Annotated in this window: 53 protein-coding genes and 1 tRNA gene (2 of these 54 cut by a window edge); 22 read left to right on the top strand and 32 right to left on the bottom strand. The window is 62.9% G+C overall.

The genetic code is table 11. From position 1 onward, the window contains the following. The 5 genes in view from SB749_RS13430 to SB749_RS13450 are tightly spaced (at most 47 nt apart) and all read left to right on the top strand, a layout consistent with a single transcriptional unit that may run on beyond the window. A protein-coding gene (locus SB749_RS13430) for a TRAP transporter small permease (RefSeq protein ID WP_410710736.1) crosses the window boundary here: on the top strand, positions 1-189 show its 3' end. Its footprint begins 279 nt before the window's first position; the window shows 189 of its 468 coding nt (coding positions 280-468); the start codon falls outside the window, past its left edge; it ends in the stop codon at positions 187-189. Continuing rightward, positions 189-1481 (top strand): TRAP transporter large permease, encoded by a 1293-nt coding sequence (locus SB749_RS13435; protein WP_410710737.1) that lies wholly within the window; start codon positions 189-191, stop codon positions 1479-1481. Before SB749_RS13430 ends, SB749_RS13435 begins: the two co-directional genes overlap by 1 nt. Then, entirely contained in the window at positions 1478-2665 is a 1188-nt protein-coding gene (locus SB749_RS13440) for a CaiB/BaiF CoA transferase family protein (RefSeq protein ID WP_410710738.1), read from the top strand. The genes SB749_RS13435 and SB749_RS13440 overlap by 4 nt, the downstream gene beginning before the upstream one ends. Further along, positions 2662-3036, top strand: coding sequence for a cupin domain-containing protein (locus SB749_RS13445; RefSeq protein WP_410710739.1), 375 nt, complete (start codon positions 2662-2664; stop codon positions 3034-3036). The genes SB749_RS13440 and SB749_RS13445 overlap by 4 nt, the downstream gene beginning before the upstream one ends. A gap of 47 nt (positions 3037-3083) precedes the next feature. Continuing rightward, positions 3084-3806, top strand: a complete 723-nt coding sequence (locus SB749_RS13450; RefSeq protein ID WP_139908212.1) for an IclR family transcriptional regulator — start codon at positions 3084-3086, stop codon at positions 3804-3806. Between the two features lie 150 nt (positions 3807-3956). Here the strand turns inward: SB749_RS13450 and SB749_RS13455 are convergent, their stop codons facing one another. The 4 genes from SB749_RS13455 to SB749_RS13470 all read right to left on the bottom strand — a co-directional run bounded on the left by SB749_RS13455 (position 3957) and on the right by SB749_RS13470 (position 9791). Beyond that, complete coding sequence (locus SB749_RS13455; RefSeq protein WP_410710740.1) at positions 3957-5600, bottom strand: N-acyl-D-amino-acid deacylase family protein; 1644 nt, start codon at positions 5598-5600, stop codon at positions 3957-3959. A gap of 3 nt (positions 5601-5603) precedes the next feature. Next, positions 5604-7049, bottom strand: a complete 1446-nt coding sequence (locus SB749_RS13460; protein ID WP_410710741.1) for a Na+/H+ antiporter NhaC family protein — start codon at positions 7047-7049, stop codon at positions 5604-5606. A gap of 45 nt (positions 7050-7094) precedes the next feature. Beyond that, complete coding sequence (locus SB749_RS13465; protein ID WP_410710742.1) at positions 7095-8462, bottom strand: diaminopimelate decarboxylase; 1368 nt, start codon at positions 8460-8462, stop codon at positions 7095-7097. Positions 8463-8795: 333 nt separating this feature from the next. Continuing rightward, positions 8796-9791 (bottom strand): LacI family DNA-binding transcriptional regulator, encoded by a 996-nt coding sequence (locus SB749_RS13470; protein WP_410710743.1) that lies wholly within the window; start codon positions 9789-9791, stop codon positions 8796-8798. A 170-nt stretch (positions 9792-9961) separates the two neighbouring features. Between SB749_RS13470 and SB749_RS13475 the strand changes: the two genes are divergently transcribed. Genes SB749_RS13475 through SB749_RS13485 form a run of 3 tightly spaced genes read left to right on the top strand, consistent with a single transcriptional unit; the run spans position 9962 to position 12794 of the window. After that, entirely contained in the window at positions 9962-10162 is a 201-nt protein-coding gene (locus SB749_RS13475; RefSeq protein ID WP_410710744.1) for a hypothetical protein, read from the top strand. A gap of 2 nt (positions 10163-10164) precedes the next feature. After that, positions 10165-11655 carry a sodium:solute symporter family protein gene (locus tag SB749_RS13480; RefSeq protein WP_410710745.1) on the top strand — a complete coding sequence of 497 codons (1491 nt, stop codon included), beginning with the start codon at positions 10165-10167 and terminating at the stop codon, positions 11653-11655. Continuing rightward, positions 11652-12794: a class II histone deacetylase gene (locus SB749_RS13485; protein WP_410710746.1), complete on the top strand. Its 1143-nt coding sequence runs from the start codon at positions 11652-11654 to the stop codon at positions 12792-12794. Before SB749_RS13480 ends, SB749_RS13485 begins: the two co-directional genes overlap by 4 nt. A gap of 85 nt (positions 12795-12879) precedes the next feature. Here SB749_RS13485 and SB749_RS13490 read toward each other — a convergent pair whose 3' ends face one another. Genes SB749_RS13490 through SB749_RS13500 form a run of 3 tightly spaced genes read right to left on the bottom strand, consistent with a single transcriptional unit; the run spans position 12880 to position 16120 of the window. Next, the gene (locus tag SB749_RS13490; RefSeq protein ID WP_410710747.1) at positions 12880-14007 is read right to left on the bottom strand and encodes an FAD-dependent oxidoreductase; all 1128 of its coding nucleotides are present in this window, start codon (positions 14005-14007) and stop codon (positions 12880-12882) included. Positions 14008-14034: 27 nt separating this feature from the next. Beyond that, positions 14035-15501 carry a peptide MFS transporter gene (locus SB749_RS13495; protein WP_410710748.1) on the bottom strand — a complete coding sequence of 489 codons (1467 nt, stop codon included), beginning with the start codon at positions 15499-15501 and terminating at the stop codon, positions 14035-14037. Positions 15502-15550: 49 nt separating this feature from the next. After that, positions 15551-16120: a cupin domain-containing protein gene (locus tag SB749_RS13500; RefSeq protein WP_410710749.1), complete on the bottom strand. Its 570-nt coding sequence runs from the start codon at positions 16118-16120 to the stop codon at positions 15551-15553. A gap of 259 nt (positions 16121-16379) precedes the next feature. Between SB749_RS13500 and SB749_RS13505 the strand changes: the two genes are divergently transcribed. From SB749_RS13505 to SB749_RS13520, 4 genes are read left to right on the top strand one after another with little or no spacing between them, the layout of a single operon-like run. Further along, on the top strand, positions 16380-17090 hold the full coding sequence (locus tag SB749_RS13505) for a GntR family transcriptional regulator (RefSeq protein ID WP_410710750.1): 711 nt from the start codon (positions 16380-16382) through the stop codon (positions 17088-17090). Beyond that, positions 17077-18228 carry an N-methyl-L-tryptophan oxidase gene (gene solA / locus SB749_RS13510; RefSeq protein WP_410710751.1) on the top strand — a complete coding sequence of 384 codons (1152 nt, stop codon included), beginning with the start codon at positions 17077-17079 and terminating at the stop codon, positions 18226-18228. Before SB749_RS13505 ends, solA begins: the two co-directional genes overlap by 14 nt. Then, a complete protein-coding gene (locus tag SB749_RS13515) occupies positions 18225-19661 on the top strand; it encodes a sodium:solute symporter family protein (protein WP_410710752.1) in 1437 nt (478 codons plus the stop codon). The genes solA and SB749_RS13515 overlap by 4 nt, the downstream gene beginning before the upstream one ends. Beyond that, positions 19658-20803: an NAD(P)/FAD-dependent oxidoreductase gene (locus SB749_RS13520; RefSeq protein WP_410710753.1), complete on the top strand. Its 1146-nt coding sequence runs from the start codon at positions 19658-19660 to the stop codon at positions 20801-20803. The genes SB749_RS13515 and SB749_RS13520 overlap by 4 nt, the downstream gene beginning before the upstream one ends. 131 nt (positions 20804-20934) lie before the next feature. Here SB749_RS13520 and SB749_RS13525 read toward each other — a convergent pair whose 3' ends face one another. The 3 genes from SB749_RS13525 to SB749_RS13535 form a co-directional block, all read right to left on the bottom strand. Next, complete coding sequence (locus SB749_RS13525) at positions 20935-21594, bottom strand: TIGR02391 family protein (RefSeq protein WP_410710754.1); 660 nt, start codon at positions 21592-21594, stop codon at positions 20935-20937. 55 nt (positions 21595-21649) lie between these two features. Beyond that, positions 21650-22003 (bottom strand): helix-turn-helix domain-containing protein, encoded by a 354-nt coding sequence (locus SB749_RS13530; RefSeq protein ID WP_410710755.1) that lies wholly within the window; start codon positions 22001-22003, stop codon positions 21650-21652. A gap of 542 nt (positions 22004-22545) precedes the next feature. Then, on the bottom strand, positions 22546-22935 hold the full coding sequence (locus SB749_RS13535) for a helix-turn-helix domain-containing protein (protein WP_410710756.1): 390 nt from the start codon (positions 22933-22935) through the stop codon (positions 22546-22548). Between the two features lie 198 nt (positions 22936-23133). Here SB749_RS13535 and SB749_RS13540 point away from each other — a divergent pair, with 198 nt between their 5' ends. Continuing rightward, positions 23134-23280, top strand: a complete 147-nt coding sequence (locus SB749_RS13540; protein ID WP_410710757.1) for a hypothetical protein — start codon at positions 23134-23136, stop codon at positions 23278-23280. Positions 23281-23494: 214 nt separating this feature from the next. On the opposite strand, the gene SB749_RS13545 is transcribed toward SB749_RS13540, so the two are convergent. Continuing rightward, positions 23495-23567, bottom strand: a tRNA-Thr gene (locus SB749_RS13545). Positions 23568-23775: 208 nt separating this feature from the next. Between SB749_RS13545 and SB749_RS13550 the strand changes: the two genes are divergently transcribed. Then, positions 23776-24894 (top strand): M20/M25/M40 family metallo-hydrolase, encoded by a 1119-nt coding sequence (locus tag SB749_RS13550; RefSeq protein WP_410710758.1) that lies wholly within the window; start codon positions 23776-23778, stop codon positions 24892-24894. A 55-nt stretch (positions 24895-24949) separates the two neighbouring features. On the opposite strand, the gene SB749_RS13555 is transcribed toward SB749_RS13550, so the two are convergent. Continuing rightward, positions 24950-26107 carry a DNA polymerase III subunit delta' gene (locus SB749_RS13555; RefSeq protein WP_062244797.1) on the bottom strand — a complete coding sequence of 386 codons (1158 nt, stop codon included), beginning with the start codon at positions 26105-26107 and terminating at the stop codon, positions 24950-24952. Between the two features lies 1 nt (position 26108). Next, positions 26109-29039: a dTMP kinase gene (gene tmk, locus SB749_RS13560; RefSeq protein WP_410710980.1), complete on the bottom strand. Its 2931-nt coding sequence runs from the start codon at positions 29037-29039 to the stop codon at positions 26109-26111. A gap of 109 nt (positions 29040-29148) precedes the next feature. On the opposite strand from tmk, the gene SB749_RS13565 reads away from it, so the two are divergent. After that, positions 29149-29904 (top strand): biotin/lipoate A/B protein ligase family protein, encoded by a 756-nt coding sequence (locus tag SB749_RS13565; RefSeq protein WP_410710759.1) that lies wholly within the window; start codon positions 29149-29151, stop codon positions 29902-29904. A gap of 93 nt (positions 29905-29997) precedes the next feature. Beyond that, positions 29998-30492 (top strand): GNAT family N-acetyltransferase, encoded by a 495-nt coding sequence (locus SB749_RS13570; RefSeq protein ID WP_410710760.1) that lies wholly within the window; start codon positions 29998-30000, stop codon positions 30490-30492. A 73-nt stretch (positions 30493-30565) separates the two neighbouring features. On the opposite strand, the gene topA is transcribed toward SB749_RS13570, so the two are convergent. Continuing rightward, the gene (gene topA / locus SB749_RS13575; RefSeq protein ID WP_410710761.1) at positions 30566-33304 is read right to left on the bottom strand and encodes a type I DNA topoisomerase; all 2739 of its coding nucleotides are present in this window, start codon (positions 33302-33304) and stop codon (positions 30566-30568) included. A gap of 168 nt (positions 33305-33472) precedes the next feature. Beyond that, entirely contained in the window at positions 33473-35131 is a 1659-nt protein-coding gene (locus tag SB749_RS13580) for a methyltransferase (RefSeq protein WP_410710762.1), read from the bottom strand. Positions 35132-35165: 34 nt separating this feature from the next. On the opposite strand from SB749_RS13580, the gene SB749_RS13585 reads away from it, so the two are divergent. After that, a complete protein-coding gene (locus SB749_RS13585) occupies positions 35166-37442 on the top strand; it encodes a DEAD/DEAH box helicase (protein WP_410710763.1) in 2277 nt (758 codons plus the stop codon). 9 nt (positions 37443-37451) lie between these two features. On the opposite strand, the gene SB749_RS13590 is transcribed toward SB749_RS13585, so the two are convergent. The 9 genes from SB749_RS13590 to SB749_RS13630 form a co-directional block, all read right to left on the bottom strand. Continuing rightward, positions 37452-37769, bottom strand: coding sequence for an Rv3654c family TadE-like protein (locus SB749_RS13590; protein WP_410710764.1), 318 nt, complete (start codon positions 37767-37769; stop codon positions 37452-37454). Continuing rightward, on the bottom strand, positions 37766-38152 hold the full coding sequence (locus tag SB749_RS13595) for a TadE family type IV pilus minor pilin (RefSeq protein WP_410710765.1): 387 nt from the start codon (positions 38150-38152) through the stop codon (positions 37766-37768). The genes SB749_RS13590 and SB749_RS13595 overlap by 4 nt, the downstream gene beginning before the upstream one ends. Before the next feature lie 6 nt (positions 38153-38158). Further along, a complete protein-coding gene (locus SB749_RS13600) occupies positions 38159-38404 on the bottom strand; it encodes a DUF4244 domain-containing protein (RefSeq protein ID WP_410710766.1) in 246 nt (81 codons plus the stop codon). A gap of 187 nt (positions 38405-38591) precedes the next feature. Beyond that, a complete protein-coding gene (locus SB749_RS13605) occupies positions 38592-39194 on the bottom strand; it encodes a GNAT family N-acetyltransferase (RefSeq protein ID WP_410710767.1) in 603 nt (200 codons plus the stop codon). Positions 39195-39236: 42 nt separating this feature from the next. Further along, positions 39237-39827, bottom strand: coding sequence for a type II secretion system F family protein (locus SB749_RS13610; RefSeq protein ID WP_410710981.1), 591 nt, complete (start codon positions 39825-39827; stop codon positions 39237-39239). A 2-nt stretch (positions 39828-39829) separates the two neighbouring features. Beyond that, entirely contained in the window at positions 39830-40525 is a 696-nt protein-coding gene (locus tag SB749_RS13615; protein WP_410710768.1) for a type II secretion system F family protein, read from the bottom strand. Beyond that, positions 40522-41694 carry a TadA family conjugal transfer-associated ATPase gene (locus SB749_RS13620; RefSeq protein ID WP_410710769.1) on the bottom strand — a complete coding sequence of 391 codons (1173 nt, stop codon included), beginning with the start codon at positions 41692-41694 and terminating at the stop codon, positions 40522-40524. The genes SB749_RS13615 and SB749_RS13620 overlap by 4 nt, the downstream gene beginning before the upstream one ends. Further along, a complete protein-coding gene (gene ssd / locus SB749_RS13625; protein WP_410710770.1) occupies positions 41691-42698 on the bottom strand; it encodes a septum site-determining protein Ssd in 1008 nt (335 codons plus the stop codon). The genes SB749_RS13620 and ssd overlap by 4 nt, the downstream gene beginning before the upstream one ends. A 243-nt stretch (positions 42699-42941) precedes the next feature. Beyond that, on the bottom strand, positions 42942-45533 hold the full coding sequence (locus SB749_RS13630) for a hypothetical protein (RefSeq protein WP_410710771.1): 2592 nt from the start codon (positions 45531-45533) through the stop codon (positions 42942-42944). Between the two features lie 337 nt (positions 45534-45870). Between SB749_RS13630 and acs the strand changes: the two genes are divergently transcribed. Both acs and SB749_RS13640 read left to right on the top strand, forming a co-directional pair. Then, on the top strand, positions 45871-47808 hold the full coding sequence (gene acs / locus SB749_RS13635) for an acetate--CoA ligase (protein ID WP_410710772.1): 1938 nt from the start codon (positions 45871-45873) through the stop codon (positions 47806-47808). A 179-nt stretch (positions 47809-47987) separates the two neighbouring features. After that, the gene (locus SB749_RS13640; RefSeq protein WP_025778074.1) at positions 47988-48395 is read left to right on the top strand and encodes a phage holin family protein; all 408 of its coding nucleotides are present in this window, start codon (positions 47988-47990) and stop codon (positions 48393-48395) included. 106 nt (positions 48396-48501) lie between these two features. Here the strand turns inward: SB749_RS13640 and SB749_RS13645 are convergent, their stop codons facing one another. Next, the gene (locus tag SB749_RS13645) at positions 48502-49503 is read right to left on the bottom strand and encodes a TetR/AcrR family transcriptional regulator (protein ID WP_410710773.1); all 1002 of its coding nucleotides are present in this window, start codon (positions 49501-49503) and stop codon (positions 48502-48504) included. 225 nt (positions 49504-49728) lie between these two features. Here SB749_RS13645 and SB749_RS13650 point away from each other — a divergent pair, with 225 nt between their 5' ends. Both SB749_RS13650 and SB749_RS13655 read left to right on the top strand, forming a co-directional pair. Continuing rightward, positions 49729-50574, top strand: a complete 846-nt coding sequence (locus tag SB749_RS13650; protein WP_410710774.1) for an ABC transporter ATP-binding protein — start codon at positions 49729-49731, stop codon at positions 50572-50574. Positions 50575-50632: 58 nt separating this feature from the next. After that, positions 50633-51478, top strand: a complete 846-nt coding sequence (locus SB749_RS13655) for an ABC transporter permease (RefSeq protein WP_410710775.1) — start codon at positions 50633-50635, stop codon at positions 51476-51478. A gap of 27 nt (positions 51479-51505) precedes the next feature. On the opposite strand, the gene SB749_RS13660 is transcribed toward SB749_RS13655, so the two are convergent. Next, positions 51506-52237 (bottom strand): NUDIX hydrolase, encoded by a 732-nt coding sequence (locus SB749_RS13660; protein ID WP_410710776.1) that lies wholly within the window; start codon positions 52235-52237, stop codon positions 51506-51508. After that, complete coding sequence (gene nth, locus SB749_RS13665) at positions 52234-53010, bottom strand: endonuclease III (protein ID WP_139468712.1); 777 nt, start codon at positions 53008-53010, stop codon at positions 52234-52236. Before nth ends, SB749_RS13660 begins: the two co-directional genes overlap by 4 nt. Before the next feature lie 243 nt (positions 53011-53253). Here nth and SB749_RS13670 point away from each other — a divergent pair, with 243 nt between their 5' ends. Then, a complete protein-coding gene (locus SB749_RS13670) occupies positions 53254-53931 on the top strand; it encodes a Crp/Fnr family transcriptional regulator (protein WP_101545702.1) in 678 nt (225 codons plus the stop codon). A 133-nt stretch (positions 53932-54064) separates the two neighbouring features. On the opposite strand, the gene SB749_RS13675 is transcribed toward SB749_RS13670, so the two are convergent. The 5 genes from SB749_RS13675 to SB749_RS13695 all read right to left on the bottom strand — a co-directional run. Further along, entirely contained in the window at positions 54065-54832 is a 768-nt protein-coding gene (locus tag SB749_RS13675; protein WP_410710777.1) for an MBL fold metallo-hydrolase, read from the bottom strand. After that, the gene (locus SB749_RS13680; protein WP_410710778.1) at positions 54829-55803 is read right to left on the bottom strand and encodes a hypothetical protein; all 975 of its coding nucleotides are present in this window, start codon (positions 55801-55803) and stop codon (positions 54829-54831) included. Before SB749_RS13680 ends, SB749_RS13675 begins: the two co-directional genes overlap by 4 nt. Beyond that, a complete protein-coding gene (locus SB749_RS13685) occupies positions 55793-56266 on the bottom strand; it encodes a RidA family protein (protein ID WP_062244853.1) in 474 nt (157 codons plus the stop codon). Before SB749_RS13685 ends, SB749_RS13680 begins: the two co-directional genes overlap by 11 nt. Positions 56267-56315: 49 nt before the next feature. Continuing rightward, entirely contained in the window at positions 56316-56471 is a 156-nt protein-coding gene (locus SB749_RS13690) for a hypothetical protein (protein WP_009883339.1), read from the bottom strand. Positions 56472-56750: 279 nt separating this feature from the next. Beyond that, positions 56751-57385 carry the final stretch of a transglycosylase domain-containing protein gene (locus SB749_RS13695; protein WP_410710779.1) on the bottom strand. The gene runs 1684 nt beyond the window's last position, so 635 of the gene's 2319 nt are visible here — the last part of the coding sequence; its start codon lies off the right edge, out of view; the stop codon is at positions 56751-56753.

The following is a 57385-nucleotide window of genomic DNA, read 5'->3' on the forward strand; positions in this document are numbered from 1 at the left end:
GCGTTGGCCATCGCTGGGACGATCACAATGCTCGAAGCCCTCAAACACGGTGACATCCCACCGCCACTGTCATCCCAGCTTCCGATCTATAGCTGGATCTGGCAGGCATTCCTCCCAATCGGGAGCCTGTTCACCGCTGTAGTCATTCTCCTGGAATCCAAGACCTTCATCAAAGGCGGTGCAGCCTGATGCTAGTACTCACCATCACGGCACTCTTGCTGGCCCTCATCCTGCTCCGCATACCAATCGCCTTTGCCATCCTGATCAGCGGCATCGTCGGCCTGTTGGCGCTCGGCGGCCCTGCCGATGTCATCGGTGTACTGATGACGATCCCGCAAAGCGCAGTCAGCAACAATTCACTGGCAGCTATCCCGCTCTTCATCCTCATGGCACAGTTCGTCCTCCACAGCGGCGCACTCTCTAGCCTGTTCGACTCAGCAAAGGTCCTCGTTGGCCGAATGCGCGGCGGAACAGCGCATGCGGCTGTAGGGGCCGGTGCCATCTTCGCTGCAGTCTCGGGATCATCCACCGCTGCGGCAGCGACACTCGCTCACACCTCAACCGGCGAACTCATCCGCCAGGGCTACGACAAACGCCTCAGCGCCGGAGTCGTGGCCGCAGCAGGAACACTGGCGGCCATGATCCCACCCAGCGTGCTCCTCATCTTCTACGCCATCACAGCCGAAGCAGGAGTCGGACCGACCCTCATCGCCGGAATCATCCCCGGCCTCCTCGTAGCTGTGGCACTCGCCATCACGATCACCATTCTGATCACGTTCAACTCGTCATCAGCACCACGAGGCGAAGCCAGCACCGGACGCGAGAAGTTCCGCAGTCTTGCCGGCCTCTTGCCGATCGCTGCACTCTTCATCATCGTCGTTGGCCTGGTCTTCCTCGGCGTCACGACCGCAACCGAAGCCGCCGCAGTCGGATGCCTCGGTGCACTAGGACTGATGCTCGGCAAAAAGAAGCTCAACTGGACGAACCTGACAAAATCGTTCGCTGAGGCACTGAGCTCATCGATCATGATCCTGACGATCATCATGGCCGCCCACGTCTTCGGCCACTTCATCACTGAATCGCAGGTGACACCTCATTTGGTCGATTCACTCTCGGCGCTGCCGATTGCTCCGATCGTCATCGTTGCGATCATCGCCTTTGGCTACCTCATTCTCGGCTTCTTCATGGACCAGATGGCGATCATCGCGCTGACCGTGCCGGTGACACTGCCCGTTGTGACGGAGCTCGGTTTCGATCCGATCTGGTTCGGAATCGTCGTCATTCTGCTGGCCGAAATCGGGCTGATCACTCCACCACTCGGCCTCAATGTCTTCGTCGTCGCTCAAGCAGCCAGAATGCCGGTTGAGGATGTCTTCCGCGGCAGCATTCCGTTCGTCTTTGCGATCTTGGCCGTCGGTGTCCTGCTCTTCGCCTTTCCGCAAATCGTCCTCATATTGCCAGAAATGATGGGAAGTCTATGACGCACACACAACCCGTGCAGAATACTCAGGTCAAAGGGCCGCTCGACGGACTGATAGTTGTCGAGATCGCCACGGTCATCATGGGCCCCCTGGCCGGAAGGCTCTACGCCAAACTCGGTGCAGAGGTCATCCACATCGAAGCTCCGAGCGGAGATGTCATCCGGCGGTCCGGCCAGTCCCGAAACCCCGGGATGTCTGCCGCCGCGCTCAGCCTCGGAGACGGGAAGAAGAACATCACGCTCGACTTCTCAGACGCCGACGACCAGCAGACGCTGAACGAGCTCATCGGAATCGCCGACCTCATCGTCACCAACTACCTTCCGCGACAACGTCAGAAATATGGGTTCGACTGGGATTCCGTTGCTGAGATCAATCCACAGTGTGTTCTCATTACGGCCCAAGGATTCTCTTCGATCAGCCCAGAACGTGACCGGCCCGCGTATGACGACATCATTCAAGCGGCCAGTGGTCTCAGCGATGTCTATCGGAAATCATTGGGCCGGCCTCAGTACGCTCCGTACGTCGTCGCCGACAAAGTCTGCGCCCTGTCGATGGTCTATTCCGGGCTCGCTGCGATCCACCGCCGCCATATCACCGGACTCGGGCAGTGGGTCGATGTCCCCATGTTCGATGTCATGTCCGACTTCAACATGGTCGAACAGCTCAATGACTACACGTTTGAGCCTCCTCTGGGAGACGCTGGTTGGCACCGAACAATCAATCCAGCTCGGCGGCCACACCGCACCACAGACGGATGGGTCTGCGTGCTGCCCTACAACGATCGACAATGGAGAGACTTCCTCGCCATTGATAATCCAACCGTCGCTGACGGAACTGTGCCTTATCCAACGAACCGCGACCGCAACGCCCATGTCGAAGAAACACAGACTCTCATTGCGGAATTCGCTGCTCACCGCTCGACAGGCGAAGTCATCAAGCTCTGCCATGACCACGACATCCCGGCCCAAGCAGTGAACAGGATCGAAGACCTCGTCGACGATGAATACCTCAGACGGCGCGGAACTGTGGAACGGGTTGATCACCCCACAGAAGGCAGCTATTGGCGAACCACACCGAACGTCGGCTATTCCGAGTCACCACTGCAGCCAGTCAATCTGGCGTCACCAGCCGACGGGGATCGCGAGGCCATCACAGCTCTCATCGAACAAAGGAGAAACAAATGACCAACGAATCGATCAAGCACTATGTCGGTGAGGAACTCGAAGCCTACACTCCGCCGCGCCACACATTGACATCAAATCTCAGGCTCTTGCCCGGTGACGATGCTAACGGCGAAGTCTCCGTCGTACGAGGAACGATCGAGCACGGCGGGTCTGCACTCCCCCACCGACATCTCAAGAGCACCCAATTCCTCCACATCCTCTCGGGCCGCTGCTCAGTCGAACTCGGTGCACAAACCCTCGAGCTGGGCGGAGGCGACTCAGTCCTGATCCCGACCGACGTCGCCCACCACGTCGAGGTCCTCTCATCAGAGCCACTTGAGCTCATCAACGTCTACTACCCCGCCCTTGCTGCCGACGACACGATCGAATGAACATGAAACGTCGGCATGTGGCCGAGCGCGTCATCTAGGCTGGCTTCATGGTTGAGAAGCACCGGACGGTCAGCCGTGTCATCGGCATCCTCGAGTTCGTCGTGCGGTCCCCCAACGGCGCGACACTTTCTGAGATCGCTGAGCATCTGGACGCTCCGAAGTCATCCGTCTACGGTTTCGTGCGCGGACTCGAGGCAGAGGGCTACTTGAAGGAGAACGCGGCCGGGCACTTCGTCTTCGGCCTAGGCGCTCATACCCTGCTGGCGTCACAGGCGACTTCCCTCGTCGAACTTGCATCACCAGTGATGAACAAACTCGGACAGGAGCTCGGTGAAACCATCACCCTCGCCGTATTCCTCGATCACGAGCTGACCTACGTCCACTCGGTCCCGTCCAACCAGCGGATCGGCTACAACCCCGAGATGCACACCCGCCGACCGCTCTGGCCCACGAGTGCCGGCAAGATTCTTCTGGCAGCGTCTGAGACTCCAGAGCTCAAGGCGCATGTCTTAGCGTCAGAAGATCTCGACGAAGAGACCCTTGAAGTCGAAATCGAATCAGTACGGAAAAGAGGCTACGGTCTCAACATCGGCGAAACCGTCGCAGATGTGTCCGCATTCGCTCTTGGGCTCAAGATCGGCTCGTCTTTGGCCGCAGCTATTACGGTCGGCGGCCCAAACGTCCGAATGCGGCCCCATATTGAAGAAATGGTCGATACTGCTCGTTCGGCGATCAGCAATAGTGGTCTCGACGTGTGGAACTTTGCTTAGATTGCAACAGCTTCTTATATTGACGCCGATCCAACTGTGGTCAGTCCTAACCAATGCGATCCGCGCGGCGTGAGAAAGCTGTGTTTCTCGTATCACCTTTACCTCACCCGATCTCCCTCTAGCTGGGCCTCGATGGATACCTATTCGAAGTCAGCATTTCCTCAGTACCTCACCGTGCCGATTCGCTGTGACCTGACCGTCGAAGACAGCAAACTCGCCGCCGATGAGTACGGTCGAGACTCCGCTTGCAAGTTGCCAAGGATCGCCATACGTCGAATTTTCTCGGACTGTGTCAGGATCGAATATTGCAAGGTCAGCAAAGTTTCCCTGTGCGATTAGACCGCGATCGACCAACCTCATTCGTTCGGCTGGTTGACTGGTCATCTTGCGGACAGCCTCTTCCAGGGTGATCAGGCCTTCGTCGCGCACATATTTGCCCAGTACCCTGACGAATGTTCCGAACGAACGGGGGTGCGGCATACCTTCCCCTTCGGGCTTCAGTGTCCAACCGTCGCTCGCGACCGAGACGAGCGGATGAGAAAGCACCTTCGAGACATCGGCAGGATCCATCGCGTGGTTGACAATCCCGACAGAGGCCCCGTGAGCTGCGAGGACACGCATTGCAGCTTCTTCTGCGTTGCAACCCTCTGCTCTACCGATCTGCGCGATGGAGCTCCCGATCGCCCATGTATAGTCGTCATCACTGTCCCCGTTACCGAGAGCAGAGATAACGACTCCCTCAGGATCGATGTCTCTTCCAAATCGAGCTGCCATATCGCTTGCAATCCTCGATCGCGTCATCGGATCAGCGAGTCGTTCCATCAGTGCCTCTTGCCCACCGTCCATCGCATATCCGGGCAGTCTCGAGGTCAGTCTCGTACTTGAGGCTGTGTATGGATAGACATCGGCTTTGACATCGAGTCCGTCCTCTCGCGCTCGTTCAATCCGTTCCAGCGCGAAAGCCGGCGAGCCGTAGTTCTCGGGCCCCATAGCTTTGAGATGGGAGATTTCCAGCCTGGCTCCGGCGACAGCGGCCGCATCTAAAGCTTCATCGACTGCGGAGAGAAGACTATGGGACTCGTTGCGCATATGAGTCGAGTAAAGCAAGTCGTGCGCTGCAGCTTCTGCTACTAGCGCAGCTACCTCGTTCGGCAGAGAATACATACCCGGAGCGTAAATGAGTCCACTGGAGAATCCGTATACCCCAGCTGAGGCCGCCTCCGCGACCTGTGCCTTCATCGAGGCCAGCTGGTCCATATCCGGAACGGCGTCGACCGGTCCCATCACGTACGAGCGAATACTCGACAACCCGACTTGCAGGGCGATGTTAATACCTGGTCCGATTGCTTGCACTGCCTCGGCGAACCCCTGAGCTACGGTCCAATCGGCGGTGAACTCTGCGTCAAGGTGGGCATTGTCACGCTGGACCTGAGCAACTGACCGTGCTGGGAATGGCGAGGACCCGCAGTTTCCGACAAGAGCAGTGGTGACGCCTTGCAGCAGTTGTGTCTCCGCTGCCGGATCTGCCATGACTGAGAAGTCAGAGTGGGAATGCAGATCGATGAAGCCAGGGGCAAGCACTTGGTTGTGAGCATTGATTGATTGACTCGCCCGTGCTTCGTCCAGCGAATCGACATCGCTTTGCGACTTTTCGCGCTCCGCCTCGCCAGAAGCAGTCTCGAGAGTGTCGGAGACATGGACGATTCTTCCGTCGCGGATCCCGACTTCCCCGTGGAATCCCGGACGTCCGCTGCCATCGATGATGTGTGCGTTGGTGATGAGAAGATCAAACATTGTTTACCTCGTTTCGACGAAGAGAATGAGGAAGTACATGATGCAAGCGGGAACTAGGAGCATCCATCCTGTGAACAGCATATTGCGGAGGTTCGTTGACCGTGCGAGCCCCATGACTCCCACCATGTTTCCGTTGGGGAACGGCCCGTATGTGTCTGCTTTCGATGCGAAGAGAAGCACAATGACCCACGAGCCGGCGCTCACACCGAGCGTATTTCCGAGTTCGCCGAACACCTTGTCGAGCAGAACCACCTGCGCCGCAGTAGCTCCGGGTACACCGACCCAGCCCAACAAAGCGATGATGATCGTGAAGACGAACGGGGACGCAGATTCGAGCTGTGCGCCGAATAGGTCCATGACGACGTCGAACGGAGCCAACTTGTCGATAATGATGAAGAGGGCCGCTAGCAACCAGAAAAGGATGAAGATGCTGATGACCTGCGAGCATCCTCGATAGATGGTGGAGACGATGTCCGCTACTCTCATCCGACTTGCGATGGCAGTGGCGACACCGAGGATAGGCAAAGCGAGAAGGGGGAAAGTGGTTCCGGCCGACGTGACAGCGGCGAAGACAACAGATACTGCTAAGAGTGCGAGAAAGACGAACGTCGGCAACCGCGATCCGGGGGTCTCACCAGATTTCGCTTCTCCTACTTCCTCGGTCGAATAGAAGTCATTCTTTTTGGCCGTCCAACGCTGCATCAGCGCTACCACTGGCACTCCGACTACCAGGGAGAGCAGGGCAATCGGTCCGCCACCGTAAAGGACGTACTGTCCGTAGTTCACCTCGGCCGCTTCCATGATCGCGACATTCGAGCCTGCGAACGGCGCGAGGGCAAGCCCTGCACAACCGCCGATGAAAAGCATCGACGCCGTAGCCGACTTTGTGTACCCAAGCCGAGCTGTAATCGGGAGGAGAATCGGTGCGGCGATCGCAATGGCACCGGCCAGCGTGCCGAGAGCCGCCACCAGGATCAGGCAGGAGGCCATGACGCCGAAGACCATCATGTTTTTGCCGCTTCGTCCGAACACGTGCATCACGGTCGAGACGATGCTTTGGGCGACACCGGTCACTTTGAGAACCTCGCCGACACCTGCACCGAGCATGATGATGAGGCCGATGATCGTGATCTGGTCTGCCAACGATTCTCCGAGCATCTCTCCGATCTCGATGGCTCCCATCTTCGAGATGATGATGCCTGAGACCACCGCGACAACAGTCGCTACCACGATGTCCATCCCCAGGATCGCCAATACAGCGTAGAGGACGATTGGGAGAAGCCCCCACAGCGTCGGACCGTCAGACATGAACGCTGCGACAACGGCGAGGACAACGCCAATCGTAGAGATAACCCAGATCAACCTTGATCTCCCTGGAGTTAGCGCCGTCTCATATGCATTGGATGACTTTTTCGAAGTTGGTGTATCGGGAAGAGCTTCGTTTCTCACTTCATTCTCCTAATTCAAGAGTTGTGACGTTTTAATGAGGTTCCGTTAGATGGAGGCCTCAGCAAGGATTTCCTCAGTTGTCTGTCCTCGCCTGAGAAGCACGTATTGCTGATCCCGATCGCCGTAGTAGGCGTAAATTGGGATCCGAGGCAATAGGTTGTACGAGAAGTGGTTGCTGAAGTAGTACGCTCCAGTTTCTGGCACGGCCACAATGTCTCCAGGCTGAAGAAGCGGCAACATTGTGTCTCGTGCTAGAAGGTCACCAGCGAAACAGGCAGGTCCTGCAATATCATGAGCGACCAGTTCTCCCTGTTCTTTCGGCAAACCATCGGCATCAAAGGGCAGAATTCGCAATGGCCAATCTTTCGGCGCATAGGCAGTTCGAGTCGCCACCTGAACGCCCGCATGAGTAACTGCAATCTTGCGATCGCCTGCGGACTTCACATACTCAACGCGTGTCACAATCGTTCCGGTTTTGGCGAGGAGAGCTCGTCCGAACTCTGTCACGAGGTCGAAGTCGAACAGTTCAGGAACAGCGTCTTCGAGGACCTTCCGATAGTCTGCGAAAGTAGGCGTGACTTCGTCGTCGGCGAAGTTGACTGCAAGCCCTCCCCCAATGTCAATGCGCTTGATCTGCTTATCACTGCCTCCACGGCGCGCAGATAGATCATTGACTTCCTGAGCGAGTGCAACTACCTGCGAAATTCCTTGTGCAGCGTGTTGGAGGCTGACCCCTTGTGAACCCGAATGTATGTGAATCTGCGTCATCCAAGGGCGGTCCAGATAGGCTTGAACAACTTCCGCCCGGGTACCAAGATCAGACAGGCCAATACCGAACTTCGAGGTCTTCGATGCCGTGCTAAGTGCTTCGATGTCTCCAGAGCCCGTCTGAGGATTGATCCTCAGACCGATCACTGGCATATCTTTACGGGTCAACAGAGGCTCCCGATCAGACAGAATTTCATCTACGCGGCTGAGTTCGTCGAAGTTGTCGATGTTCATCGACACTCCGAGCTCAAGCCCTTGTCTCAGCTCAGACCAGGTCTTTGCTGGTGAGTCGAAGACAATCCTGTCCGGAGAGAATCCAGACGCCAGCGCCAGCTCAAGCTCGCCCTTGCTCGCAACCTCACAGCCAGCCCCCATATCTGCGTACCTTTGGAGCAGGCCCCTGACCGGTGCAGCCTTACACGCAACCGCGTGGAGAGTTGTCCCGGGAATAACAAAAGCTGCTTCAAGATCTTTGAAGAGGACGTCGACAAGGTCGAGATCGATCAAGCCCACTAGTGGCGTCTCGTCGCTCAAGTGAGGTAAGCCGGAGCCCGGAACGTTTTGTACGAGTGAATAAACTGCCTGCGTCCGCTTTGAAACGTGATTGCGGGGGAGAGATTCGGGCGGCGTTGCACTGAAAGTCATTGGCATGTCCCTCATAATATGCACCGCCTGGTCGCTAGATGCCACAATACATTCACAGCATTTGAACTTCACCATTGTGCATAAGCCACAACCGTTGCATCTGTGTCAACGTCGTGTCGCCTAGGGCAAACTGATCAAATGCAGGATGCACTCCGCATTCAAACCAAGAGGATCGGTCTCACCAGGGAAGGAGCGAAGTTAGATTTCTCAGTCTGTACACCCCGCAGCGTCATGGGAACGCACCAAGTTTCACTTAGGTGGTGTTCGCAACACCGAACTATGCGAAACGACTTGGACCAGCGGATCTGAGGCGAGAGGGTAAGGAGCGCCTCCTTAGGAGGCTTCGGTCATGACTACCTCGTGCTCGAACCATTCGTGAGCAAAGGTTCGCGTCCCATTGAGCAACCGCTTCAGGCATAGACGGGCCATTGCCGCTCCGAATTCCTTTGCGCGGATGTTAAGAGCGACGTCGCAATCGATGAGTCGGGTTTCAATTTCACTCGTCGTCAGAACTGCCGTGCGTATTGACTCCGGTTCAATAAGCTCGGTGTACAGCTTCTGGGTACGTGCGGCCATCGACAGAAGCGTCCCTCCGTGAACAATCAGATCATACGATTTCCCCTCGCTGATTCGTCGTGAGAAATCGTCAGAAAACAACCACGAATTCGGGTCTGGAGAGACCGTGAACACATCAGGTTCCAACCCCCGCACGGTGCACCAATGCTCGAACGAGTCGATGAGCATCTGAGACCACGAATACTTGTCCAACGGCTCGAACGCGATGAGGAAGGGCGAAGTCACTTCACCTTGCTGTTCGAGCCCGTCGAGTGCCTCCGTTAGCATCTTCCAATAGTCAATCTCGATCAGTCCAGCCAACCGACTGTCCGGCAACCCCTCAATTCGACCGGCGGTAAATACGGTTGACCCATTATCGAGATTCTCGTGCAACGGACCGTCGCTCAAGCACGCGTCTACGACCACCACCACAGCGAACTGTGTCCACCGCCGCGGTTCCTTCGCATCGGAAATGATCGTCAAGTCGTACCCATACTGTCCCAGCTCGTCTGCGACCGACATCGCAAACGCCATGTAAAACTCCATCCCGAGCACCCGCCGGGGAATGTAGATCCCGACGTTGAGGCTCGACCCGCTACGAAGAGACTGCGCGGGTCGATTTGGCGAGTATCCCAACTCGGCCGCGCCCTTGAGAATCTTGGACCGTGTGGCCTCGGCAACTCGACCTTGCCCACGCAGCGCATCAGACACCGTTGTCACGGACAATCCGACGTGAGCGGCGAGATCATGCAGCGTGGGCGAGGGGCGCGTCATATGGGAACAGTATCAGCACCGATGACGAGCGTCGGACCGTTTGCCCTTCGGTCAGTCAGACAGCCGTTGGCGGCCGAGCTCTTGACACGGAGCTAACGAGCATGACTACACTTCATCAATGCCGGAACGTTCCGGCATATGGCAGTCAAACGTTTCGAAGGTTGATGCACATGTCAAAGAAGACAAGTCCCACCCGAACGGTCAGGGCAATCATTGCTCTTGCCACCGTCCTCATACTCTTCCCACCCCTGCACTGGATCTTTGGCCAAGCCTGGTGGTCATTTGCCTACATCGTCGGCAGTTCTGTTCTCGTCTCGGCATTGGTTATCATTCTCAACAGGATCACTCTCACCGCTGAGGGAGGCGACTGAGCATGTGGATCACGTTCGGCATGATTGCCGTCTTCTTCATTTTCGTCATCATCGTCATGGAGCGCACCTCAGCCAAAGACTCTTCCTTCTCTGACTACGCTACTGGCGGCCGGTCGTTCAACTCCGTCTACGGAACCGCCGCGTTCATCAATACCTGGTTGCCGGGTACTGTCTTCATTTCCTTCGCAGGGCTCACTGCTGGCAGCGGCGTGACAGGGTTCTATCTGGTCCAGTACAGCGTCTTTGCCGCCATCATCATGTTTCTGTTGGCCAAGCCCGCCTACCTCTGGGGAAATCGTTACGATCTCCGTACCCAAGCAGACCTACTCGGACTCCGCTATGGCTCGACGCCAGTCCGCGTTATCGCAGCAATCATCGGGGTCGTTGCATCAGTCCCATGGGTCGTTCTGGGAATGCAGTCGTTGGCGCTCATTTTCAGCTTCTCGTCCGACGGAGTCATCGGGCCCGTGCTCGCCGTTGTCCTGGGAGTCATCGTTCTGACTATCCGACAGATCTGGACCGTCAAGTTCGGTATGCGAGGCGTAATGATCTCCGACTTGATTCAGGGAATCGCCGCGTACTTGATGGGATTCATTGTCATCTTCGGACTCATCGTCTGGCTCATCGCCAACAACCACGGATTCGCCCAAGTCGACCCTGCGCTCCTCATTCTGCCCGGACCAGGAAGCGAGCTTGGTCCACTGTATTTGTTTTCGCTCGTTCTTACTGGAGCACTGGGCGGATGGTGCTGGCCGGACATCTTCGTTCGCCTCTTCACGCAGAACGGTGTGAGCACCATCCGGCGCACATCCGTCCAGGCAGTTCCGATCCTGCTCGTCTTCGCCACCGCACTCAACGTGATGGCACTGCTGGCGTCCTCAGTGCCAGAGGTCGCCGCAGCACCGGACACCGTGTGGTTCGTCTTGGCTTCATTCGGAGGTCCCCTGCTGCTCGGCCTCGCCGGCATCTGCGTGCTGTGCGGCTCAATGGGCAACGTCGGCGCGAACCTCCAGGCAATCGGAGCCATGACCGCCAACGACATCATCGGACCGATGAGGAAACAAGAGATTCAGAACGCACGGATCGGCAAGATCTCCGTGGCTGCTATCACGATCCTTTCATCACTCGGGGCGCTGGCAACCGCATCTACCACAACAGGGCTCGTGCTGTGGGCCCAAGTTTCCTACCAAGGAATCTGCCAGCTCGCCCCGACACTGTTCCTCGGCATTTTCTGGCGACGAACAACTGCGCTCAGCGCCATCCTGGGAATGGTGCTCGGCTTCGGTACCGCCGCTATCGTGCAAATCTTCTACCCGATCTCCGTGCCCTGGCTAGGCGGGATGACCTCAGGAATTGTCGGGCTGATCGTCAACACCGGAGTGATGGTTGCAGTCAGCCTGCTCATGCCCAATAACGCGCACGAACAGACTCGAGTCGACAACCTCTTCGACGAACTCAATCAGATCCAGAAGGACGAGAAGCAAGCATCATGACCAAGGCAGAACGCACGACTACACGCAGGACCGGCTACATTTGGCACGAACGCTTCGGATGGCACGACACCTCTACCCACGTCGGCTTCCTCCCTGCAGGCGGCTTGCTTCAGCCGCTTGAGCACTTTGAAAGCTCCGCGTCGAAAACGCGAATGGCGAGCCTCATCGAGGTCAGCGGCCTTCGAAAGAATCTGACCGACCTGGAATTTGACCCTGCCACAAAGGAACAAATCCTTTCGGTGCACACGGAAGATTACGTCGACCGCATCATCGATCAGAGCAATTCAGGAGGCGGTGACGCCGGTGACGGCACCTCGCCCTTTGGCCCCGGCGGCTATGAAATCGCACAGATGGCAGCCGGCGCAACGACATCGGCGCTCCTCAACGTGCTTGACGGTACCGTCGACAACTCGTACGCGCTCGTACGTCCCCCAGGCCACCACGCGGAGCCTCAACAGGGTCGCGGGTTTTGCATCTTCTCGAATGTCAGCATCGCAATCAATGAAGCCAGACGTCAGGGAAAGGCACGCCGAATTGCCATCGTCGACATCGATGTCCACCACGGCAACGGAGCACAGAAGATCTTTTGGGATGATCCGGAGGTACTGACGATCTCCGTCCACCAAGACCGCCTGTTTCCTCTGGACAGTGGCAAGTTCGACGAGACTGGAAGTGAGGAAGGCAAACGAACCAACATCAATCTGCCGCTTCCCGCCGGATGCGGCAACGGCGCGTATATTGCCACTGTTGCCGAGAACGTCGTCCCAGCTCTCGAAGCGTTTCGCCCCGAAGTGATCATCGTCAGCTGCGGATTCGACGCGTCGGTGGCAGACCCTTTGGGTCGGATGTGCGTTACAGCCGCAGGCTATGCGCAGATAACTAATGTCCTCATGTCTGCGGCCGACTCACTCTGCGAAGGAAAGCTCGTCTTCTCGCATGAGGGGGGCTACTCACCTGCCTACGTCCCGCTCTGCGGACTTGCTGTCGTCGAAACTCTAGCTGGCATCGAGAAACTCACTCCCGATCCGTTCGTTTGGGCATTCGACGAGTACCCCGTTCACGAGGTAACTCATGATCAACGGGATGCAATAGACCAAGGGCACCATGTCATTCAGGAGGCAATTAAGTCGATGCGCTAGAGCGCAAACCGATCGACCAAGCCAACCTGAGGGGCCCGCTCGGATAAGCAAGAACGGACCCCTCATGTTGGCGATTCAGATTGGCTCAGAAGGGCTGATGGTCCTGTTCAACAATGAACGAGTATTCCTCACCAATCTCCTGCTCAAGGGCCAACTGCGCTCCGAGCTCACCAATCGCTGGCGACGTCTTGAATCCCTTGCCCGAGAAACCGGCCATGACCAGGACCTTGCCCATGGAAGGATGCCGCCCCACGTACTCAATGCGAGACTGCGTATACGCCTCGAAGTATGGGTTGATCCGCATTGGATACGACTCGAGGTTCGGGAAGAAATCACGGACCAGTTCGCGCACCGCGGTCAGGTCCGATTCACCGACACGGACGTCAGCGTCATCAGGAGAGTCGACCGCCATGTGATTGGCAAATCCCAGTCCGAGCTTCATCGCCGCCCCGTCGGCCGTCGGGAGTCCGTAAGAATAGTTCGGGGCAGCCCTGATGTACGGCATGAGCCCGGAAAGGTCATGACCAGGGCGCGGAAGGAACCACGTCGACAGCAGCCGGCGCGGAGCCAGCAACGGCGCAATATCGGGAAGCAATGCCGACGTCCACGCACCGGCCGCTACAACCACCTTCTCGAACAGTTCGTCGCTGTCGCCTGTCGTCACTCGCACCTGGGCTCCGCGCTGTTCAATCCTGGTCACTCTGGATTCTGTGCGAATTGATGCCCCTTGTCCGATGGCAGCGTTGGCTGCTGCTTGGATCGCACGATCTGGATAGATGGTCCCAGCGTCACGGTCGAGGACTCCGAACTCGTTCTCATGAAGGTTCAAGTCCGGATATCGGTGTCTCATAGCATCCTGCGAGATCACCTCGGCTCGGTCACCGAGAAGCTCGGCCGATCCTAGAGCTGTTGTCGATGCAACAGTGCCTTCTTCGATAATCGTCAACGCTCCGTCCAAGGAGCGAAGTCGCGGGAGGGCCGTCTCCTGCAGCTCATTCCAGAGTTCGTCAGCACGTTGGACCACCGGGAAGTAACGCATGTCTTCGAGCTCGACGTACCTGAACAGACGCGATTCGCCGCCTGCGGCTCCTCGCGGATGACCGGGACTGTAGAGCTCGTAACCCACAGCATCGACGCCCCGCCGAGCCAATTGCCACAACACCTGTGAGCCGATAGTCCCCGTTCCGATTACTGCAATGCGAGGGGTGTTCATACGATCAACTTCCTTTAGGTTCGACGGTCAGTCCAGTCCGGCGTATAAATTTCGCTGCAGCGGCTTGCGCACGAGTAGCAGGATCAGTCCCACGAGAACTGCGACAGTGCCGATACCGGCGAAGTACGCATTATTCGGGATGGCTGCGAAGAGTTGTCCGAGCAGGCCGGACAGTGACGAGCCGAGCGCCAGCGTCAAGAAGTTCACTGCGACCATCTGAGCGGTAAAAGCTTTGGGCGCGATTTGTGTCGCCAGTGCAAGTCCAATGGGCCCGACGAAGTTCTCAGAACTGCCGACGATCACCATGAAGAGCAGGACCAGAAGCACCGGAATTGCTTCCTGGTACACCAACGCGGAGATGAAAAGGATGAAGAAGAAGCCCACGCCGATCTGGATCATTCCGATCGAGAACTTTGCCCCGGCTCGCGGTTGCCGCGCACCCAGCTTCTTCCACAGGGACGCGATGAGCGGCGCGGCCAACACACCCGCTAGCGGGCTGACCATCGCGACCCACCCGACAGGGAAGGACCACCCGCCGAGATCGCGATCCACCCGGTCTTGGATGAGGATCGAAACGGCGGTGAACTTCTGGAACAGGAATCCGAAGTACAAGCCAGCAGCCAGGAACAAGGGTATGTATGCACCAACTCGCCGCTTCTCCGACCTGGAGACCTTCTTCGACGAGAGCATCACCCCGAAATAGATCGCCGCCGCGACAAGAGCAACCACTGTGGCAACGGTGGACAGGCTCTCCGCAGCCAGCACGCCGGTCCACGCGGCGATGATGATGGCAATGATCGCGACAAAGGTCAGGCCGATGGCATTGCGTGCACCCGTCCGCGACAGGGGGCGAGTGATCTGCCCAGCCCGTTCTGGGAGGTTCCGTGACGAGAACACGTATTGCACGAGGGCGACGATCATTCCGATTGCGGCGAGAGCAAATCCGGGGTGGAAGCCCCAGCTCTCCTGCACGAACCCCGTAGCGAGGGGCCCGAGTACTGCGCCGGTGTTGATCGCCATGTAGAAGTACGAGAAACCTGCGTCCCTCCTGGCGTCCGTCTCGTTCTCGAGGACGAATCCGACGATCGAAGTGATGTTGGTCTTCAGCGCTCCCGTTCCGAGAATAATAAGAACGAGACCAACCGAGAGCCCTGGCATTCCCGGGACGAACGCCAGCGCGATATGGCCGAGGGCGATGACTATTCCGCCGATGAGCACGAGACGCTTCGGGCTGAGGACACGCTCCCCCAACCACGCGCCGACGAGCTGAGCGATGTATACCGCTCCCCCATACGCGCCGACAATCCCTGCCGACGCAGCAGAACCCAGAGCCAGTCCACCCCTGTCGAGCTCGTAGAGGAGGTAAAAGGCCAGGATGCTCTGAAGGCCATAAAAGGAGAACCTCTCCCAGAGCTCGGTGAAGGCCATGCCTCCAACACTTCGCGCACGGGCCTGGCGCGCCACTGGTTTCACATCATTGTGGATCGATGTCAACGTCTTCCTTCTTTCATGGGAGCAGCGTCGTTGGTGCAATCAACTGGTTTCAGTACGTCGGAGGAGCCATCATCCACACGACGCGTGCGGCTGCGGTGCCGGTGGCTTCGGCCACCCGGTGGGGTTGATCGCTCTTGTAGTGAAGCGAATCCAATGCGGCCAATCGGTTGGTCGTGCCGTCGACGGTGACTTCGACCTCACCCTCGATGACTAGAAGGATCTCCTCGGACGCCCCGTGAGTGTAGGGTTCGACTCCGGTGTCCCCACCGGGCTCGAAGTGCCCCACGAGCACTTCAAGATGATCGAAGTGCGACGGAGAAATCTTGACCTTCGACGCTTCATTGCCGAATCTCTTGCGCGCGGCATCGGCGAACCGAAGGACAGGGCTGCCTTCAACATTCGGTTCGTTGAACAGGTCGCCGACGTTGAGTCGAATCACGCCGCAGACGTTTTGTAAGGTCGCCACGCTTCCCATCGCAATGCCGCGCTCAAGCTGGGATAGGTATCCCGTCGTGATGCCGGCTTCCTCTGCGACTTCCTTGAGGGTCAGCTGCAGAGCCAAACGGCGCTTCCGTAAGCGTTCTCCGAGAAGATTCTCATTCTGTGGCTCAGATCTCATTTACTCAAAGTACAATTATTTTTACTCTGAAGTCAATCAGGTTGAGTCGACTCCCGTCTCGCTGATGATGCTTGCGGACCAAGGCGAACTCGATCGCTCGATCCTAAGTCAGGCACAAAAGATCGCGCTCAGCTCGACCCCAGACGCGTCCAAGTTCGTTCCCCAGAGGACCATTCCCGAGCCACCATAGATCGGGTGGTTCAAAAGTAATTACCTTTATATTATTGCAATCTCTTATCCATGTGTCTAGCATCACAGTATGGCGACGGCGAAGCACCTTGAGATCCGCGAGAGCATCGAAGCAGACATCCACAGAGGGCTCTTCGACGTGGGGCAAAAACTCCCCACGGAGAAGGAACTCATGGAGCGTTTCGGCGTCAGTCGCAACCCCGTGCAGAAGGCAATGAACGCGTTGGCGGAAGCCGGCCTCGTCTCTCGCAAACGCGGATCAGGAACGATCGTCGCTTCAACTGGCCTGCGCACCAACCTGCTCCGGATGATGGATCCTTCGCTGACCAGCCCTGAAGTCGACGGCGACCATAAAGTCGTCAGCGTCGAAGTCTCCTCAGCCGAATCATTTCCACTCAGCCGGAACGTGTTCCCAAAAGGGCAACCAACTGCTGCGCTGACGAGGATGAAGTACAGCGCTGATGGTCAACCACTGGCTCTCGAACGGTGCTGCATCAATCTCAGCCGTGCGCCAGAAGTCCTCTCGCAGAACCTGGAGCACCTGACCACGATCGCCTATTACAACTCACTCGGCCTTGGGATCAGACGGGCAAACACCGTCCTCAGAGCAGCTCTCCTGGAGACGTTCGATGCCAGCCACCTCGAAATTTCTTCCTCGGAACCAGTCGTCTGCCAACAGCGCACCACTCACTTGGCCGATGACTCCATCATCGAGGTCGCCGAGTTCTACATCCACCCCCGAAATATGACTCTGGAGGTCAGTCAAATTGACAACAGCTAACCCCGAGAAAATCGCCGTCGTCGGAGCCGGCATCATCGGAACGATGACCGCATGGCAACTCGCCACACGCGGATACGACGTCACCGTATTCGACCAGTGGAACTCCCCGAACGACCGAGGCGCATCGGCTGGCGAGTCGCGAATCTTTCGGACCATCTATAAAGAGGGCCCGGAGTATGTGCCCATCCTGAGGAAGTCCTTCGACAAGTGGCAGGAGCTACAGTCGAATCAGAACACCTCCGTACTCACCATGTGCGAAGGTCTCATGATCGGCCATCCCGACATCGAAGACGTTGCCGCCGTCATCGACTGTGCTCAGGCCGCGGACCTCGACCACGAAGTGCTCTCGCAAACGGAGATGGCGAAGCGGTACCCGCAGTTCGGGCTCGACAGCGACGAAGTCGGCGTCTTCGATCCGGTTGCCGGAGTGTTTCGACCAGAAGCTGCTGTACTGGCTGCACGCAAGGAAGCCGAGCGACTCGGGGCCAACTTCAAGCCCTATACCCGAGTGCTCAACATCCGATCACTGAGCCACTCGGTCATGGTCGACACCGCCGATGGCGCTCACGCGTTCGACAAGATCGTCGTCTCCACCGGCCCGTGGGTGAACGAACTGACCGAGTTCGACTCCAGCACCGTCGAAGCATTGCGCTTGGTCGCCATGTGGTTCCCAGCCAAAGACGTCCCATTGCACACGCCAGAACACATGCCGATCTCCATCCGTCGACATCCAGAAGGCGGATTCTCCTGCTTCCCTGCCCTCGACGGACTCGGAATCAAAATTCTTCCCCACCACCTCGCCTGGAAAACACTTGACTCGGTCGATGACCTCCCCCGATTCATTGAAAACGAAGTCGTCCAATCAACCGAACACGCCGTGGCCCGCCTCATGCCAGGAGTCGACCCCATTCCCTACCGGGTGTCCACATGGACAGAAGGATTCACCGTCGACGGTGCACCGATCGTCGGTCCCTCGAGCGCCGACTCCCGCATCGTTCTAGCTGTGGGCATGTCTGGTCAAGGATTCAAATTCTCACCGATGATGGGCTCCATCGTCAGCGACTTCGTTGAAACGGGCACCTCATCAGATGCGATCGCCATCATGGACTCTCAGCGCTTTGATCGGAGCTCGTCATGAACATCGGCACCACAGTACTCATCTCAGTCACTGCTGCCATCGTCATCGGGATCGGGGCGCTCATCTCGTTCTATGTAGGTAAACGAGCCAAATCCAATGACTCCTGGGTCGTCGGCGGCCGTAACCTCCCGCTCTACGTCATCGCCTTCACCCAATACGCCACCGCAGTCGGCGGCGGCGTACTCGTCGCCCACGTCGGCATCGCCTACGCATGGGGTCTGTCGGTGTTCTGGTACGAAATCTTCGTCATCGTCGGCCTTCTCGTCATTGCGATCTTCGCTGGATGGCTGCGCCGCCGAACGTTCTCGACCATTCCCGAAGTCTTCACGAAACTCTATGGTGAGCACCGGCTCATGCTCTCTATGGTCGCGCTGGCCGTCATCGTCGTTCCGTTCGGCTGGTTGGCCACGCAGTTCATCGCCTTCGCCAACCTCTTCAACGCGGTGACGGGCATCGGGATCACGCCACTGATCATCATCATGGCCGTGGTCTCCATCGCATTCGTCCTCCCCGGCGGACTGACATCAGTCGCCTGGTCCGACTTCTTCTTCGGCGTCTTCATGGTCATCGCATCGATCGTCGTCGGCGCATACGCGATCATCAACGCCGGCGGACCGTCGACGATCGTGAAGAACCTCCCGGCCGAGCTGACCACGATGCCTACCGGGCTCACTGCCGCAGGTGGACTGACGATCCTGCTGTGGCTGTTCTCCATTCTCCCAGGAACGCTGACCAATCAGCTCTACTACCAGCGCATCTTCGCTGCCAGCAACGTCAAACAGGCCCGACAGGGCCTCTATCTCAGCAGCATTCTGATCGGCATATCCGGAATCTATGCACTTATCGTCGGAGTCTCGGTGCGCAGCATGACCGACCAGTTCGGCGTCGACGGCCGCGAACAGGCAGCAGGGTGGTTCCTCGCCCAATTGCCAGTCTGGCTCATCGCAATCTACGGTGCGTTCCTCATGGCCACGATCGTCTCAACTACCGGGTCGGCACTGCACTCTGTCGTGGTCAACTTGGTCAATGATCTCAGGCCAGCGTTCGTCAAGAACAAGGACACATCTTCCGACCTCGTTGCGATGTCTCGGTGGTGCACCGTCGCAGTCTCCGCAATCGCTGCAGTCCTTGCCATCGTCTTCCCCACCGCGCTCAACTGGCTCGTCGCAACGTACGCCTACTCGGCCTCGATGCTGGCCGTGCCGTTCCTCCTCGGCATGATTTTGACCAACAAATGGAAACTCGACGTATCAGTCGGATATGTCTCTATGGCGGCCGGTCTCGTCGTGTGCGCAATCGCCCACATCGCAGGAACCACCATTCCCTACGCAATCTTCGGCATCATCGCGAGCCTCATCGCCTACCTCATCATGCTTGCCGTGAAGAAACCGCAAGCCCGAGCACTCTCCGAAAAAGAAGGAGCCCTTTCATGAAGATACTCGTCATCGGTGCAGGAGTCCTCGGACTCACCACCGCATTCAACCTCGTCGACGACGGACACGACGTCACGATCGTCGACAAGACAGGACCATACGCACAAGCAAGCAGTCGCTCATTCGCCTGGATCAACGCCAACCACAAACTCCCCGCCGAATACCACCGGCTCAACCGTGCCGGTATCGCGGCTCACGAGGAGTTCCAGAAACGATTCGCCAGTCACGGAACGTGGTTCCACCAGCACGGGTGCATCATGTTCGACAGCTCACCAGACAAAGCGACCGGATATGACGAGCGATTCACTGAATCGGCGGAGCTTGACTACCCGGTCGAACGAATCGACTCTGGCCGCCTACGCCAGCTTGAACCCACTGTGAGCTGGCCGACGGACTCAGGCTTGTACTTTCCTCTCGAAGCTCACTTGGACAACGAAGCGTTCGGCAGCCTCATTGAGGGCTTCCTCGAAGAGGCCGCCGTCGTTCCGGAAGTTGCAGAAGTTGTCCACGTAAGAACCGACTCAGACACGGCGACAGTGGAATTCGCTGACGGAGGCACACGGGACTTCGACCAAGTGATCATCGCAGCCGGCGCAGACTCCGGAGCCATCGCAGATCGATCGGGTCTCCTGCTACCAGTGGCAGATTTGTCTCAGCCCGGACCACGGACACACAGCCTGCTCGGTGTCACTGCTCCCACAGACGTGAACCTCAACCGGATCATCATTTCCGACAAGATCAACGTTCGTCCGCGTCGCGACGGTAGCATGTTCGTCCAGATTCCTTCCGTGGAAGCTCGTACCGAAGAAGGAGAGAGCCCGGGACTGCACAACGAGGTCCGGGCCGTCATGGAGACCGAGCTTCAATCGCTCTTTGGCACGCACATCCCAGTGGACCGCGTCATTTTCAGCGGACGCAGCTTCCCGGAAGACGGGCTGAGCATCGTCGGATACCTCGACGATCACCACCGGGCTTACTCGCTTGTCACCCACAGCGGAATGACCATGGCTCCCCTACTAGGACGGCTCGTTGCTGATGAAGTTCGAGGAGACAGCTCACCGCTGCTCAAAGCGTTCCGACCAAGCCGATTCGCGGACGGGGTAGTAAGCGCTACACCCTCTACCTTCATCGGCCGACAGTAGGACCGCGGATCGCCGTGCCCGGGCATCGCATCAGCGCCCGGGCACGCACTAATCGAAGTCAGTCGTTATGCCGAAACTTGACCAAGCTCCGGTACGGACGGGCGTTCAGACCTCGCTCTGCGAGAGAGCCGCTACTTCGCAGTCGCGCCGTCGAGCTGGCGATGAAGCAGGCTGGCGAATCCGAGGTATTCCAACGCTTGTTGAGGGTCCCGGGGCCGGAACAGGTCGTGCGCCCTTGGATTCCGAACTCCGAGCATCGCCCCACGGAAGAGCGCTGCGAACCCCTCTTGCTCGTCCTTTCCGCTCTGACCAGATGCGGTGGACACAGAAACCCGCGGGTTCGAGCCGCCGAACACCTCACCCATCAACTTGACGCCAGACTGCGTGGACTCCGTGAGCTCCCGCACGCGGACTTCGATCGACTTGAATGCCTCGCTCACGGCGGCTTCGTAGTGCCCGTCGGCGAACAGTTCGCTCGATGAGCCGATGATGTCCTCATGAAGGTTCTCGATCGACAGTCGGCGTACAGCTGCTATTCGGCTCGGCGGTGCAGCGCCCCAGGTCACGTGGATGTGCTCCATGCCGCGGAATGATGGCCCCGTGGGATTGTTGACGTCGACAGCCGCCGCGACCTTACGAGCTGTGCCGCCGCGTGGGTCCGGGAACTCCACGACATCGCCTTCATATATCGGCGTGTCTACAGCAAAGAACCCGGTCTTTGCCTGGATGTGAGCCTCCACGTCAAATCGCTGCTCGTCTTCGGTACCGGGGCGGTGGACGATGGTGACCATCGTGGTACCGAAAGTACGGAAGCGAGACGGGAGCGATGCCATATTTCCAATGTTGTCATTGACTGCCGAATACCGCCAGCAGGTCCGTGCCACGGCAGTCTCCGCATCTGCCGCTCCCTGGCAGATGCATGCGAGAGACTCGACTCATGATCCGCAGACTGAGCAGGATCGCCGGGCGTACGCCGAGGGCCGCCGCGATGGCGATGAGGTTGTCGACGGTGGCGGCCCGCTCCCAGTGCTCGATGCGGCGCAGGTCCGCGGTCGTCAGCCCGTGGCCGAGCTGGAAGAGGACGTAGGCGAGCTCGTCGAGGCTGAGGTCGCGCAGCTGGCGGTAGTGGTGGACGGCGTCGGCGAAGGCGCGGGACGTGGGCGGGAAGTCGGCTATGGCATCAACTGTATGGCGGGGCACGGACACAGGATCGGCTCGAAGGCAACGGCTGCGGGAGGACTGCCGTGGACGTGGGGACAGGCGGGAGGTTCGCGGCCCCGCCCTACGGGCGGCGGCTCGCCGCCAGGCCGGAGTCGCGGGAGGAAGGCGGATGGTTGGGGGCTCGCCTCAGTCACACGCGGATTCCCGTGTGACTGGGTGCGTGATGGTGTGTGTGACTAGGTGTGTGACCGGCATTTCGCCTCATAAACCAACATCACTGCATGCTCACTCACGACCAGTCACATACATACCCCTCGAAAGAAGTATGCGCGCACGTGCGCGGGGATATATACATATAGATCCCCCGCGCATACGCGCAAGAGGTCGAAAGGGTGTGTGACTGTGTGACCGGGGTTGTTTTCGTCTGGTTTACCAAGCAATTCGCAGTCACACATCCTGTGTGACCGGAGCTCGCACCGCCACCGCCTGCCGCCCTTCCACGAGCGTCCAGCCCGGCACTCAGCGCCGACCATGGAGAGCCTGGCCGCCGGGCCGCGGCTCGCGAGCATACGATCCGGCGGTCAGTTCTCCAGGGAAGCCTCAAGTCCCTCGATCTCCTTTTGGATATGAGCCATCGCGGACTGCGCCTGCTGAAATTCCGACTCTGCCGCCTTCGCTCGCTGCTCCTGCAGCTCGAGGTCGCGCCGGAGCGCGCGGATCCTGCGGTCGACGCTACTCGTGGCGGTCAGCAGGGTCATGAGCGGCACGTCGAGGGCCTCAGCCGCAGCAACGGCTTCATCAAGGCGGACGGCCCGTTGAGACCGTTCGATGCGCGTGACGGCAGTCCCATCGACGGAATAGCCGAGTATCTCCGAGATCCGCTTGGCCAGCGCCGTCTGGCTGACGTCCGCTCGGGCGCGCTCCTCGCGGAGGCGTCGAGCGAAGGTATCGGTCGGCGAGGTGTCGGCCACGGCGCGTCTCCTGATCTACGAGGAAGTCGATACTGCTGCAATCACAGTACCGCACTTTGAAACTGGTGAAATCGCAGTGCATCGTGTAATCTTGTAGGCAAGGCTGCACCCAGTTGGTGCAGCCAATCCAGTGCAGAGGCTAGGGTCGATCTGGTCCCGAACAAGGCGATCAAGGACTTCCTCCGTGCCCATCGAGGCTTGTCGATCGATCATGCCCGACGTGGGGTCGATTGGCTGTTGTATCTGCGGACCGAGGCACCAAAGAACCCGTGGACCTTCGTCACCGCAGACGCCTGGGCACTCGACCGTCAGCGGCCGGTCGTGATCAAGCCCGAGACAGGATAGGGAAGAGACGAAACGGTTGTATGGGACCGGGTTCAGTGTCGAGGACGGTAACGGCATCCAGAAAGGCTGGGGAGGCCGGTCGCGGTGAGAACGACGGGTAGGACACGCCGCTGCTGTACACACATTTTGGCCTATAACCCGAGGTGTCTCTCAGCTGAACCAAACAAAAAGCCCCTCTGATCATCATTTGTGCTGATCAGAGGGGCTGTTGCCGAGCCGCCTGCGGGAATCGAACCCGCGACCTATTCATTACGAGTGAATCGCTCTGCCGACTGAGCTAAGGCGGCAACCGAACCAACTTTAGCCAACTTCTCTGCCAGCGGTCAAAACGGCGATCACCCTACTGGGCGGTGAAGACAGAGAGCTTCGTCACCCTCTTACTGATGGGCGACATCCGGGCGTCTGGCCCGCCGTCGAACGGGTGCCGCACAGCAACAGTCACGCACCCGCTAACCTTGAAAGGACAGTTGGCACAGACACGAGGGTGAGACATCCATGGCAGAGTTCGACTCCGACGACTTCATGAGTGATTTCCAGGCGCTCATCGAATGCGAGTCGTTCTCCAACGACCTCTCTTCCTTGGCCCGCAGCGCCAGACTCGTCTCGCGCATCGGCACCGGAATGCTCGGTGCCGCACCTCAGATCATCGAGACCGACGGCCACCCGCATGTGCTGTGGCGCTTCGGCGCCGGCCCGCGCAAGGTCGTGCTCATCGGCCACCACGACACCGTCTGGCCCATCGGCACGCTCGCTGACTTTCCGTATTCGGTCAAGGACGGAGTGGTCCGCGGACCCGGTGCCGATGATATGAAGGGCGGACTGCTCATCGCCATCTACGCGTTGGCAAAGGTCCGCTCCGAACTCGGCCACCTCGATGGTGTCAGCCTCCTCATCACCGCCGATGAAGAACTCGGCTCCCCGGGTTCCCGACAGATCATCGAAGACGAAGCACGCGGGGCGAAAGCCGCTCTCGTGTTCGAAAGCGGCGCCGCCGACGGCGCCGTCAAGATCGCTCGCAAGGGAGTGGCGATCTACCAGCTCGAAGTCACCGGCCTGGCATCGCATGCCGGAGTCGAACCGGAGAAGGGCATCAACGCCACCATCGAGGTGGCCAACCAGGTCGTCGAGATCGCTGGCCTGCACAAACCCTCGGCCGGAACCTCTGTCGTCCCGACCGTGATGACCAGCGGATCGACAACGAACACCGTGCCGGCCAAAGCCGTCGTCGGCATCGACTCCAGAGCCGCCTCGGCGGATGAACAGGTGCGCATCGACGATGCTCTGCGCGCCCTGACGCCCACCGTGGCTGGTGCGAAGATCGAACTCAAGGGCGGAATCAACCGTGCTCCGCTCGAAGAGGACATGGCGATGGGCCTCTACGCCCGCGCCCAACGGCTGGCCGGACGACTTGGGCATCCCCCGCTGCGGTCCGTCGCCGTCGGCGGAGGGTCTGACGGCAACTTCACCGCCGGAGTCGGCACTCCGACCCTTGACGGTCTCGGCACCGTCGGTGGAGGCTCCCACGCCCGCACCGAACATGCCCTGCAGATCTGGATTCCCCGCCGCATCGAACTCACCGCGGCACTCGTCACAGAGCTCCTCAGCGAGAGCTGAGGGGCCGACTACTCCCCCGGCGCTTCTCGACGCCGTCGATTCAGGGCCCCGGAACTCAGATCGCGCCGGTGCGGTCTTCCTGCAGCCAGGGGTTCGACAGCAGCACGAAGGCTGCTTCGACGATGAGCACCGGCGACATGTTCGTCTGCAGACGCTGCCGGGCCTCGGTGATGGCGTCGATGCGCAGCAGCGTGGTGTCGGGACCATCCCGGTTCGCCTGTTCGGCGATGAGATCGACTTCGCCGGCGTTGATCCACCCGTCACGGATCCCCAGCTGGTACATGAGGATGTCGCGGTAGAGGCTCATGAGTTCGAGGAAGATCCGGTCGAGCTCATCGTTGCGGGCCCGCACCGAGCGGCGCTTCTGCTCCTCCTCGAGCTTCCTGATCTGCGCTCTGGCCGACGGCGGAATCGTCTTCTCCCCTTCGACACCCAAGGTGGTCAGCAGCTGAGTCCGCTCGGCGGCGTTGCGCTCTTCGACTCGTGACTTCGCGGTTTCGGCAGCGTTGTCGACGATGCGGCCGGCCAAACGGATCGTCGCCCCCACGGAGGTGAGTTTGCCGGGGATCGCGAGAATCTGTTTACGTTCGGCATCAGCCGATTCGTTGAGTGCGAGGTATTTCGCGCGCCCGATGTGGTTCTGGGCCACTGCGGCAGCCCAGTGTGCGCGATCTTCCGAGACGTTGTCGCGCTGCATCAGCAGCTGTGCCACGGCATCCCGAGAGGGGATGCGCAGTCGCACAGGACGACACCGCGACCGGATGGTGGTGAGCACATCGATCGGACTCGGCGCGCACAGCAGCCACACGGTTCCCGGAGGCGGCTCTTCGATGGCTTTGAGCAGCACGTTCGCTGTGCGTTCCATCATCCGGTCGGCATCTTCGATGATGACGACGCGCCATTTCGAGTTCACGGGCGACGCCTGTGCCTTGGACACGAGTTCACGGACCTCTTCGATCGATATGACCGATTTCTGCGTCGACATGATCGTCAGGGACTCGTGATGACCCGACAGCACTCGGGCGGTCACGTCATTCGATTCAGTGCCCCCGGAGATGAGCGCGGCGGCGAAGGCGCGCGCCGCGTTCGACCGCCCCGACCCGGGCGGTCCGGTGAACAGCCACGCGTGGGTCATCGCCGCCGGGTTGTCCAGGGCATAGCCGAGCTGGGTGATGACGTCATCTTGCCCGACGAGTTCGTCGAAGACGCTCACTTCAGGAATCCTCCGGGTTGGTGAAGCGACGGGTGCTGCGTTCGCGCTGCCTGCGCAGACGTTCCCGAGCCTGCCGTTCGATCTCGGCTTGAGCCTGCAGCCGTTCACGGCTCATCTCGCGGGCGGTGCGGACCGGCAGCACCGTGGTCTCTGCGTCCCCGGCATCGACCGAGTCATCGACTGCGTCATCCTCACCGGCTTCGGTACTCGAATCGGCCCGGTGGACGACGCGGGTTTCGGCATCTTCGGCATCGACACGGTTGACGATCCGGGTTTCCGCGTCTTCATCTGCGACGATTCGGTCCGTCGGCACACCATCGGCATCATCGCTGTCGTCGACGAGCGCCTCCGAGGCGGTCCCGCTGGCCGGCAGCACCGTGGTCGCCGCGTCCTCGTCGGAACGGTTCGGGGCCTCATCTGAACGATGCGAGCTCTTCGGTTCCAAGAAGGACGGAAGTTCCTCCTCGTCGCCTTCCGAATCCCGGTCCGCATTCTCATCCGCGGATGCCGGGGATGCGGAAGCGGCGGAGCGTTCCACATTCGCCGAGGCGGCCGGATCCTCCCGCAGATCGGCCCCGAGGTCGACGCGTTCGGTGGGAACTGCACCGGAGATCTCGGCCTCGGCGTCGGTGATCGCAGAGGGAACGAACCGATCGCTGGAGGCCGGGACGAAGCGCGGTCCGCGTTCGTGCATCTCGTCTTCGCCGCTCGTATCGCGTTCGTCTGTGTCGTCCGCGTCGGTGTCGTCCTCGGCGGAGCCGTCTGCCGTATTGCGGCTGTCGACAGAGTCGTCCTCGGTCTCAGGGGCACCGACCACTTCTGCGGAGCCGTCAGCAGAGGGCAATACGTCCTTCTCGTCGTCCGACTCGACCGCACCGTCGTCCGCCACGCTTCCGGCGGCCACGGCAGCGATCGGCACGGAGCTGCGTTCCGGGCCGCTGTCGGGCTCGGCATTCGACGTTGCGGCGGGGGCCGCCTCGGTGCCGGTGTCGCGTTTGACCAGGGTCTGCGGAAGCCGAGCGCGGATGGCCGCGAGGATCTGCTCGGTCAGCTCATCGGCGTCGACCGACGCATCGAGGACGACGTAGCGGTCGAGTTCCTTGTGCGCACGGGACAGGTAGGTCTGGCGCACTCGCTGGTGGAACTGCTGGTTCTCCTCGTCGAGGTAGTTGCTGTCGCCACGTTTGCCCATCCGCTCGGCGGCGACCTCGGGTTCGATGTCGAGGACGATCGTCAGGTTGGGCACGAGCCCCTGTGTGGCCCAGCGGCTCAGTGCGAGGATCGTCTTCTCGTCGAAGCTGCGACCCGCTGCCTGGTAGGCGATCGTCGAATCGATGTACCGGTCGGTGATGACGATGTTTCCGGCATCGAGGCTGGGGTCGACCAGGGACGCCACATGGTGGGCACGGTCGGCGGCGAAGAGCAGGGCTTCGGTGCGCGGGCTCGGCGGGTCGGAGTCGAAGAGGACGGAGCGGATCTTCGTGCCCAGTTCGGTGCCGCCGGGTTCGCGGGTGGCCTCCACGTGATAGCCGTCATCGGCCAGAGCCGCGGAGATGCGTTTGATCTGTGTGGTCTTGCCGGAACCGTCTCCGCCTTCGATGGCGATGAAGAATCCGGCGCCGAGGCGCTCGGCCGAGTTTCCGAGTCCGCCTGCCGCAGCCTCTGGCTGGGTGGGCGGGCGGAATCCGTGGACGATGTCGACGGACAGGCCCTGCAATCGGTGCGGATCGAAGGTGAAGAGTCCGATGACTCCGGCGATGAGGGCGGAGATGCCGAAGATGAGGAACGCCACGTCGCTGGGGGCGAGCACCCAGTCGGGGCTCGAGCCGACCTCGACCGTGCCGCCGAGGTCGAGGGCGTTGATCACCAGGGCCAGTCCGGCACCGGCGACGGCACCGTAGCGGCGGGAGAAGTCATAGGGCTGAGCGCGCACACCGATGCCGACGAGGAATGCGATCGCAGCGGAGAGAACGACCTTGCCGGAGAGTTCGTTGATTCCGCCGGTGGCCAGCAGCAGCACACCGGAGACGAGCAGAGCGAACGTAGACACGCGCGGACGGGACATGCCGGGGGCGAAGGTCGGTCCCATCTCGAATCCGATGGCCCATCCGACGAGGCAGCAGGCGATGATGACCGCGAACCCGGCCTGACCATAGCCGTGGCCGATCGCCGTGGGCTGGGCGAGCATGAAGGTGGCGCCGAGGATGGCGAAGAGGCCGATGCACACCCACGGGTTCGCAATCGACTCTGCGGGACGGGCGACCCGGGCCTTGAGTTCGGGGAACTGTCCGGTCGTCGCGGACTCCGCGTGCAGGGCGCGTTCGGGGGTGAGGAAGATGATGACGGAACCGGCAGCCATGCCGATTCCCACCAGCAGAGACACCCAGCCGAGCGCTTGGGTTCCTGCGGCGGATCCGCCGAGGATCTGGAAGGCGCAGGAGACGAATACGAGAACGGCTGCGGGAATGCCGACACGGCGCCACGGCTTCTCGTGTCTGAAGGGGTTGATGCTCGTGAGCAGACCCACCACTGCGCCGAGGAACAGGGCCGCGACCCAGGTCAACCAGGCGCTGGGCGCAAGGCTGAGGACGACTAGGATGGCGGCTTCGATGATCGCAGAGATGCTCAGAGCGGTCTTGCGCACCGCCGGCGGGCGGGAAGCGAAGACCTTTGCGGGGATGAAGAGACCGGCGCAGGAGAGGGCGAAGACGATGAGCAGCGACAGACTGCCCATCTGGTTGTCGAATCCTCCGGCGCTGAGAGACTCTCCCATGGCGGTGAAGGCGCGTCCGCCCACCGTCGCGACGAGTCCGCTGGTTCCTGCCACGACATAGCTGATCGCGACTAAAACGATCAGGGCACCCCAGGCTGCGGTCTCGGTGACCAGGCGGCCGGGGGCTCCGGGCAGTCGGTGTCCTGTAGTCGTCAACATGCTCACAGCCCTACACTATCTGTCCGAACTGACATATCTCTTGGAAACGAGTGCGATCTGCGACAACCCGAACCCGACCGGAGCCTGCCGATCCTCTACCCTTGAACTCGTGCACACTGACTCACTGGCGATGACCACGGTGGCGGCAGAAGGCTTAGGCCCCGTGGAGGAACTCGCTTTCGCCCGCGTCCTCCTCGATTCGGTCAAGGCCGGACGCCGCGGGGCGACCCTGCGGATGTACCGTCCGGCCCCGACCCTGGCGTTCGGTGCCCGGGATCGTTTCCTGCCGGGTTTCGCCGCCGCCATCGAAGCGGCTCGGGATCACGGTTTCACGCCTGCTCTGCGCAGCCTCGGTGGGCGTGCGGCCGCTTACCATCCGGGGTCGTTGGTCATCGATCACATCGAACCGAGTGATTCATTCATCACGAATACCAACGCACGGTTCACCGGTTTCGGCCAGGACTATGTCGAGGTGCTGCGCGGGCTGGGCATCGACGCCCGCCTCGGCGAGATTCCCGGCGAATACTGCCCCGGTGAGCACAGCGTCAACGTGGCCGGGCGGATCAAGGCGATCGGCACCGCCCAGCGCGTGGTCTCCGGTGCCTGGCTGTTCTCGTCGTCCGTCGTCGTCGAGGACCCTGATCCGATCCGCGCGGTGCTCACTGATGTCGAGGCCGCCCTCGGAATCGATTGGGATCCGTCCACGGGGGGATCGATCAGCGAGGTCCATCCCGAGGTGACGATCGATTCCGTCGCCGAGGCGTTCGCCGCCTACTATACCGACGCGAATCCGGATTCGCCCCTGTCCCCCACCGCCGAGGAGCTGGCCGAAGTAGCCGCCCACGCGGACAAGCACCGGCTGTGAGGTCGGCAAAAGCTGTGGCCGCCACAGGCCGGGACAGCGCGCGAACTGCGGAGGCTGAATTACTGTGACCGAACGACTGTGGGAGCACACACCATGACCGTCACCATTCGTGAAGCAGAACGCTCTGATCTGCCGGAGATCCTGCGGCTTGTCCGCGCGCTGGCTGTCTATGAGAAGGAACCGGATGCGGTGGAGGCCACCGAGGCGGATTTCGCGGCAGTGATGTTCCCCGTCGATGGTCATGCGAACACGTTCGGTCTCGTGGCCGAGGCGGGCGGCGAGGTCATCGGCATCGCGATCTGGTTCCATTCGTTCTCGACCTGGACCGGCAGGAACGGCATCTGGCTCGAGGACCTCTTCGTCTTGCCCGAACATCGCGGCTCGGGAGCCGGAAAGGCGCTGCTCGGCCGGCTGGCGCAGATCTGCCAGGAGCGCGGACTGACGCGGCTCGAATGGTGCGTGCTCAAATGGAACACCCCGTCCATCGGGTTCTACGAATCACTGGGTGCGAAGCCGCAGGACGAGTGGGAGACCTACCGACTCGACGGCCAGGCGCTCACCGACTTCGCAGATTCGTCGCGCGGCTGACCTCGCCCCTGACGGGATTGGAGTCACCGCAAAGTCGTGACCGGTGATCGCCGCGAGCTCGGTAGCCGTCGACTCAGGGAGTCTTCGGCTTGGCCGTGCTCGTCTTCTTCGCCGCTGTCGTCTTGGCGGCCGTCGTCTTCTTCGCAGCCGTCTTCTTGGCTGGGGCCTTCTTCGCCGAAGCCTTCTTCTTCGCCGGTCCCTTCGCGCGCTTCTCAGCGAGCAGAGTCGCGGCGCGTTCGAGCGTCACGGCTTCGACGGAGTCGTCCTTGCGCAGAGTCGCATTCGTCTCACCATCGGTGACATACGGTCCGAAGCGACCGTCCTTGACGACGACGGGCTTCTTCGTCTCCGGGTCCTCGCCGAGTTCCTTCAGCGGTGCCGCAGCACGTCGACCGCCGCGCTGCTTCGGCTCGGAGTAGATCTTCAGCGCCTCCTCGAGGGTGATGTTGAAGATCTGCTCCTCATCGGTCAGGGAGCGGGAGTCGGTGCCCTTCTTCAGGTACGGCCCGTAGCGGCCGTTCTGCGCGGTGATGTCCGTGCCCTCTTCGTCCTGGCCGACCACGCGCGGCAAGCTGAGCAGCTTGAGCGCGGTCTCGAGGTCGATCGAGTTCAGATCCATCGACTTGAACAGCGAACCTGTGCGCGGCTTCGGCTTCTTCGCACCCCGCTTCGGCTTCTCCTCGGGTTCGGGCAGCACCTCGGAGACATAGGGCCCGAAACGACCGTTCTTCGCCACGATGGTGTGTCCGGTCTCCGGGTCGACACCGAGCTCGCGGTCGCCGTCGCCCTGGGATTCGATGAGTTCGGCCGCCTTCGCCGCTGTCAGCTCATCGGGTGCCAGATCGTCGGGGACGGAGACCCGCTTCGGGTCCTCGCCGTCCTTCTCCGAGGCGACCTCAAGGTAGGGACCGTAGCGGCCCACCCGCAGGTTCACACCTTCGCTGATGGCCACGGTGTTGACCTCGCGCGCATCGATATCGCCGAGGTCGTCGACGATTGCTTTGAGTCCCTCTCGGTCCTGACCCTTGTCGCCGAAGTAGAATCCGGCCAGCCAGTCGTTGCGGTCCTCTTCGCCCATCGCGATCCGGTCGAGTTCGGATTCGAGGTCAGCGGTGAACGCATAGTCGACCAGCCCGGTGAAGTGCTCTTCGAGCAGTCGGACGACGGAGAACGCCAACCAGCTGGGCACCAGTGCGTTGCCGCGAGTGGTCACATAGCCGCGGTCCTGGATGACGGAGATCGTCGCCGCATAGGTCGAGGGTCGGCCGATGCCGAGCTCTTCGAGCTGCTTGACCAGGCTGGCTTCGGTGAAGCGCGGCGGCGGAGCGGTGGTGTGGCCGTCGGCTTCGGCCTTGACGACCGACAGCGATTGGCCCTCTTCGACCTGCGGCAGCCGCGACTCTCCGGACTTCGTGTCGTAGCGGGACGCGTCCTGACCTTCTTCATAGGCGGCGAGGAATCCGCGGAAGGTGATGACGGTGCCGCTGGCGCTGAATCCGGCTTCATGACCGTCGGCGAGGGCGGCGCTGACCTTGATGGTCGCGGTCTTGCCCTTCGCGTCGGCCATCTGGCTGGCGACGGTGCGCTTCCAGATGAGGTCGTAGAGACGGAACTCGTCACCGTTCAGCTGCTTGGACACCTGTGCCGGGGTGCGGAAGGAGTCACCGGCGGGGCGGATCGCCTCGTGGGCCTCCTGCGCCGATTTCTGCTTGCTCGAGTACTGGCGCGGCGACTGCGGAACGAATTCGGGACCGTAGAGTTCGGTCACCTGCTTGCGAGCGGCGGCGATGGCCTGTCCTGACAGCGCCGAGGAGTCGGTACGCATATAGGTGATGTAGCCGTGCTCGTAGAGCGACTGCGCGGTGCGCATGGCCTGACGAGCGCTCATGCGCAGTTTGCGACCGGCTTCCTGCTGCAGGGTCGAGGTCGTGAACGGAGCGGCCGGGCGGCGGGAGTAGGGCTTCGACTCCACCGCGGTCACCGTCAGCGCATCCTTGGCGCTGCCGTTCAGCTCCGTGGCCAGGGATTCCGCTCGCGCCTGGTCGACGATCGTTGCCGAGGTGTTCTTCAGTTCGCCCTTGTCGTTGAAGTCACGGCCGCTGGCCACCCGCGACCCGTCGAGGGTGGTGAGGTTCGCGGCGAACGGGTTCGTCCCGTCCGGCAGACCGAGATCGATATCGAGGTCCCAGTAGTCGGCAGGCACGAAGGCCATGCGTTCGCGTTCGCGTTCGACGACGAGCCGGGTGGCCACGGACTGCACACGTCCGGCCGAGAGCCCGGCCCGGATCTTGCGCCACAGCACTGGTGAGACCTCGTAGCCGTAGAGACGGTCGAGGATGCGGCGGGTCTCCTGCGCGTCGACGAGCGAGGTGTCGATTTCGCGGGTGTTCTCCAGGGCCCGGTCGATCGCCTCAGGCGTGATCTCGTGGAAGACCATGCGCTTGACCGGAATCTTCGGTTTGAGGACTTCGAGCAGATGCCAGGCGATGGCCTCTCCTTCGCGGTCCTCATCCGTTGCCAGATAGAGTTCGTCGGCGTCCTTGAGCAGACGCTTGAGTTCGGTGACCTTCTTCTTCTTGCCCGGGTCGATCCGATAGTAGGGATCGAAGTTGTTGTCGACGTCGACAGCGAACTTTCCGTACGGCCCCTTCTTCATATCGGCGGGCAGCTCCGAAGGGGTGGGCAGGTCGCGGATATGACCGACGGAGGCCTCGACGTCATAACCGTCGCCGAGGTATCCCACAATCGTTCGCGCCTTCGTCGGAGACTCGACGATGACGAGGCGACGGGGCTTCTTCTCGGTTGTGGTCACGCTTTCACATTCCTCTCACGGCATCAGCTGCCCGCTGCAACGGACGATCCGGCCCAATGTAACACTGTTGAACGGACACGTTCCTCATCGGCCCTTGCGGCCCGGATGCTGCCCGGACCTCGTCCGATCTCGGCTCGAACATGGGGTCAACGGTTTCCGATCCTATCCCTATTCCGCCGACGTCCCCGTCGTCGAGCTCCCGATCGAACCGCCGTCGGGCAGCAGTGCACCCGCCGCGCACAGGGCTCTGACCTGGGCCACGAGTTGGTCTTCCAGTGCCGTGGCATCGACCTCGAGAAGCTGAGCCAAGGCCCCGGCAGTCTGTCGCAGCGTCAGCGTCCCATCCGCGACGGACACGAACCCGGCCAACGCCGTATCGAGGTCGAAGATCTGCCCGAAGCCGATCCCCTGCTCCAAGGTGATCGAGTTGGGTTCCGGCGCCCCGGGAACGAAATGGCGATGTTCGACGAGGTCGGGTGAGCGGGTGAAAGCGGTCGCGGCGATCTCCTCCGGTCCGGCCGTTGCCAGCCACGACCGGATCGCGATGATCGTGGTGAGGAACTCTGCGAGTCCGTGCGGATTGTTCGCCGGCGCCGAGGTGACCCTGACCCGGGTCTTGAACACTCCCTCGGCCGTCCCCGACGGTCCGCGGTCGACGTCCGAGGCGGCGTCGCCGATCGCGGTGTCGTCGGTGCCGATCGTTGGCACATCGTTATCGGACTTCGCCATCAGCACGTATCCGAAGACGACTTCATCCACAGCTCTGGTGTCGAAGTCGTCGAGCCATGCGGCGACTGCGTCGTTCCAGGCAGTGCTGGCGCGAGGGATCCCGCCGTCGCGGATCCACGTCTCGGCGTAGGCGATGGGGTCGAGGGCTTCGCGTTCGATGACGAATACGGACATGTCGTCATCGTCGACCCAGGTCTCCGGTCCTTCGTCCGTCACCGAGGCGGCTTCCCAGTTTCCGAGGCAGACGCTACGACCGCCCGGGGTGAGGTTCTCGGGGATCCGGGTGAAGAGCTCCCGAACGAGTCGGTCCCCGGTCATTCCACCGTCCCGGTATTCGAAGGTGGTGTCCGTGCTGCGCGGGGTGATGACGAACGGCGGATTCGACACGAGCAGATCCACGGGTTCGTGCAATGGTTCGAGCAGCGAGCCGTGCCGGAATTCGATCGTCGTCACGCCGTTGAGTCCAGCCGAGAGTTCGGCCAGACGCAGGGCTCGGTGGGAGATGTCGGTGGCGATGACTCGGTCGCTGTGGCGGGCCAGCAGCAGAGCTTGGATTCCGCAGCCGGTGCCGATGTCGGCGGCCACACCGACGTGATCGCGCGGGGTGATCGACACCAGCGTCCGGCCGGCTCCGCCGAGTCCGAGCACGAACTCGCCGTCGAGGACATCCGGTGTGGTCAGGGTGCCGTGGTCGGCCACGAGGTAGAGGTTCTCGTCCCCGGGACGGAAGCCGCGCGGAACACCGACGGGAAGATCATAGGGGGTCAGGGCGAAGGGGGCGATCACCTCGTCGTCGTCCACGGTGATCAGCCCCGCCTCGGCGGCGGTGTCGAAGGACTCCCCCAGCAGGGCTCGGACCTCGGCGACCGGGACTGGGCGGTGGAAGTGGAAGAGCAGCGCCGCACTGGCCATGGCCCGGTCGGCGAACGTCGACGACGGGTCCGCCAGCGTCCGGGTACAGCGGTGGATGGCGGGGGCGGCGTTGTTGCGCAGCAGCGCCTCCGAGGTCGGGCCGCCCCAGAACCGGCGCAGCCGTGGTTCGGTGTATCCGGAACGGTAGAGGGTCTCGCCCAGGTGGGCCAACGGCAGATCAGTCACAGAAGAATCCTAGCGACTGCGCCATAATTGACTCATGGCCTCCTCTGCTCTTCTCGACATCGTCACCGGTTTCGGTGCCCGAGATGAGCGGATCGTCCATGTCCGCGATATCCCGCAGCGTTTCGAACGGGATGCCGAGTGGCCGGACTGGATCGACGAGGAACTCAAACACGCCTGTCATTCCATCGGCGTCGACGCTCTGTGGCAGCACCAGCTCGAGGCGGCGCAGACGGCCAGGGACGGTTCCGATGTCGTCATCGCCACCCCCACCGCGTCGGGCAAGTCCTTGGGATTCTGGCTGCCGGTGCTCGAAGCGATCCAAGCGACGCGCGGGAAGCTGCGCACCGCCTCGGCGATCTACATCGCTCCGACGAAGGCTCTGGCCGCCGATCAGCTGACCAAACTCGAACGGTTCGTCATCCAGGGCATGCGCCCGGCCAGCTATGACGGGGACACCTCTCAGGTCTCGAAGGACTGGGCGCGACGGCATGCGAACATCATCTTCACCAACCCGGACATGCTCCACCGCAGCATTCTGCCCCAGCACGAGCGCTTCACCCGGATGTTCAAGAACCTGCGATTCATCGTCATCGATGAAGCCCACCGCTACCGCGGAGTGTTCGGCTCCCACGTCGCGCTCATCCTGCGCCGCCTGTTGCGCATCGCCGCCCACTACGGCGCCTCGCCGGTCGTCATCGGAGCCTCGGCGACGATGGCGGACCCGGATGTGGCCTTTGCGAAGCTGACCGGCCGGCCGGCTCACGCGGTGACCGAGGATTCGTCCCCACGTGCAGCCGGCAGCTTCGCCCTGTGGGAGCCTCCTGTGTCACCGGGCGGGGACCGGCGCAGCGGCCTGGTCGAGGCCGCCGATGTCATCACCGATTCCATGTGCGCCGGATATCGATCGATCACGTTCATCGCCTCGCGCCGAGGCACCGAAGCATTGGCGCAGACGGTCCGAGACCAGGTGGGCCAGGTGGACGACACCCTGACCGGCAAGGTCGCCGCATACCGGGGCGGGTACCTGGCCGAAGAGCGCAGAATGCTCGAGACGGCGCTGCGTTCGGGTCGGCTGCTGGCCGTGGCATCGACGAACGCTCTGGAGTTGGGCATCGACATCTCCGGCCTCGACCTCGTCATCATCTCCGGCTGGCCGGGAACCCTGGCCTCCCTGTGGCAGCAGGCGGGACGCGCGGGCAGAGCCGGGCAGCGGTGGATGGCGGTGTTCATCGCCCGCGATGATCCGCTCGACACCTTCGTCGTCCACCATCCCGAAGTCATCTTCGACTCCCCCGTCGACGCCGGCGTCATCCATCCGGGCAATCCGCACGTGCTCTCCGGCCACCTCTGTGCGGCCGCCGCCGAGGTGCCGCTGAAGTCGGCCGACCTCGTGCACTTCCCGGACAGTTCGTCCGAAGTCATTGACGATCTCGTGGAACGGAAGATGCTTCGGGCACGTCCGACCGGATGGTTCTGGGCGAAGGACCAACCAGCGACCGACCTGTCCGATATCCGCGGCTCCGGCGGCGGTCAATTCAGCCTGGTCGAAGCGAGCACCGGCACTCTGCTGGGCACGGTCGACGAATCGGGTGCACATACGGGAGCCCATCCGGGAGCGGTGTACACGCATCAGGGCATCGACTTCACCGTCCTCGATCTCGACCTCGAGGACCGGATCGTCGCCGTCGAACGTGCCCAGGTCGACTACACGACTCAGCCGCGCTCGCAGACGGAGATCTCGATCGTCGACACCGATGCGCAGCGGGTTCTGCCCTCCGGGGTGGCTGTGTGCAGCGGCACCGTCGACGTCAAGGATCAGGTCGTCGCCTACCGGATGCGGGCCAAGCGCGGTGGAGCGATCATCGCCGAACATGAGCTCGACCTGCCGGAGCGCACGCTGCGGACGAAGGCCGTGTGGTGGACGATTCCGCAGAGCGTCCTCGACGAGGCCGAAGTCGTCTCCGGAGACCTGCCCGGAGCGGTCCACGCCGCCGAGCATGCCTCGATCGGCTTGCTGCCGCTCTTCGCCGGCTGTGACCGCTGGGATATCGGCGGCGTGTCGACGGCCCTGCACGCCGACACCGGGCGGGCGACGGTGTTCGTCTATGACGGTCTGGCCGGTGGTGCCGGTTTCGCCGAGCGCGGCAGCGAGGTCATCGAAGAATGGCTGGGGGCGACCAGGGACGCCATCGCCGCATGTGAGTGCATCGACGGCTGTCCGTCCTGTGTGCAGTCGCCGAAGTGCGGCAATGGGAACGAGCCGTTGGAGAAGGACGCTGCGCTGCGGCTGCTGCGCACCGTGCTCAGGTAGCGATCCCTCTCATTTTCCGGCGACCGCCTCCTCTCTGACCTTCGGCAGTGGTCCCGGGATGTCGACTTCGATGACGACGTAGGCGGATTGCTCACTCAACGACGCACGGCAGTCCTTGAGGTGTCCGCCGTTGCGAGTCGCTACCTCCTTCGCCGTCTCACACGGTTCCCCGGTGGCCAGTCCGCGCACGGCGTCTGCGGCGGCGAGCGCCGCCAGGTCCGCGGCGCTCTGTGCCCGACTGTGGGCGACGAAGGCCTGGCCGAGGCTGCCGATGGCGGTGACGAGGACGAGCACGATCGAGCAGAGTCCCACGACGATGTTCGTCATGACGGCCCTCCTCGGTCCCCTTCGAAACGTGCGGTGGCATCCGCGTCGACGGTGTCGAGGAAGAAGATCGCGGCCGGCAGTTCGATCGTGACCGTGACGACCGAGTATCCGCCGTCGGCTCGAACGCGGACCGAGGAGGAGTCACCGGCGTGCTTCTTCGCTTCGGACACGACTGCGGCCTGGGGTTCGCCGCGGGCGATCTCACGGGCCGCGGACCGTGCCGCGTCGAAGGCTCGCAGCTGGGAGAACCCGACAGCGGCGGCTCCCGCGAGCAGCACGATGAGAAGAACGACGGCCGGCATGACGACGGCGAATTCCGCCGTCGCCGTTCCCGCATCGCGATCCCATCCTCCCTGCCGCTGACAGGAGCGTCCGCATGCCATGACGGTTCAGCTTCCCAGACCGAGCGCCGAGGAGATGACCCCGGTGATGAGTTCCTTGATCGGTTCGGATTTGAGGACGACGACGAGCAGTGCGGCGAATCCGCACGCGGCCAGAGTGGTGATCGCATATTCGGCTGTGGTCGCTCCGGCGTCGGGTTCCCAGAACTGTTCGATCTCACTGTGGTCCTCGACCGGTTCGATGTGCCCGGCCGGCGGATCCTCGATCTCCGGGGACGGTGATGTGGTAACCATGCTCTCCTCCTTGGCTGAAACCCCGTTCGCACTCTGCGAGCGGACCTTCAGCCTGGGAGTCGGCATGCTGCCGTGTCCAGGGCCGGATTCGCCCCTGTGGAAACGGGTTCTGCATCCACAGGCTCACGGTGTGCGAGTGGAGGCGCCGTCCACAGGAAACGGCGTGCGAGTCAGTGGCGCCGACGCCTCAGCTGTTGCCGGCCCAGTCGTCTCTGAGGATGGCCATGATCACTTCATCGTGGCGCCGACCGTTGAAGAACACGGCCTCGCGTCGACGGCCTTCTTCGACGAATCCGGCTTTCGTATAAGAGGCGATTCCGCGGGTGTTGAATGCCCAGGTCTGCAGCTCGATGCGATTGAGTCCCAGTTGGAGGAACCCGTATTTCACTGCCAGTCGCACCGCATCCGAACCGTATCCGCGGCCGTGGAATTCGGGGCCGAGGACGATCGCCAGAGTGGCGGACTGGTTGATGGGGTTGCGTCCGTAGAGGGTGATATGGCCGACGAACTCCTCGGTTTCGGTCAGCTCGATGCTGAAGCCGACTGCCTCGCTCGAGGTGTTCGCGCTCCACTGCGAGAACTGCTCGGACACACCCCCTTCGGGCCGCGGCAGAACCGTGTGATTCTGCAGGACAACGATCGAGGGATCGAACCACCACTGTTCGAGATACGGCAGATCATCCTCCCTCAACGGCCGCAGACGCACGGATCGACCGATGAAGAGATTCTCGGCGTAGTCCTCGGCTTGTTCGACATTGGACAGCTGATTGAATGGTGTGACCGGTGCCATGTCCCGAGCCTATCGGTCGAGTCTGAAAACCAGGTCACCGCTTCAGAAGAACACGGTCGTGAGGTCGGTCAGCAGTGAGATGACGACCGGAACGACCGACAGCAGCAGGAACGCCGGCAGAATGCACACGCCCAAAGGCAGCACCAGCTGCACACCCAGAGAGGCGGCTGCCTCCTGCCGACGCCGGCGAGAGGAAGCCCGCAGCTCCTCGGCCACGGATTCGATGAGAGGTGCCGGGCCGACGCCGGTGTGTTCGGAGAACTCGAAGACCTCGAGCACCGGCAGCAAACGATCGTCGTCGGCGAGCCTGCGCCCTCCGATGGTCATTGCACGGGCGATCCTCTGCAGGCCCGACCGATCAGCGGTCGCCTCGGCGGTCAGGGTCAGTGCCACGGGAATCGGCAAGCCGGAGGTCAGGCAGATCGCCACGAGGTCGAGGTCGAACGCGAGCTGATCATCGGCCACCGCTCCTGCTGTCCCCGACTCCGGCGTTCCTGCCTCCCCAGTGGCTGCCTCGGTGTCGGTGGGAACGGATCGGCCCTCGCCGAGGAGGCTCTGCAGTCTCCCGCGGGTCGGTCCGGACCACAGGAGCACGCCGAGTCCGACGCAGACCCCGATGAGCACAATCAGCATGGTCACCTCTGTGCCCTGAGCATCATCGTCCGCATCCACCACCGGCCGACCCCGTACAGGAGGAGGCCGGCACCGATGCTCAGCTGTCCCGGCAGCCCGGTGATGAGTTCCAGAGGTCGGACGCCGATGAGCAGCCCGAGACCGACGCCGATGAGCGGCAGCCAGCTGAGCACCCGGACCGTCGACCTCGGTCCGGCCATGGCGATGCGACGTTCGCGTTCGGCGTCGAGGGCGTCTCTCTGCGCCGCCGCATACCGGAGGATCATCTCGGCTGCAGGTGCTCCGGAGCGTTCGGACACCGTCCACACGGCGGCCATTCCCGACAGCACGTGAGCGGCGGTCTCCGACAATCCGGAGCTGCGAGTGGCGATGGCGCGTCCGGGTTCCTCGCCCAAGGAAATCGCTCGTGAGATCGGGGTCAGAGCGTCGTTGCGGCGACTCAGCGTGCTCATCACCGCCTGCGGGGTCATCCCCACTTTGAGCAGGTGGGCGCAGTTCTCCACAGCGGCGATCGCCCACAGACGTTCGGACTGATCATCGGCGGTGTGACCGCCTCGGCGAAAAAAGGCGCGCACGCCTTTCCGCACCGATTCGCCGCCCTCGCCATGAGGCAGGAGCTCCCGCAGCCTGGAACCAGGGTCCGGGGGCGAGGCGAGGATGACTCCGGCCGCTACGAGGATGGCGGTGAGGACGATCATTGCGCGGACTTCTGTTCGAGCACGGCTTCGAACCGGGCCAGGGCACGCCGATTGACGGTGCCGGGCGTCGACGGTGCGGGGCGACCCCACACCGGTTCCATCACCACGCCCTCGGATCCGGTCCTCGTCGGGATCGCCAGTTCCGTGACTCCCCGCTCGCAGCCCGTGCGGCGCAGGTGGATGACGAGGTCGATGGCGGTGGAGAACTGCGAATACACGGCGTCCGGGCTCATCTGCGCCAGCGCACCGAGCGCGGCCACCCGGCTGGGCACGGCCTCGGCGGTGTTCGCGTGGATCGTCGCACACCCACCTTCGTGACCGGTGTTGAGGGCCGTGAGCATGTCCCGGACTTCGGCACCACGGCATTCCCCGACGACGAGGCGGTCGGGCCGCATCCGCAGGGCGTTGCGGACGAGGTCGGTCAGGGTCACTTCGCCGCCGCCTTCGACGTTGGCCTGACGCGCGGCGAGCTGCACGGTGTGCGGGTGGGTGACGATGAGTTCGCGGGAGTCCTCGACGATGACGATGCGTTGGATCGGTTCGACCAGGGAGAGCAGGGCGCCGAGGAGGACGGTCTTTCCCGTGCCCGTCCCGCCGGAGACGAGGATGTTCGCCCGTGAGGTGACCGCCTCGGCGACGAGAGGGCTGATCTCATCGGGGACGAATCCTTCAGCGCAGAGTTGGGAATAGGGGAATCCGGCCCGTTTGGGTACGCGGAAGCTGATCGTCGTCGTCTCCCCGGAGATCGGTGGGACGATCGCGTTCATCCGCACCCCATCGGGCAGGCGCACGTCGACATAGGGGGAAGAGTCGTCGAGCCGGCGCCCGCCGAGGGCGGCCAAACGCACCGCCAAGGACCGCACATCCTCTTCCGCTCCCAGTGTCAGGTCGAGCAGTCGGGGACCGTCACCGGTGTCGGCGAAGATCTCACGGGGCCCGTTGACGAACACGTCCGTGGTACCGGGCACCTCGAGCACGGACTGCAGGGGGCCGGCCCCTGACAGCTGCGCGGACAGCCGGGTGACGAGTTCGAGCAGGGCGGAGGAACCGAGCACGCGCCCGGTGCGCTGGACCGCCTCGGCGACAGCGGCCGTGGTCACCGGCCCCGGATTGTCGAGCAGCGTTTTGCGGACATCGGCGACGAGCGAAGCGTCGAGCCATTCGCTCATTCCACCCACTCCCCCAGCAATCGGTCGACGAGGCGGCCGAGGTGCGCGCCGCCTGGGATTCCCTCACCGCGGTCGACGGCGGCGGACAGGCCCCGATCATCGCGGATGCTCCCGGCCAGGCTCAGCCCGATGGAATCGGCGAGGAGGTCGGCGTCGAGACCGCCGACCCCGGTTTCACGGACGACGAGGCGCACATCCGGGTGGGCGTGGGAGAGCCGCTTGGCCACTTGGGAGGAGGCGACGGCGGATCGGACCCGGGCCGGGGAGACGAGGAGGACGTGATGGCAGCGCCGGGTCCACTGAGGCGGGGCGTGGCGGGGCAGATCGACGATAACGAGGTCGAAGGCCTGGCCGGCCGCGGCGAGGAAGTCGTCGAAGACGTCCGGATCGAGGTCGACGGTGTCGTCTCGTCCCCAGGACAGAAGGGCGAGTCCGTCGTGGCGGGGCAGCGCTTCGGCCAAGGTGGAGGGCCGCAGCTGTCCGCGGGAGGCACTGAGGTCGGTCCACCGGGGACCGGGCGCCTGTTCGGCACCGAGGACGAGGTCGAGTCCCCCGCCGAGCGGGTCGGCGTCGACGAGGACGGTGCTGTGATCGGCTCCGGCCCGCCGGGCGAGTGCGCAGGCGAGCACGGAGGCGCCGGCTCCCCCGCATCCGGCGACGACGCCGACCGTGGTCCCAGGTGCCGTCGGCGGTTCGACAGCGGCGATCATCCGCCCGCTCAGCCATTCCGCGGCGGCAGGCAGCACGGCGAGCTGGTCGACGCCGAGGTGCGCGGCCCTCGCCCTGGTCGAGGAGGGTTCGTCATCGTCGAGGACGACGAGGATCGTGTCTGCCCGGTCGGTGGCGGGCGCTTCGCGGACGTCTTCGCCGAGGAGGATGAGCGACGCGGACTGCCAGCCTCCGGAGTCGGGAGGCAGGACGGTCAGCGAGATGCCGATGCTTTCGGCCACTCGGGCGCATTCTTCGGTGATCGCACCGAGGTCGGTGATGAGGGCTACCTGCATGCACCGAGCCTGGACCCGCTCGGCTGTCACCGGCCAGACCCGAGTGCCGCCCTGTGGATGGGACGACGAAGGGGCGCCTCCTGTGAGGTTGAGTCACAGGAGACGCCCCTAGCGGCAGTCGGCGGCCTCCGCCCACGTCAGCTGCTGTGGGCCGACCGGCCGATCACATTGTGTGGTGTCGGCGGGCACCGATTCGACCGAAGTCCGTCCACAACGCTGACGTGCGAGTGCATCCCGGTCGGATCAACCGCGCTGGATTCCTTCGATATTGCGCAGGATGCCAGTGGTGCTGCCGTCGGAGTCGCGGACCTTGAACCAGGATCCGTTGTCCTCGAGGCTGAGGTACCAGTCACCGGGGTAGATCGTGAACACCGGCATTCCGGTGGTCTCGTCCACGGCTTCGCGCGGTTCGGGAACGGCGAACCAGAAGGCCTGGATGATGGGGCGCCCACCGTCCTGGCTCTCAGCCTGACCATTGTCCTGATCGGCGTTCCGTCCGTTGTTCGGCGCATCGCCGGACCGGTTCTGCCCCGCATCGGCGGGCACCGGCTGGTTGTCGACGGCAGTCTGCGCCATGGTCTCGTCGTTCGACCTCTCCGCGCCCCCGTCGGTTTCCGGCCGGTTGGCATAGTCGGCCACGGGAACGTACTGAGTCGGCTCTTCGCTTTCGGGAGCGGTGGTCCGCTCCGAGTTGACTGCCGGCTCCATCACAGCGGTCGCCTGTTCGTCATCGTCCGCGCCCATCTTGCCTTCTGAGGTGGGTTCGTCATCTGACACGACCTTGTCGTCGGCCGGGGTGCTGACGGTGGCTTCGGTGGAGCGGATGTTGGCGTCGTCGTCCGAGCCCTGCGCCGTGGTCCCGTCGGTCGATGCCGGGGAATCCGATGGCGAAGCGTTCGACGCCGCATCTGCCGAGGTCGCGTCTTCCGATGCGTTTCCTGTCGAAGCCTGATCGGCATCCGTCGAGGACTGCGCAGCCGAGTTCGCGCCGGCGACGTTCGCACCTTCGGCGACGTTCGTGTCCGACGATTTGGCGTTGACCTTGGAGACCAGGTCGCTGCCCTCGGCCGGTGACACCACTGCGGGGGTCTCGTCCGACGTCGCCGAGGCGGCAGCGGACCGGTCCGCGGACGTGTCGTCGTTCGCCTCATCCTGCTGAGCTGCCGACCCGTTGTCGGTCGTTTCCGCGCCGGGCGTCGATTCCGCGTCGGACTCCGTTTCGGGAGCGGCGTGGCGGCCGCGGCGACGTTCGGAATCCGAATGCGCGGCAGCGACGCCGGCAGCACCGGCACCGATCACTCCGGCACCTGCGGCAGCGGCCGCGGCGCCCGAGTGCGACTTGTCATCTGACTGCGTGGACTCGGCGTCAGACGCTGCAGGCTGGCTGCCCGATCCAGCGGCCTGGCTGTCCGCAGAGGCGGTCTGGTCTCCGGTCGCATCGGTCTGCGGCTGGCCGGCTCCGACGCCGAATGCCTGAGTCGGTTCGCTTTGCGAATGCTGTGGGGCGTCCGAATCGTGACGGCCCAGATAGGTCTGTCCGTCACCGGTGCTGTGCACCGGCCCGTCGGCCGAAGCCTGGTCCGATGCCGCTTCCGCGGATTCGGGCGCAGCGCCCGCGTCCGAGGTGCCTGCAGCAGCGGGTGCGGCGAAGGAGCCGGCCGAACGCTCGGAATCCTGCTCCTGCGGCGGAGCGTAGGGGCTGGGCTGGTTCTGCTGGTCCGAAGGCTGGGCCAGCTGGTCGGGAGCGGCGAACTGGTTCTGCTGTTCCGGACCACCGAACTGTCCCGGACCGCCGAACTGGTCCTGCTGTCCGGGCGCACCGTACTGAGTCGGCTGGCCGGACTGTCCCGGGCCGCCCGGCTGACCGAACTGATCCGGCTGACCGGGCCCCGCCTGTCCCGCACCGGCCGGAGCCGCTCCGTAGGGCGTGAATCCGGGTGCACCGGCGCCCGGGCCGGCAGCACCGGGCACATTGGCCACTGGTGCCGGATGCTGGGTGTGCTTGGTGACAGGGCGCGCCTTCGGATGGGTTTCGATGTCCTCGCGGCCGGAGAATTCCTTGGCGAAGAACGGCAGCATCGTGAATACTCCGGCGAAGAACGCGATGAGGCCGGCGAAGAACGTCAGGTACGAACCCACATGCCAGTAGACCGCCGAAGTGAGCAGATCGACGAACACATAGGTGAAGGCGATCGCCGAGAGCACGGAGATGAATTGGTCGAGGCTGAGCGATCCGACCCGCAGTCGGCTGTTGCCGAGCTTGTTGACGAGCACGGCCGCCACGATGAGCAGGATCGTGAGCACTCCGAATACGAGCGCGCCCATGTCCGCGACATTCCAGTGCCACAGAGTCATCGTCCCGCTGCCGAGGCCGTAGCTGTATCCCCGGTAAGGCACGAACAGTGCGATGAAGGCGAGCAGCCCGGCGAACAGGAGGAAGAGGTCGCGCAGAGTCAGCGGGCCGAGGATTCCCGGGCCGGTCTTCTGCTTCGGCGCGGGCGCCTGACCGAACTGGCCCTGTCCCGGAGCCGAACCATAGGGTCCCGGCGCCGATCCGTAATGACCCGGAGCAGAACCGTAAGGGCCGGGTCCCGAACCGTACTGGGCCGGGGCTGAACCATAGGGTCCTTGTGCGGCGGGCTGTCCCGGAGCCGAACCGTAGGGTCCCGGTGCGGAACCATAGGCCGGCCCGGGAGCCGAACCGAACTGTCCCGGCCCCGAACCGTAGGCCGGCGGCTGGCCACCGGGCTGCTGCACGTTCTGGCCCGGGTACTGCGGGGGCTGATCCTGCCACGGCTGTGGGCCGGACCCGGTTGGATGCTGCGGCGAACTCATCGCTGACTCCAGTCGATCTCGGGGAAAAGCTAACAGTGTTTCCGTGTCCGCGCGGGACAGATCCCGACAGACTCTGACCCCATCCTTGCAGAACACAGGCCTCCTGTGCACTCATATGCCCATTCTCAGGCACGTCGATAACTCCTCATTCTCCCGCCGAGGCGGCCCTTCGGTCTCCCCAAGACCGCCGAAAACATGTGAGCCATACCACAGGAACTGTGCGGCGGCTACCCCCGATTTCCCCGCTCATCGAGTGAAACTGCCCTCCACTGCCCTCGAGCACAGGTATACAGTGCAACTAGAATTTTCGATCCACCAAGGAAGTCGGAGGGAAAGCATGACCGAAACCGCTGCCGAGCAGACCGAGACGTTTGCCCCGCCTGAGCAGTTCGCCGCGAACGCCAACGTCAAGGCAGACGAATACGAACGCGCCGAGGCAGACTATCTGAGCTTCTGGGCTGAGCAGTCCCGTGAGCTCGTCGATTGGCACGAAGACTTCGGCGAGGTCCTCGATTGGACCAACCCGCCGTTTGCGAAATGGTTCGTCGGCGGAAAGCTCAATGTCGCTTACAACTGCCTCGACCGTCACGTCCTCGCCGGCAATGGCGACCGGGTGGCCATCAACTTCGAAGGCGAGCCTGGCGACTCCCGCATCTTCACCTATGCCGAACTCCTCGCCGAGGTGTCGAAGGCGGCGAACACGCTGACCGATCTCGGCGTCAAAAGCGGAGACCGAGTCGCCATCTACCTGCCGATGATCCCCGAAGCCGTGATCTCGATGCTCGCCTGTGCCCGCCTCGGTGCGGCACATTCCGTCGTCTTCGGCGGATTCTCCGCCGATGCTCTGCACTCGCGCATCATCGACGCCGAAGCCCGCGTCGTCATCACCGCCGACGGCAGCTACCGTCGCGCCAAGCCCACGAGCCTCAAGCCCGCCGTCGATGAAGCGATCTCCCAGGGAGACACCCCGGTCGAGCACGTCCTCGTCGTCAAGCGCACCGGTCAGGACGTCGACTGGGTCGAGGGCCGCGACCAGTGGTGGGAGGATTCCGTCGGCCAGGCCAGCGACGAACACGAATGCGAGTTCTTCGACTCGGAGCACCCGCTGTTCATCCTCTACACCTCCGGTACGACAGGGAAGCCCAAGGGCATCCTCCACACCACCGGCGGCTACCTGACCCAGGTGCTGTACTCGATGAAGGCCGTCTTCGACATCAAACCCGAAACGGATGTCTTCTGGTGCACCGCCGACGTCGGTTGGGTCACCGGTCACTCCTATGTCACCTATGGCCCGCTGGCCGCCGGCACGACTCAGATCATCTACGAAGGCACCCCCGACACCCCGCATCAGGGCCGTTGGTGGGAGATCATCGAGAAGTACAAGGCCACGATCCTCTATGCCGCCCCGACTGCGATCCGCACATGCATGAAGTGGGGCGAGGAGATCCCCGCGAAGTACGACCTGTCCAGCCTGCGCCTGCTCGGCAGCGTCGGCGAACCGATCAACCCCGAGGCCTGGCGCTGGTACCACCGCGTCATCGGCGGTGAGCGCTGCCCGATCGTCGACACCTGGTGGCAGACCGAGACCGGGGCCCACATGATCGCTCCCCTGCCCGGCGTGCTGTCGACCAAGCCCGGTTCGTCCCAGCGTCCGATCCCCGGCATCTCCGTCGACGTCGTCGATGATTCGGGCGAGAAACCGGCGGGCCCCGAAGGCGGACTGCTCGTCATCCGCCGCCCGTGGCCGTCGATGCTGCGCGGAATCTGGAAAGACCCGGAGCGCTTCAAGGAGACCTACTGGTCACGGTTCGAAAACACGTACTTCGCCGGCGACGGCGCCCGCCGCGATGAGGACGGGGACATCTGGTTCCTCGGTCGAGTGGACGACGTGATGAACGTGTCCGGTCACCGCCTGTCCACCGCGGAGATCGAATCCTCGCTCGTCGCCCATTCCAAGGTCGCCGAGGCGGCCGTGGTCGGCGCTGCCGACGACACATCGGGTCAGGCCGTCATTGCGTTCGTCATCGTCGTAGGCGGCGTCGAGGATTCTCCTGAGACCGCCGAAGAGCTGCGTCAGCATGTGGGCAAGGACATCGGCCCCATCGCGAAGCCGAAGAAGGTCCACATCGTCACGGACCTGCCCAAGACACGCTCCGGCAAGATCATGCGCCGTCTGCTCAAGGACGTCGCCGAGAACCGGGAGGTCGGCAATACGTCGACCCTCGCCGACGCCTCGGTGATGGACCAGATCGAGAAGTCCGTCGCAGGAAGCTGAGCCTCTCGCCCTGAGGCCGGACTCGGTTGACCCGTCGGTGACAGACGACCCTGCCGCATAGCGGCCGTCGTCGGGATCCGACGGGTTTTCCCGATTCCCCGCCGATTCGCCTTTGGCCGAAGGGCGCGTTCAGACTACTCTTAAGTTAGATTGTCCTCGTTCTCGATTTAGGAGCTCTCATGGCCGAACGGTCCATCAGCGAACTGATCAAAGGCATCAGCGACGATTCCAAAGCGATCGCCGAAGAAGAGATTGCCCTTGCCAAGGCCGAAGCCACTGCCGGTGCGAAGAACCTGGGCATCGGTGCGGGACTGGCCGTCGTCGCGCTCTTCCTGCTCTTCCTGTCCTCGTTCATGGTGATCTTCGCCGGTGCGGCCGCATTCCATGAGGGTCTGGGCTGGCCGTGGTGGGGCAGCTTCCTCATCGTCTTCGGCATCCTCGCCGTCATCGCGATCATCCTCGTGCTTGTCGCACTCCCGCTGTTCAAGAAGGGCAACCCGGTCCCCGGCACCGCGATCGGCTCGGCCAAATCGCTCGTGGCCTCGGTCAAGCGCGCAGTGAAGAACCCCTCGGGACCCCGTTACTGAACCACTACTGACAGGACCCGCTCGGTCCTCGACAGCGAGACAATGAAGCGGCGCCGGACATCGTGTCCGGCGCCGCTTGTCACTTTCTCACTCAACGCATTCGCAGTCAGCGCCGCTTCGCCACCCGCTCCTTGGCCTCACGTCGCACCTGACGTTCCCGCTTGCGCGCTTCGGCCAGCACCTTCTGCGCCTGCCTGACGGCTTTCTGGGCCTCCCGCAGCTTCTTATCGGCGATGACATCGGGGTCATCATCAGCGATCATGGCCTTCCCATCAGCCGATTCCCCGGCAGCGTCGCCGGAGGAGTCGGCCGGGGCTGTCGCGCCCGAGCCGTCCGCCGTCCCGGATTCGGCGCCGCTCCGCCTGCGCTCGACCCCGTCGATGAAGGCCTCCACTCCGTCGAAGCCGCGTTCGAGTCCGAAGTCGAAGGGATCGGACTCCGAGGTGAAGACCCCCGCATCGATCGCCTTTCTGAGGAACGGATACCCATCCTCGGTGATGACCGCGTCGAAGAGCCGCTGCTCCCGGGACGCCACCTCGGCGGCATCCAAGCCGGTCGTTCGACTCTGCTCCTCATAGCCTGCGGCGATCATTCCCTTCCAGCGGGCGGCACCGGTGACGAGCAGGGAGACGGCGATCCGCTCCTCTTCGGTCAGACCGGTATCCGAGAGCGCCTCGAGGCCGGCCTCCAGCCAGGCCGAGCTGTTCGGGGTGATCGGGCTGCCAGTGATCGGCATCGACAGCAGCCAGGGCTGTCGGACATAGATCAGTGACTGCGCCTCGTAGAGTTCACCGAGTCGTGCCCGCCAGCCGAGATCCTCCTCGGCAGCCTCCGGCGGCAGACCGGTCGCCTCCTCCTGCATGAGCAGGAGCAGATCGTCCTTCGAGCTGACATAGCGGTAGAGCGACATCGGCGTGTATCCGAGTCGTTTCGCGACCGCCGACATCGACACCGCTTGGATCCCGTCGCTGTCGGCGATCTCTATCGCAGCGTCGACGATCTTCTCGACGCTCATCTCCCTCTTCGGTCCCCGCTGGGGAGTCGCCGCCACACCCCAGGCCAGTGCGATTCCGCTGGGAAGCTGCTCGATCAGATCATCCGTGCTCATGCCGTCAGTCTATATTGTGTATGGCATATATTGCGTGTTAGTGTCATATACAGTTTCTGTCATATACAGAACTCTTTTCCCGGAACCACGACTCGTGAGAGGACTCCCACCTTGACCACCGACAGTTCCACCAGCACCGCACATGACTCAACGGCTCCGTCGCCGAAACCGACAGGGCACATCGTTACGGATGATGTCCGGCCTCCCGCTGTCTCCTTCACACAGGTGAGCAAGCGCTTCGGAACGACGACCGTCCTCGACAGGCTCGACCTCCACGTGCACAGAGGCGAGGTCTTCGCGCTTCTCGGCTCCAACGGCGCAGGGAAGACCACCTGCATCAATATCCTCACCACGCTCGTCCGCCCCGATGCCGGATCGGTTCGGGTCATGGACGTCGATGTGCGTCAGTCACCCGCCGAAGCGAAGCGGCGATTCGCCGTCACCGGACAGTCAGCTGCCGTCGATGCCCATCTCTCGACCGAAGAGAACCTCGTCCTCCTCGGTCGGCTCTCCGGGCTGAGCCGGAGTGCCGCGAAAGCGAGAAGCCGCGACCTCGCCGAGAAGCTCAGCCTCACAACCTTCATGTCCACCCGGGTCGCCGCACTCTCCGGCGGCATGCGTCGCCGCCTCGACCTGGCTCTCAGCCTCGTCGTCCCCGTCGAGGTGCTCATTCTCGACGAACCCACCACCGGGCTGGACACCCGCTCCCGGCAGGAGCTGTGGAACGAAGTCAGCGAGCTCTCCCGAGGCGGCGCGACGGTGTTCCTCACCACCCAGTACCTCGACGAGGCCGATGCACTGGCCGACCGGATCGGCCTGCTCGACAGCGGCCGAATGGCGGGTCTGGGCACACCGGCAGAACTCAAGGCACGCATCGGCGAGGACACCGTGTCGATCCGCGGAACAGACGGAACTCAACTGGATGAGATCGCCACCGACGGCACCGTCTCGGGTCTCGCCTCGGCGCTCGAGCCGTGGACTTCCCGATCGCCTCGGGCCTCGGTTTCGCTGCACAGCCCCAGCCTCGACGATGTCTTCCTCGCGTTCACCTCTGCCGGCTCGCCTCACTGAGTGTTCGATGTCCAATCCCACGTCTCCGCTCTCCACACCGTCCAGAGAGGACAACGCAATGTCACACAGTCACCCGAGCACCGACACACCGACCACAGCAGCGACCACCGCTTCTGCCCTCCCCCGCGGGGTCTCCCGTACACGCCCTCGAGGGCTCTCCGCCGAGGCGACCTTCATCGGCAGGAGCCTGCGTCACGCGGTTCGCGACGTCGAATCGCTGCTCATGGCCGTCGCTCTGCCGGTGATGCTCATGCTCATGTTCACCTTCGTCTTCGGCGGCGCCCTCGATCCCGACGGCGGCTACGTCGACTACGTCGTCCCCGGAATCATCCTCACCTGCGCCGGCTTCGGTGCCGCCTCGACCTCGCTGTCGGTAGCTTCGGACATGACCTCCGGGTTCGTCGACCGGCTGCGGACGATGCCGGTGCGAGCGTCTGCCGTCATCACCGGGCACGTGGCGGCGAGCCTCGCAAGGAATCTGTTCGCCACTTCCATCGTCCTCCTCGTCGCCGTCGCCATCGGATTCCGCCCCTCCGCCGGAGTGGGCGAATGGCTGGCGACCGTCGGACTCGTCGCCCTCTACATTCTGGCGATCACGTATCTCTTCGCCGCTATCGGCCTCGCCGCGAAGTCTCCCGAATCCGCCAATGGATACGGTTTCATCCTGCTCTTCCTCCCGTACGTCTCCAGCGCGTTCGTGCCGGTCGAGACGATGCCGAGGTGGTTGGAGGTGTTCGCCGACAATCAGCCGATCACTCCGATCATCGACGCTCTGCGCGCACTGCTCATCGGCACCGAGATGGGCGCTTCCGGCTATCTCGCTGTCGGCTGGTGTCTGCTCATTCTCGGCGCGGCGGCGGTGTGGGCCGCGGTGCTGTTCAGAGCGAAGGCCGGGCAGCGCTGACCGGGGCCGGATCCGCAGGGGCCGAATTCAGAAGTCGATGGCGATGGGAGCCTTCTTGTCCCATTCGCCGGCCCAGCCGAGATGGTCGAGAGCGAAGTCGAGGATGCCGGCGGTGAAGCCCCATACCTTGAGGACTCCGACGTCGAAGGCCGGAGTCGAGATCTTCAGATCGGGACGGGCGAAGGTTCCGCGGTTGGCTGGGGCGACGAGATCGGCGATGGCCACCCGATAGACGGAGTAGGACTCCCGCTGATCCATCACCTGGACTTGGCCCGGCTGACGCCAATAGCCGATGACCGGAGTGACCTCGAACTTCGAGACGGGGATATAGAGTGGACCCATCTCTCCGAGAACGTCGACGGTGTCCGGGGAGATTCCGGCTTCTTCCTCCGCTTCACGCAGCGCGGCGGCCGCCATGGAATCGTCTTCGGGGTCACGACCGCCACCGGGGAAGGCGACCTGTCCGGGATGATGGCGCAGGGTCGCGGCCCGCTGTAGAAGAACGATGTCGACATCGGCGACGCCGAGTTCGGCCAGGCGCGATGCTTCTGCGCCTCCCGCCTCGGTGCGAGGCTCTCCCCCGCGCCCGAAGAGCATGAGAACGGCGGCGTCACGGGCGGACTGCTCGGCGGCGTCCTTCTGTCGGCGCAGCCACAGCGGGGACCCGTGCGAGGCAGCGAGATCTTCGAGCTGCCCGCGCAGGGCCCCATCGGCGATCGTCGCCGATTCGGGTGGAAGGTCGGGGATTCGGGCGCTCATCGTCCCTCCTCGGGGACAGCCTCCTCGGCGGGAGTGGCCAAAGGCGCCATTTCGAACCGAAGCATGGCACGTGCCTTGTCCGGGTCGAGTTCCCCGATCCCGAACGATGGGCACAGCGCCGTCAGGGGGCAGGCTCCACAGGCGGGCTTGCGGGAATGGCAGATGCGGCGGCCGTGGAAGATCACCCGATGCGAGAGCATGGTGAGGTCCTTCTTCGGGAACAGGGCCGCGATCTCGTGCTCGGCCTTGACCGGATCGGTCTCCTCGGTCCAACCGAAGCGGCGGGCCAGCCGGCCCATATGTGTATCGACGGTCAGCCCAGGGGTGTCGAAAGCGTTTCCGAGGACGACGTTCGCGGTCTTTCGTCCGACTCCGGCGAGCTTGACGAGCTTGTCCAGCTTGTTCGGCACCACGCCGTCGTATTCATCGACGAGTTCGTTCGCGAGCTTGACGATGTTGCGGGCCTTGGCCCGGTAGAACCCTGTGGAGCGGATGTGCTCCTCGACCTCGATGAGATTGGCCACGGCCAGGGCGTGGGCGTCGGGGAAGGCGGCGAAGAGGCTCGGGGTGACCGAGTTGACGCGGATATCGGTGGTCTGGGCGGAGAGGACGGTAGCGATGAGCAGCTGGAACGGAGTCTCGAAGTCGAGCTCGCACTTCGCGTTCGGATACACCTCGGCGAGGATGCGATGGATCTTCCGCGCCCGGCGGGTTCGTCCCAGCGGGGTCTCCTTCGCGAACTTCCGCGCGCTCTTCTCTGCCACAGTCAACACGACTCACCATCCTAATCCGTGCCCTGTCATTCCGCAGTCATGCCGGTCACACCCGTGAATCATGTTCGCGCCCGGATCTGCGCACCTTGTTCTGGCCGGCTGCGGGAATGGTGTGGACGGGAGTCGTGTTGGGCGGTGCGGGAGAGGTTTTCATACTGATGGGCCACACTCCCGCGTCTTTGCTGGTATCGATGCAGATGACCAGGTAGATTTGTGTGTGATTATCACGACAAGGAGGAACCAGTGGATATTGAAGTGGTGCGGGGCGCGACGCTCTTCGCAGGTCTGGACGATGAAGCCACCAGTGCATTGATGAAGTTCATGAACCCGCGGAGTCTCCGTCGGGGAACCGTGCTCTTCCATGAGGGCGATGCCGGTGACGAGCTCTACATCGTCTCCTCGGGCAAGCTCAAGATCGGCCGTGAGTCCTCCGACGGCCGTGAGAACCTGCTGTCCGTGGTCGGCCCCGGCGAGATCATCGGTGAGCTCAGCCTCTTCGATCCGGGCCCGCGTTCGACCTCTGTCACTGCCGTCTCCCAGTCGGAGCTGCTCAGCCTCAAGCACGAAGACCTCACCACTTGGCTCAACGAGCGTCCGCAGGCCGCGATGAACCTGCTCAAGGCCCTCGCCCAGCGTCTGCGTCGCACCAATGAGACCGTCGGCGACCTTGTCTTCTCCGATGTGCCCGGCCGTGTCGCCAAGGCTCTGCTCGATCTCGCCGCTCGCTTCTCGAAGCCGGCTCCCGACGGTGTGCTCGTCGCTCACGACCTCACTCAGGAAGAGCTGGCTCAGCTCGTCGGTGCCTCGCGTGAGACCGTGAACAAGGCACTGGCCGACTTCGCCGCCCGCGGCTTCATCCGTCTCGAGGCCCGCTCCGTCGTCATCCTCGACATGGACCGGATGCGCAACCGCGCCCGCTGATCCTCCCGGCGACGTGCGGCCCCAGTGGCCCGTGGACGCCGCAGTGAAAGGACGCCCCAGCCGATTCGGCTGGGGCGTCCTTCGTGTTCGGGGCGTGGTGTCAGCTTGCGCTGTTCGAGCCCTTCCGCAGCTCTCAGGCGTCGTCGGCGGCGGGCAGGGCGTCGAGGTAGGCCAGCTGAGCCTTGACGATCTGCTCGGCCGCCGGCCGCACGCTGGGGTCGACGTCGTGGTAGACGATGTCGCATACCTCCGAGGCCGTCTTCGCGCCCTGCTCCAGTGCCGCTTTGACCTGCTCGATGCGTTCGAGTCGGTGGGAGCGGTAGTAGTCGATCACCTCGGCGGGGGCGTCGATGCGCTCACCATGGGCCGGCTCGATGATGGCGAACTCCCCGGCGTCGAACAGCTCCTTCAAACGGTCGAGAGAGTCCAGGTAGTCACCCAGGGAGCCTTCCGGGTGGGTGACGATCGTCGTCCCCTCCCCCAGGATCGTGTCGCCGCTGTAAAGGGCCCCGGCATGGATGAGGCTGATGCTGTCGCTCGTGTGCCCGGGGGTGGCAACGACGCGCAGCACATCGGCCGGAGTGTCGCCGAAGGCGATCTCGTCGCCGTCTGTCACCGGATCCGTATGACGTGCGAATCGCTCCAGCACGGCGTAGACGGGAACCTCTGGTGCCCACTGTTCGATGCTCCCGAGCATTTCGGAATGATCGGCGTGCTGGTGGGTGAGAACGATCGCCGCCAGATCACGGTCGGCCACCTCGGCGAGGAAGGCATCGCGGTGATCGGCCATCTCCGGGCCCGGATCGATGACGACCGCGGACGAGTCATCCTGGCTGGTGAGCACGTAGGTGTTCGTACCGGTCAGGGTCATCGGGCCGGGGTTGTTCGCACGGATTCTCATGAGTCGTCGTTCTCCTCGTCTGTCGTTTCGTCATCGTCGTCGCCGCTGAATGTCAGGAAGCCGGGACTCTGGTCGTTGTCGGTCTCGCCGACGGCCACGGCCCGGTCGCGCAGGCTTCCTTTGCTGTGGGGGTCCTTGCCCGTGTGGATGACGACCTTCCAGTCGCCGTCGTCATCGACGATCTCCGGACGCAGCGGGTGGACGTTGCGTATCTGCGCCATGGCCGCACCCACGGTCGGGACCTCTGCGAGGCTTTCGACGATGATGCGGGCAGCCGCGCCGATGCGGTCGGGGTCTCCTCCCACCTCGTTAAGTATCTGGCCGGGGCGTTTCCAACCGGCGGAGGTCTCATTCGGCGACAGGAAGTCGACGTCCTGGCCGAAGGGCACGGTGGCGATGAAATAGGTGGTGTCGAACCGGTGCAGCTGGGTGGGGGTGTTGATCCAGCGCAGCCACGGTTTGCACAGGTCGGGACGCAACCTCAGGTCACGGTCGCGTAATACCTGTGACCAGGACACTTCGTTCGAGAACAGTCTCGATCGGGTGGTGTGCCAGTCCGTCTGCGGTGTGGCGACGATCTCCCGGTCGACATCCTCGGCGAGCAGGATTCCTGTGGCTGCGAAGGTGATGCGGGCGGCCGCGGAGAAGTGGTGCAGGGCGCGGGATTTGTTCTCGATGCTCAGCGCACGGGCGCACCGGGCCGAATTCCATCCGGCCAGAGGCAGCTTCCGCACATCGCCCGGGCGCAGGCTGCTGGTGGGAAATGCCCACCGGTTGCGGTCCTCGACGCCGCGGGCGTCGAGCTGCCGGGTGATGAAGAGTTCCAGCCCGTCCGCGGAATCCCTGATCAGCACGATCGCCGAGGTGGGGCGCGGGGCCTCCGGGACGGGCCACCGTCCGTCGGACTGCCAGTGGTCAAGCAGCCACCGCAGTTCCGACGAAACGGGAAGAGTACGTCCGCTAAGCGGCATCGCCTGAGACCTCGACGATGACCTCGACCTCGACGGGGGTGCCCAGGGGCAGAGTGTTCACACCGACCGCGCTGCGGGCGTGCTGCCCACGGTCTCCGAAGATCTCACCGTAGAGCTCGGACACGCCGTTGATGACGGCCGGCTGCTGGGTGAAGTCGTCGGCGGAGTTGACGAAACCGGTGACCTTGACGACGCGCACGATCTTGTCGAGATCGCCGATGACTCCGGCGATGGCGGCCAGAGCGTTGAGCCCGGCGGTGCGTGCCAGCTGGTAACCGGTGTCGAGGTCGACGTCCGTGCCCAGGTGACCGGTCGCAGGCAGCTTGCCGTCGACGACGGGCAGCTGGCCCGAGGTATAGACGTAATTGCCGGTGCGCAGGGCGGGGACGTAGGCGCCGGCTGGTGTGGCGATCTCCGGCAGTTCGAGGCCGAGTTCGTTCAGGCGCTCAAGGGTCTTCGACATTGTTCTTCTTTCGGTGGGGGTGAGGTGTCAGTGGTCCTGCCGGTTCAGATCACTCTTTGGGGCGTTTGAGGTAGGCCACGAGTCCGTTGTTGTCGGGGCCGGGGACGACCTGCACGAGTTCGTATCCGTCCTCGCCCCACTGGTCGAGGATCTGCTTCGTCGCGTGGACGATGAGCGGCACGGTGACGTATTCCCACTTGGTCATGGTTCTCCTGAGTTGTCGGTGCGTCGCCGAGGCGGTCCGGGTGATCCGGTATGACCAGGCTTTCCTGGTGCGGTCGACGACGCTGGTCCGTTCCCCACACTAGCCCAGACTGGGCACGCTGGGCACCTGTGTTCCGTGGGCGGCGGTCACTGCCGTTTCGCTGTGGCGACACCCGTGAAAGTGAGACAGCGAAGGCGGGGAGGATCTGGTCCTCCCCGCCTGCACCGGAACGGTCTCCGCTGGGTTCTATCGGCTTGTCACGACCGGCATCTCATCGGCTCAGTTGCCGCCGAGGCCAGGCGCCTCGCCGCCGTCGCCACCGCCGTTTCCGCCGCCGTTGTTGCCGCCGCCTCCGTTGTTTCCGGAGTTGCCGCCTCCGCCGCCGCCGTTTCCGCCGCCACCGCCGTTGCCGTGGCTTCCGCCACCGCCACCTCCGCCGGTGCCGCCACCGCCGCCTCCGGTGCCGCCTCCGCCGGTAGACGAACCGCCGCCACCGCCGGAGCCGCCGCCGGAGAAGTACTTGCTGCTCGGCCTCGGGAACCCGGTGTTACCCTTGGTCTCCTTCACCGCCTGACTCATGTATGCCTGCCAGGTCTTACCGGAGATGGTCGCACCGTAGATGTGGCCTCGGACGGCACCGGCGCCGTTGGTGCGCCAGTCGCGAGTACCCCCCGGATCACCGGTCCACACTGCTGTGGACAGGGTTTTGGTGAAGCCGAGCAGCCAGGTGTGACCGACCTCGAAGTTCGTCGTACCGGTCTTGGCGCCTGCCGGCACTCCGATCTTCAACGAGCTCGTCGTACCGCCGTTGAACGTCTGAGTCAGCGCGTAGGCGACGCCCTTGGCCACTTCCTTGTCGAGCACTCGCTTGCAGCCTTCGCCGGGCAGGTCGAGTTTCTCGCCGTTGCGGTCCT

This window comes from Brevibacterium sp. SIMBA_078 (genome assembly GCF_046534565.1).
Lineage (GTDB): Bacteria > Actinomycetota > Actinomycetes > Actinomycetales > Brevibacteriaceae > Brevibacterium.

What these genes read in the sequence shown, in the direction of transcription:
- SB749_RS13690 (WP_009883339.1), bottom strand. Translation starts at nt 56,471, where the DNA reads ATGACCAAGTGGGAATACGTCACCGTGCCGCTCATCGTCCACGCGACG.
- SB749_RS13500 (WP_410710749.1), bottom strand. Translation starts at nt 16,120, where the DNA reads ATGAGATCTGAGCCACAGAATGAGAATCTTCTCGGAGAACGCTTACGG.
- SB749_RS13505 (WP_410710750.1), top strand. Translation starts at nt 16,380, where the DNA reads ATGGCGACGGCGAAGCACCTTGAGATCCGCGAGAGCATCGAAGCAGAC.
- SB749_RS13645 (WP_410710773.1), bottom strand. Translation starts at nt 49,503, where the DNA reads ATGAGCACGGATGATCTGATCGAGCAGCTTCCCAGCGGAATCGCACTG.
- SB749_RS13450 (WP_139908212.1), top strand. Translation starts at nt 3,084, where the DNA reads ATGGTTGAGAAGCACCGGACGGTCAGCCGTGTCATCGGCATCCTCGAG.
- SB749_RS13590 (WP_410710764.1), bottom strand. Translation starts at nt 37,769, where the DNA reads ATGACGAACATCGTCGTGGGACTCTGCTCGATCGTGCTCGTCCTCGTC.
- SB749_RS13445 (WP_410710739.1), top strand. Translation starts at nt 2,662, where the DNA reads ATGACCAACGAATCGATCAAGCACTATGTCGGTGAGGAACTCGAAGCC.
- SB749_RS13480 (WP_410710745.1), top strand. Translation starts at nt 10,165, where the DNA reads ATGTGGATCACGTTCGGCATGATTGCCGTCTTCTTCATTTTCGTCATC.
- SB749_RS13485 (WP_410710746.1), top strand. Translation starts at nt 11,652, where the DNA reads ATGACCAAGGCAGAACGCACGACTACACGCAGGACCGGCTACATTTGG.
- SB749_RS13475 (WP_410710744.1), top strand. Translation starts at nt 9,962, where the DNA reads ATGTCAAAGAAGACAAGTCCCACCCGAACGGTCAGGGCAATCATTGCT.
- SB749_RS13680 (WP_410710778.1), bottom strand. Translation starts at nt 55,803, where the DNA reads ATGCCGCTTAGCGGACGTACTCTTCCCGTTTCGTCGGAACTGCGGTGG.
- SB749_RS13470 (WP_410710743.1), bottom strand. Translation starts at nt 9,791, where the DNA reads ATGACGCGCCCCTCGCCCACGCTGCATGATCTCGCCGCTCACGTCGGA.
- SB749_RS13660 (WP_410710776.1), bottom strand. Translation starts at nt 52,237, where the DNA reads ATGAGCGCCCGAATCCCCGACCTTCCACCCGAATCGGCGACGATCGCC.
- SB749_RS13585 (WP_410710763.1), top strand. Translation starts at nt 35,166, where the DNA reads ATGGCCTCCTCTGCTCTTCTCGACATCGTCACCGGTTTCGGTGCCCGA.
- SB749_RS13610 (WP_410710981.1), bottom strand. Translation starts at nt 39,827, where the DNA reads ATGCTGATTGTGCTCATCGGGGTCTGCGTCGGACTCGGCGTGCTCCTG.
- SB749_RS13620 (WP_410710769.1), bottom strand. Translation starts at nt 41,694, where the DNA reads ATGAGCGAATGGCTCGACGCTTCGCTCGTCGCCGATGTCCGCAAAACG.
- SB749_RS13615 (WP_410710768.1), bottom strand. Translation starts at nt 40,525, where the DNA reads ATGATCGTCCTCACCGCCATCCTCGTAGCGGCCGGAGTCATCCTCGCC.
- SB749_RS13465 (WP_410710742.1), bottom strand. Translation starts at nt 8,462, where the DNA reads ATGACTTTCAGTGCAACGCCGCCCGAATCTCTCCCCCGCAATCACGTT.
- SB749_RS13515 (WP_410710752.1), top strand. Translation starts at nt 18,225, where the DNA reads ATGAACATCGGCACCACAGTACTCATCTCAGTCACTGCTGCCATCGTC.
- SB749_RS13435 (WP_410710737.1), top strand. Translation starts at nt 189, where the DNA reads ATGCTAGTACTCACCATCACGGCACTCTTGCTGGCCCTCATCCTGCTC.
- SB749_RS13675 (WP_410710777.1), bottom strand. Translation starts at nt 54,832, where the DNA reads ATGAGAATCCGTGCGAACAACCCCGGCCCGATGACCCTGACCGGTACG.
- SB749_RS13640 (WP_025778074.1), top strand. Translation starts at nt 47,988, where the DNA reads ATGGCCGAACGGTCCATCAGCGAACTGATCAAAGGCATCAGCGACGAT.
- SB749_RS13595 (WP_410710765.1), bottom strand. Translation starts at nt 38,152, where the DNA reads ATGGCATGCGGACGCTCCTGTCAGCGGCAGGGAGGATGGGATCGCGAT.
- SB749_RS13570 (WP_410710760.1), top strand. Translation starts at nt 29,998, where the DNA reads ATGACCGTCACCATTCGTGAAGCAGAACGCTCTGATCTGCCGGAGATC.
- SB749_RS13520 (WP_410710753.1), top strand. Translation starts at nt 19,658, where the DNA reads ATGAAGATACTCGTCATCGGTGCAGGAGTCCTCGGACTCACCACCGCA.
- tmk (WP_410710980.1), bottom strand. Translation starts at nt 29,039, where the DNA reads ATGTTGACGACTACAGGACACCGACTGCCCGGAGCCCCCGGCCGCCTG.
- SB749_RS13455 (WP_410710740.1), bottom strand. Translation starts at nt 5,600, where the DNA reads ATGTTTGATCTTCTCATCACCAACGCACACATCATCGATGGCAGCGGA.
- SB749_RS13525 (WP_410710754.1), bottom strand. Translation starts at nt 21,594, where the DNA reads ATGGTCACCATCGTCCACCGCCCCGGTACCGAAGACGAGCAGCGATTT.
- SB749_RS13440 (WP_410710738.1), top strand. Translation starts at nt 1,478, where the DNA reads ATGACGCACACACAACCCGTGCAGAATACTCAGGTCAAAGGGCCGCTC.
- ssd (WP_410710770.1), bottom strand. Translation starts at nt 42,698, where the DNA reads ATGCAGGTAGCCCTCATCACCGACCTCGGTGCGATCACCGAAGAATGC.
- SB749_RS13685 (WP_062244853.1), bottom strand. Translation starts at nt 56,266, where the DNA reads ATGTCGAAGACCCTTGAGCGCCTGAACGAACTCGGCCTCGAACTGCCG.
- SB749_RS13550 (WP_410710758.1), top strand. Translation starts at nt 23,776, where the DNA reads ATGGCAGAGTTCGACTCCGACGACTTCATGAGTGATTTCCAGGCGCTC.
- SB749_RS13655 (WP_410710775.1), top strand. Translation starts at nt 50,633, where the DNA reads ATGTCACACAGTCACCCGAGCACCGACACACCGACCACAGCAGCGACC.
- acs (WP_410710772.1), top strand. Translation starts at nt 45,871, where the DNA reads ATGACCGAAACCGCTGCCGAGCAGACCGAGACGTTTGCCCCGCCTGAG.
- SB749_RS13630 (WP_410710771.1), bottom strand. Translation starts at nt 45,533, where the DNA reads ATGAGTTCGCCGCAGCATCCAACCGGGTCCGGCCCACAGCCGTGGCAG.
- SB749_RS13600 (WP_410710766.1), bottom strand. Translation starts at nt 38,404, where the DNA reads ATGGTTACCACATCACCGTCCCCGGAGATCGAGGATCCGCCGGCCGGG.
- SB749_RS13605 (WP_410710767.1), bottom strand. Translation starts at nt 39,194, where the DNA reads ATGGCACCGGTCACACCATTCAATCAGCTGTCCAATGTCGAACAAGCC.
- SB749_RS13490 (WP_410710747.1), bottom strand. Translation starts at nt 14,007, where the DNA reads ATGAACACCCCTCGCATTGCAGTAATCGGAACGGGGACTATCGGCTCA.